The 57671-nt window shown below is 45.8% G+C and carries 53 protein-coding genes (2 of these 53 only partly in view); 26 read left to right on the plus strand and 27 right to left on the minus strand.

The features are described 5' to 3' along the window. From K7R10_RS08400 to K7R10_RS08420, 5 genes are all read right to left on the minus strand, one after another. Window positions 1-1988 carry the 5' portion of a VPS10 domain-containing protein gene (locus tag K7R10_RS08400; RefSeq protein WP_370631307.1) on the minus strand. The gene continues 1129 nt to the left of window position 1, outside the view, so only the first 1988 of its 3117 coding nucleotides appear in the window; its start codon is at window positions 1986-1988; the stop codon falls past the left edge of the window. A gap of 39 nt (window positions 1989-2027) precedes the next feature. Then, the gene (locus K7R10_RS08405) at window positions 2028-3386 is read right to left on the minus strand and encodes an MATE family efflux transporter (RefSeq protein ID WP_224484236.1); all 1359 of its coding nucleotides are present in this window, start codon (window positions 3384-3386) and stop codon (window positions 2028-2030) included. Between the two features lie 28 nt (window positions 3387-3414). Further along, window positions 3415-4434 (minus strand): ferrochelatase, encoded by a 1020-nt coding sequence (gene hemH, locus K7R10_RS08410; RefSeq protein WP_224484237.1) that lies wholly within the window; start codon window positions 4432-4434, stop codon window positions 3415-3417. 99 nt (window positions 4435-4533) lie between these two features. Then, a complete protein-coding gene (locus tag K7R10_RS08415) occupies window positions 4534-5274 on the minus strand; it encodes a ThuA domain-containing protein (protein WP_224484238.1) in 741 nt (246 codons plus the stop codon). Window positions 5275-5276: 2 nt separating this feature from the next. Further along, window positions 5277-6170, minus strand: a complete 894-nt coding sequence (locus K7R10_RS08420; protein WP_224484239.1) for an AraC family transcriptional regulator — start codon at window positions 6168-6170, stop codon at window positions 5277-5279. Between the two features lie 200 nt (window positions 6171-6370). Between K7R10_RS08420 and hemA the strand changes: the two genes are divergently transcribed. From hemA to K7R10_RS08480, 12 genes are all read left to right on the plus strand, one after another. Then, a complete protein-coding gene (hemA, locus tag K7R10_RS08425) occupies window positions 6371-7624 on the plus strand; it encodes a glutamyl-tRNA reductase (protein WP_224484240.1) in 1254 nt (417 codons plus the stop codon). Continuing rightward, on the plus strand, window positions 7621-8553 hold the full coding sequence (gene hemC, locus K7R10_RS08430) for a hydroxymethylbilane synthase (RefSeq protein ID WP_224484241.1): 933 nt from the start codon (window positions 7621-7623) through the stop codon (window positions 8551-8553). The genes hemA and hemC overlap by 4 nt, the downstream gene beginning before the upstream one ends. A 5-nt stretch (window positions 8554-8558) precedes the next feature. Beyond that, complete coding sequence (locus K7R10_RS08435) at window positions 8559-9230, plus strand: uroporphyrinogen-III synthase (protein ID WP_224484242.1); 672 nt, start codon at window positions 8559-8561, stop codon at window positions 9228-9230. Window positions 9231-9234: 4 nt separating this feature from the next. Further along, window positions 9235-10263 (plus strand): uroporphyrinogen decarboxylase, encoded by a 1029-nt coding sequence (gene hemE, locus K7R10_RS08440; RefSeq protein ID WP_224484243.1) that lies wholly within the window; start codon window positions 9235-9237, stop codon window positions 10261-10263. Then, the gene (locus tag K7R10_RS08445; protein ID WP_224484244.1) at window positions 10263-10760 is read left to right on the plus strand and encodes a DUF6973 domain-containing protein; all 498 of its coding nucleotides are present in this window, start codon (window positions 10263-10265) and stop codon (window positions 10758-10760) included. The genes hemE and K7R10_RS08445 overlap by 1 nt, the downstream gene beginning before the upstream one ends. Window position 10761: 1 nt before the next feature. Then, window positions 10762-11667 (plus strand): oxygen-dependent coproporphyrinogen oxidase, encoded by a 906-nt coding sequence (gene hemF / locus K7R10_RS08450; protein ID WP_224484245.1) that lies wholly within the window; start codon window positions 10762-10764, stop codon window positions 11665-11667. Window positions 11668-11677: 10 nt separating this feature from the next. Further along, complete coding sequence (hemB, locus tag K7R10_RS08455; RefSeq protein ID WP_224484246.1) at window positions 11678-12655, plus strand: porphobilinogen synthase; 978 nt, start codon at window positions 11678-11680, stop codon at window positions 12653-12655. Next, window positions 12652-13173, plus strand: coding sequence for a DinB family protein (locus K7R10_RS08460; RefSeq protein ID WP_224484247.1), 522 nt, complete (start codon window positions 12652-12654; stop codon window positions 13171-13173). The genes hemB and K7R10_RS08460 overlap by 4 nt, the downstream gene beginning before the upstream one ends. A gap of 44 nt (window positions 13174-13217) precedes the next feature. Beyond that, window positions 13218-14372: a CNNM domain-containing protein gene (locus K7R10_RS08465; RefSeq protein WP_224484248.1), complete on the plus strand. Its 1155-nt coding sequence runs from the start codon at window positions 13218-13220 to the stop codon at window positions 14370-14372. Beyond that, complete coding sequence (locus K7R10_RS08470) at window positions 14314-14793, plus strand: methylated-DNA--[protein]-cysteine S-methyltransferase (protein ID WP_224484249.1); 480 nt, start codon at window positions 14314-14316, stop codon at window positions 14791-14793. The genes K7R10_RS08465 and K7R10_RS08470 overlap by 59 nt, the downstream gene beginning before the upstream one ends. Before the next feature lie 70 nt (window positions 14794-14863). Next, entirely contained in the window at window positions 14864-16027 is a 1164-nt protein-coding gene (locus K7R10_RS08475) for a serine hydrolase domain-containing protein (RefSeq protein ID WP_224484250.1), read from the plus strand. Continuing rightward, on the plus strand, window positions 16017-16730 hold the full coding sequence (locus tag K7R10_RS08480; protein WP_224484251.1) for a 3'-5' exonuclease: 714 nt from the start codon (window positions 16017-16019) through the stop codon (window positions 16728-16730). Before K7R10_RS08475 ends, K7R10_RS08480 begins: the two co-directional genes overlap by 11 nt. On the opposite strand, the gene K7R10_RS08485 is transcribed toward K7R10_RS08480, so the two are convergent. Continuing rightward, a complete protein-coding gene (locus K7R10_RS08485) occupies window positions 16727-19681 on the minus strand; it encodes a S8 family serine peptidase (protein WP_224484252.1) in 2955 nt (984 codons plus the stop codon). The genes K7R10_RS08480 and K7R10_RS08485 overlap by 4 nt on opposite strands. A gap of 371 nt (window positions 19682-20052) precedes the next feature. Here K7R10_RS08485 and hflX point away from each other — a divergent pair, with 371 nt between their 5' ends. Continuing rightward, entirely contained in the window at window positions 20053-21270 is a 1218-nt protein-coding gene (gene hflX, locus K7R10_RS08490; protein ID WP_224484253.1) for a GTPase HflX, read from the plus strand. A 12-nt stretch (window positions 21271-21282) separates the two neighbouring features. Here hflX and K7R10_RS08495 read toward each other — a convergent pair whose 3' ends face one another. From K7R10_RS08495 to K7R10_RS08515, 5 genes are all read right to left on the minus strand, one after another. After that, window positions 21283-22215: a DUF3078 domain-containing protein gene (locus K7R10_RS08495; RefSeq protein WP_224484254.1), complete on the minus strand. Its 933-nt coding sequence runs from the start codon at window positions 22213-22215 to the stop codon at window positions 21283-21285. A gap of 101 nt (window positions 22216-22316) precedes the next feature. Continuing rightward, window positions 22317-22820 (minus strand): DUF2480 family protein, encoded by a 504-nt coding sequence (locus tag K7R10_RS08500; RefSeq protein ID WP_224484255.1) that lies wholly within the window; start codon window positions 22818-22820, stop codon window positions 22317-22319. Window positions 22821-23135: 315 nt separating this feature from the next. Beyond that, a complete protein-coding gene (locus K7R10_RS08505; RefSeq protein WP_224484256.1) occupies window positions 23136-23462 on the minus strand; it encodes a DUF59 domain-containing protein in 327 nt (108 codons plus the stop codon). A 33-nt stretch (window positions 23463-23495) separates the two neighbouring features. Then, a complete protein-coding gene (locus K7R10_RS08510) occupies window positions 23496-23918 on the minus strand; it encodes a SufE family protein (RefSeq protein WP_224484257.1) in 423 nt (140 codons plus the stop codon). Between the two features lie 148 nt (window positions 23919-24066). Then, on the minus strand, window positions 24067-25281 hold the full coding sequence (locus K7R10_RS08515; protein WP_255610485.1) for an aminotransferase class V-fold PLP-dependent enzyme: 1215 nt from the start codon (window positions 25279-25281) through the stop codon (window positions 24067-24069). Window positions 25282-25365: 84 nt separating this feature from the next. Here K7R10_RS08515 and K7R10_RS08520 point away from each other — a divergent pair, with 84 nt between their 5' ends. After that, window positions 25366-26712 carry a serine hydrolase domain-containing protein gene (locus K7R10_RS08520; RefSeq protein WP_224484258.1) on the plus strand — a complete coding sequence of 449 codons (1347 nt, stop codon included), beginning with the start codon at window positions 25366-25368 and terminating at the stop codon, window positions 26710-26712. Window positions 26713-26772: 60 nt separating this feature from the next. Here K7R10_RS08520 and sufD read toward each other — a convergent pair whose 3' ends face one another. From sufD to K7R10_RS08540, 4 genes are read right to left on the minus strand one after another with little or no spacing between them, the layout of a single operon-like run. Continuing rightward, complete coding sequence (sufD, locus tag K7R10_RS08525) at window positions 26773-28086, minus strand: Fe-S cluster assembly protein SufD (RefSeq protein ID WP_224484326.1); 1314 nt, start codon at window positions 28084-28086, stop codon at window positions 26773-26775. Between the two features lie 13 nt (window positions 28087-28099). Beyond that, complete coding sequence (gene sufC / locus K7R10_RS08530) at window positions 28100-28852, minus strand: Fe-S cluster assembly ATPase SufC (RefSeq protein ID WP_224484259.1); 753 nt, start codon at window positions 28850-28852, stop codon at window positions 28100-28102. 41 nt (window positions 28853-28893) lie between these two features. After that, window positions 28894-30339 (minus strand): Fe-S cluster assembly protein SufB, encoded by a 1446-nt coding sequence (sufB, locus tag K7R10_RS08535; protein WP_224484260.1) that lies wholly within the window; start codon window positions 30337-30339, stop codon window positions 28894-28896. Between the two features lie 16 nt (window positions 30340-30355). After that, window positions 30356-30685: a HesB/IscA family protein gene (locus K7R10_RS08540; protein WP_224484261.1), complete on the minus strand. Its 330-nt coding sequence runs from the start codon at window positions 30683-30685 to the stop codon at window positions 30356-30358. Window positions 30686-30906: 221 nt separating this feature from the next. Between K7R10_RS08540 and thiL the strand changes: the two genes are divergently transcribed. Then, window positions 30907-31980 (plus strand): thiamine-phosphate kinase, encoded by a 1074-nt coding sequence (thiL, locus tag K7R10_RS08545; protein WP_224484262.1) that lies wholly within the window; start codon window positions 30907-30909, stop codon window positions 31978-31980. Window position 31981: 1 nt separating this feature from the next. Here the strand turns inward: thiL and K7R10_RS08550 are convergent, their stop codons facing one another. After that, a complete protein-coding gene (locus K7R10_RS08550; RefSeq protein ID WP_224484263.1) occupies window positions 31982-32218 on the minus strand; it encodes a DUF1660 family phage protein in 237 nt (78 codons plus the stop codon). Between the two features lie 46 nt (window positions 32219-32264). Beyond that, window positions 32265-33044 carry an alpha/beta fold hydrolase gene (locus K7R10_RS08555; RefSeq protein ID WP_224484264.1) on the minus strand — a complete coding sequence of 260 codons (780 nt, stop codon included), beginning with the start codon at window positions 33042-33044 and terminating at the stop codon, window positions 32265-32267. 64 nt (window positions 33045-33108) lie between these two features. Between K7R10_RS08555 and brnQ the strand changes: the two genes are divergently transcribed. Then, window positions 33109-34392, plus strand: coding sequence for a branched-chain amino acid transport system II carrier protein (gene brnQ, locus K7R10_RS08560; RefSeq protein ID WP_224484265.1), 1284 nt, complete (start codon window positions 33109-33111; stop codon window positions 34390-34392). A 19-nt stretch (window positions 34393-34411) separates the two neighbouring features. Here the strand turns inward: brnQ and K7R10_RS08565 are convergent, their stop codons facing one another. Next, window positions 34412-35704, minus strand: a complete 1293-nt coding sequence (locus K7R10_RS08565) for an aminopeptidase P family protein (RefSeq protein WP_224484266.1) — start codon at window positions 35702-35704, stop codon at window positions 34412-34414. 117 nt (window positions 35705-35821) lie between these two features. Here K7R10_RS08565 and K7R10_RS08570 point away from each other — a divergent pair, with 117 nt between their 5' ends. The 4 genes from K7R10_RS08570 (at window position 35822) to K7R10_RS08585 (ending at window position 42358) form a co-directional block, all read left to right on the plus strand. Next, on the plus strand, window positions 35822-38674 hold the full coding sequence (locus tag K7R10_RS08570) for a WD40/YVTN/BNR-like repeat-containing protein (RefSeq protein ID WP_224484267.1): 2853 nt from the start codon (window positions 35822-35824) through the stop codon (window positions 38672-38674). 193 nt (window positions 38675-38867) lie between these two features. Next, a complete protein-coding gene (locus K7R10_RS08575; RefSeq protein WP_224484268.1) occupies window positions 38868-39527 on the plus strand; it encodes a succinate dehydrogenase cytochrome b subunit in 660 nt (219 codons plus the stop codon). Window positions 39528-39538: 11 nt separating this feature from the next. Next, window positions 39539-41542, plus strand: a complete 2004-nt coding sequence (locus tag K7R10_RS08580) for a fumarate reductase/succinate dehydrogenase flavoprotein subunit (protein ID WP_224484269.1) — start codon at window positions 39539-39541, stop codon at window positions 41540-41542. A gap of 69 nt (window positions 41543-41611) precedes the next feature. Next, window positions 41612-42358 (plus strand): succinate dehydrogenase/fumarate reductase iron-sulfur subunit, encoded by a 747-nt coding sequence (locus tag K7R10_RS08585; RefSeq protein ID WP_224484270.1) that lies wholly within the window; start codon window positions 41612-41614, stop codon window positions 42356-42358. 50 nt (window positions 42359-42408) lie between these two features. On the opposite strand, the gene K7R10_RS08590 is transcribed toward K7R10_RS08585, so the two are convergent. Continuing rightward, window positions 42409-42942 carry a GNAT family N-acetyltransferase gene (locus K7R10_RS08590; RefSeq protein ID WP_224484271.1) on the minus strand — a complete coding sequence of 178 codons (534 nt, stop codon included), beginning with the start codon at window positions 42940-42942 and terminating at the stop codon, window positions 42409-42411. Further along, entirely contained in the window at window positions 42926-44095 is a 1170-nt protein-coding gene (locus K7R10_RS08595; RefSeq protein WP_224484272.1) for a serine hydrolase domain-containing protein, read from the minus strand. The genes K7R10_RS08590 and K7R10_RS08595 overlap by 17 nt, the downstream gene beginning before the upstream one ends. Window positions 44096-44231: 136 nt before the next feature. Here K7R10_RS08595 and K7R10_RS08600 point away from each other — a divergent pair, with 136 nt between their 5' ends. Continuing rightward, the gene (locus tag K7R10_RS08600) at window positions 44232-44843 is read left to right on the plus strand and encodes a DinB family protein (protein WP_224484273.1); all 612 of its coding nucleotides are present in this window, start codon (window positions 44232-44234) and stop codon (window positions 44841-44843) included. Window positions 44844-45592: 749 nt separating this feature from the next. On the opposite strand, the gene K7R10_RS08605 is transcribed toward K7R10_RS08600, so the two are convergent. From K7R10_RS08605 to trhO, 6 genes are all read right to left on the minus strand, one after another. Next, window positions 45593-46249 carry a CoA transferase subunit B gene (locus tag K7R10_RS08605; protein WP_224484274.1) on the minus strand — a complete coding sequence of 219 codons (657 nt, stop codon included), beginning with the start codon at window positions 46247-46249 and terminating at the stop codon, window positions 45593-45595. After that, a complete protein-coding gene (locus tag K7R10_RS08610; protein ID WP_224484275.1) occupies window positions 46246-46950 on the minus strand; it encodes a CoA transferase subunit A in 705 nt (234 codons plus the stop codon). The genes K7R10_RS08605 and K7R10_RS08610 overlap by 4 nt, the downstream gene beginning before the upstream one ends. Window positions 46951-47101: 151 nt before the next feature. Then, a complete protein-coding gene (locus K7R10_RS08615) occupies window positions 47102-49441 on the minus strand; it encodes a penicillin-binding protein 1A (RefSeq protein ID WP_224484276.1) in 2340 nt (779 codons plus the stop codon). A 3-nt stretch (window positions 49442-49444) separates the two neighbouring features. Beyond that, window positions 49445-49927 (minus strand): gliding motility lipoprotein GldH, encoded by a 483-nt coding sequence (locus K7R10_RS08620; RefSeq protein ID WP_224484277.1) that lies wholly within the window; start codon window positions 49925-49927, stop codon window positions 49445-49447. Then, a complete protein-coding gene (locus K7R10_RS08625; RefSeq protein WP_224484327.1) occupies window positions 49920-51128 on the minus strand; it encodes a PSP1 domain-containing protein in 1209 nt (402 codons plus the stop codon). Before K7R10_RS08625 ends, K7R10_RS08620 begins: the two co-directional genes overlap by 8 nt. A 123-nt stretch (window positions 51129-51251) precedes the next feature. Next, window positions 51252-52283 carry an oxygen-dependent tRNA uridine(34) hydroxylase TrhO gene (trhO, locus tag K7R10_RS08630; RefSeq protein WP_224484278.1) on the minus strand — a complete coding sequence of 344 codons (1032 nt, stop codon included), beginning with the start codon at window positions 52281-52283 and terminating at the stop codon, window positions 51252-51254. Between the two features lie 425 nt (window positions 52284-52708). Between trhO and recA the strand changes: the two genes are divergently transcribed. The 4 genes from recA (at window position 52709) to K7R10_RS08650 (ending at window position 56152) form a co-directional block, all read left to right on the plus strand. After that, window positions 52709-53716: a recombinase RecA gene (gene recA, locus K7R10_RS08635; RefSeq protein ID WP_224484279.1), complete on the plus strand. Its 1008-nt coding sequence runs from the start codon at window positions 52709-52711 to the stop codon at window positions 53714-53716. 89 nt (window positions 53717-53805) lie between these two features. After that, window positions 53806-54237, plus strand: a complete 432-nt coding sequence (locus K7R10_RS08640; RefSeq protein WP_224484280.1) for a hypothetical protein — start codon at window positions 53806-53808, stop codon at window positions 54235-54237. An 11-nt stretch (window positions 54238-54248) separates the two neighbouring features. Then, window positions 54249-54800, plus strand: a complete 552-nt coding sequence (locus K7R10_RS08645) for an RNA polymerase sigma factor (protein WP_224484281.1) — start codon at window positions 54249-54251, stop codon at window positions 54798-54800. Continuing rightward, entirely contained in the window at window positions 54797-56152 is a 1356-nt protein-coding gene (locus K7R10_RS08650) for an outer membrane beta-barrel protein (protein WP_224484282.1), read from the plus strand. Before K7R10_RS08645 ends, K7R10_RS08650 begins: the two co-directional genes overlap by 4 nt. Window positions 56153-56227: 75 nt before the next feature. Here the strand turns inward: K7R10_RS08650 and K7R10_RS08655 are convergent, their stop codons facing one another. After that, window positions 56228-56965, minus strand: a complete 738-nt coding sequence (locus tag K7R10_RS08655; protein WP_224484283.1) for a lysophospholipid acyltransferase family protein — start codon at window positions 56963-56965, stop codon at window positions 56228-56230. A gap of 148 nt (window positions 56966-57113) precedes the next feature. On the opposite strand from K7R10_RS08655, the gene trpS reads away from it, so the two are divergent. Then, window positions 57114-57671, plus strand: partial view of a tryptophan--tRNA ligase gene (trpS, locus tag K7R10_RS08660; RefSeq protein ID WP_224484284.1) — the 5' portion only. It continues 411 nt past the right edge of the window; 558 of the gene's 969 nt are visible here — the first part of the coding sequence; the start codon lies at window positions 57114-57116; the stop codon falls past the right edge of the window.

The raw sequence follows: 57671 nt of genomic DNA on the forward strand, positions 1-57671 counted from the left end.
GTAAAATGCTCTTCGGCTATCCCGTTGGTGATCTTTTCCCAACTCTTTCCATAGTTGGTCGTTTTATACAGGTAGGGTGAGAAGTCGCCTTCTTTATACAGGGTTCCGGCCACATAACAAGTACCCTCATCGAAAGGCGATGGCTCAATGCTGTTGATCATAAGCCATTTGGGTGCATCTTTCGGAGTGACATCTCCCCAGTTTTGTCCGCCATCCTGAGAGATATGTACCAGACCATCGTCGCTACCCACCCACAGCAGTCCTTCTTTCAGCGGACTTTCGTTGGCGGCAAAAATGGTACAGTAATATTCCACCCCGGTATTATCCTGGGTGATCGGTCCTCCTGAAGATTTCAGCTTTTCAGGATCGTTACGCGTAAGATCCGGACTGATCACTTCCCAGCTTTGGCCTTCGTTCTCACTTACATGAACGTGGTTCGAAAAAGTATAAAGCCTGTCAGGATTGTGTTTGCTGAAAAGAATGGGGAAGTTCCACTGGAAGCGGTATTTCATCCCTTCAGCCCCGTAACCCATCGGGTTATCAGGCCATACATTGACGGCACGCACCGTATTTTTTTCGTGATTCACACGGGTAAGGAAACCGCCATAACTTCCTCCGTAAACGACATCGTTATTCTCGGGATCAACGGCTATATGAGCAGACTCCCCTCCTGCTGTAGGCTCCCAGTCGTCTTCAGAAATAAATCTGCCATCGGTACGGTGCTGTATTCTTACCGTCGAATTATCCTGTTGTGCTGCATAGATGCGGTAAGGAAAGTGATTGTCGGTGGTTACCCGGTAGAACTGAGCGGTCGGCTGATTGTGATAAGTACTCCAGGTGGCACCCCCGTCATAACTTACCTGTGCCCCTCCGTCATCTCCAATGATCATGCGTTGCGGGTCTTCAGGTGCAATCCAAAGATCGTGGTGATCTCCGTGTGGTGCATTGTTGCTGCTGAAGGTTCTTCCGCCATCTTCAGATTTGTGGTATGAAACATTTACCACATATACGATATCTTCGTCCTGCGTATCAGCATAAATACGGCTGTAATACCAGGCCCGTTGTCTCAGGTTGCGGTCATCATTAATATGGGACCAGGTTTTTCCTCCATCATCAGAGCGGTAAACACCCCCTTCTTCCTTATTTTCTACAATGGCCCAGACCCTGTCTGAATTCACCGGAGATACGGTTACCCCAATGATTCCAAGAGTGCCTTTGGCAAAACCTTCGTTTTTAGAGATCTCAGTCCAGGTCTCCCCGTTATCAGTACTCTTCCATAGTGCAGACCCTTCGCCTCCACTGCTCAGGCTGTAAGGTGTACGCTGCACTCTCCAGGTAGACGCATATAATACTCGGGGGTTGTTGGGGTCCATTTGCAGATCGACCACCCCGGCCTGGTCGTTCACGAACAGCTTTTTGGTCCAGGTATTACCACCATCGGTACTTTTATAAATACCCCTGTCTTCAGTTCCTTTATAGATGTTTCCCATCACCCCGGCAAATACGATATCGGGATTGTCCGGGTGTATAACGATACGCGGGATATGACGGCTGGAAGTAAGTCCTTTCTGTTCCCAGGTTTTTCCGCCATCGACAGTTTTCCAGATCCCGTACCCTGAAGAAACATTTCCTCTCACGGTCTTTTCTCCGCCGCCTACATAGATCACATTATGATCACTGGGAGCCACTTTTACTGCTCCGATACTTCCTCCGAAAAATCCGTCGGAGATATTTTCCCACGAACGGCCACCATTTTCAGTTTTCCATACACCTCCGCCGGCGGCACCGAAATAAAACAGATTAGGCTCTCCCGGCACGCCGGTAACTGCAGCAGAACGCCCGCCCCTGAATGGCCCAACCAGCCTGTATTCAAGTGATCCGTACAATTCTTCTGGAAAAGAAGCATCGCTCTTCTTGCGTTGCGCCTGTGAAGTGAAAACCATGGCCAAAGCCATGATCATGGTAAAAATGATCGGTTTTTTATTCATTACTTGTAGTTTTAGTCAGCGACTAAAAATAGAAATTTATTACGAAACCGTTGCACCCTCAAAGAGATTCCTTTTCACCTCGCGGTTCAGGAAATAAGCCGTAACCAGGGTAGAAAGCAGGTCGGCAACAGGAAAGGAGATCCACACTCCGAGCTCTCCGTACATTTTTGGAAGGATGAGTATGAGAGGGATAAAGAAAAAACCCTGTCGCGTCAGGGTCAGAAAAAGAGCCGGTATGGCTTTGCCCACTGCCTGAAAATAGGCAGACCCGATAAGCTGCACCACTACGATAGGGGTAGCCGCGAAGGCCCATCTCATAGCGTCTGGTGCTTCCCTGAGCACCGCTTCATCCTGGGTAAACACCCGGGTGATGATATCGGGAAAACTCATTATGAGCAGGAATATCACAAACCCCAGTAAGGCTGCGTATTTGATCGCCGTTTGAATAGATTCACGAACCCGGTCGTACTTCTCAGCTCCGTAATTATAACCGGCGATCGGGAGAAATCCCTGGGTAATTCCCAAAACAGGGAAAAGAGCAAACATAAGCATCCTGCCAATGATCGCATAGACCGTCACCGAATCGGCACCCCCCAGGTCGTAAAGAATATTGTTCACAAACAGATATGTGATGCTCACCACAGCCTGCCTGGCCAGGGTAACCCCTCCCAGGGATGCGATCTCACGGGTCACCGACAGATCAAGGTTGAAATGACTGAAATCAATCTTCAGTTCAGAGCGGCCCGAGAGAAAAAACCAAAGGATATACAGGAAGCAACACAGATAGGAGCCGGTGGTGGCCCATGCCGCTCCCAGCATCCCCATGTCAAGCACATTGATCAGCAAAATATCGAGCAGCAGGTTTCCTACAGAAGGAATGATCATGGCGATCATTGCAAAGCGCGGTTTACCTTCAGCCCGGATCACCGCATTTCCCATCATACAAAGTGCCAGAAAGGGAACCCCGTAAAGCACGACAGTATAGTAGATCTTAGCAGGCTCAAAAATAGGACCCTTCCCTCCGAAACTGGGAATGATACTATCTGCAAAAAGCAGCCCTAACACCACCAGGGTGGTGGTCAGGAGCAAGGTCAGGGTAAGCTGATTTCCGAAGGTCTTGAAGGCGCGGTCGTTATTGCGGGCTCCCAGGGACCTCGAAATGATCGATGCCCCTCCGATACCTATTGACATTCCCAGAGCAGCGATGAAGAAAGAAACAGGCAGAACCACATTGATGGCTGCGATGGCAACCGAACCGATCCAGTTACCAACAAATATGGTATCGACCAGGATATTGAGCGACATGACGAGTATGCCTATGGAAGCGGGAACAGCCTGTTTTACCAACAGCTTTCCGATACTTTCGGTTCCCAGCTCCTCAGAAGATACTCTCGCCATCTGCTTTCCTATCTGTCGTTAATTGGTTTCAGGAAGAATGCGCCCATTCATCGATCCATCTTGACAGTACCTTTACCCATTCCTGGTCATCGTTCAGACAGGGGATCACGTGAAATTCTTCTCCGCCGCGCTCTTCGAACTCCTCTTTGGCTTCCATCCCGATCTCTTCGAGGGTCTCCAAACAGTCTGAAACAAATGCAGGGGTAACAACTGCCATTTTTCGTACTCCTTTCTCGGCAAAACCATTTACGGTCTTATCGGTATAGGGTTGAAGCCAAGGATCAATGCCAAGCCGAGACTGAAAAGAAGTGGAATAACTGTCTTCCTTCAGCTCCAGGTATTCAGCCACCCTCTTGGTGGTCATATAACACTGATGCCTGTAACAGAACTGATGTGCCGGGGAAGAACTAAAACAACATTGTCCGTCTATTTTACAATGTGAGCGGGTGATATCAGATTTTTTGATATGTCTTTCCGGCACCCCGTGATAAGAGAATAAAAGGTGCTCCCACTCTTTATCTTTCAGATGCTCGTGTATAGAATTTGCCAGCACCCTGATATAATCATCATGATTGTAAAAGGCAGGAATGTTGGTGAAAGACATATGCGGAAAATGCTTTTGACGCAATTCTTCGGCCAGCACCAGGATGGTCTCGGTGGTTGCCATGGCGAACTGTGGGTACAAAGGAATAAGCAATACCTCATCAACTCCCTTTTTATCCAATTCATCAAGACCTGCCTTGATCGAAGGGTTACCGTACCTCATGGCCAGGCTCACCGGTACCGAGGTGAGATCCTGTACTTTCTCCTGCAATCTTTCGGAGAGAACGATCAAGGGAGAACCTTCGTCCCACCAGATTTTGGAATAGGCTTCTGCCGATTTTTTTGGCCGGGTGTTGAGTATAATACCTCTCACCACAAAAGTCCTCAGCCAACCGGGTAAGTCGATCACCCGTTCATCCATGAGGAATTCATCCAAATACTTTTTAACATCCTTGGGATCAGTCGAATCAGGCGATCCAAGGTTTACGAGTAAAACTCCTTTCATTATCTGAGCAATTTTTAATGCAAATTTAAGGGTTTAAACCGAGTATAAAACCCGGCTGCAGAGCAGTTATAGCAATTATGTGATAACGAATATCAATGCTTACTCCAAACACCAAAGCATACCTCCCCTAAGGTGCTGCACAAAACCGGGTTCGCTGTAGGAAGCAGCCGTGTGCCCTCCCGCAGTGTAAAAAACCCTGGCTCCTGCCGGTTCATGATACCAGGCAATGGGATGGTCGGGGCCGTTGGTTCCTCCTTCATAAGAGCTTTCTTCCAGATTCAGCAAAGTATTCACTGAAGGATTAAAATTTTTGAAATTATACCATTCGTCTCTCCGGGTCCATGTATCATTTAAGTGGGCGGTTGCCGGGTGGTCAGGATCGACTACGGTTATGAGTGCCTCCTGTATGGAAGGGTGACTATCAAAATAAGCACCGACCAGTTCTCCGTACCAGGGCCAGTCATATTCTGTATCGGTTGCCGCATGAATCCCCATAAAAGCTCCTCCCTGCCCGATATAATTTTCAAAGGCGGTCTGCTGTTCGTTATTGAGAATATCACCGGTAGTCGATAGAAAAATAACCAGATCGAACGACGGGAGATCGTCTGAATTAAACACCCCTGCGTTCTCGGTATGGGTAAGCGCAATATCTTCTTCCTCTGCAAGACCCTTGAACAGGGCCACCCCGTCTGAAATCGAGCTGTGTCTGAATCCTTCGGTTTTGGTGAAAATCAGAACCTGCTTCCGCGGATCATCCGGATCGACATTCACCTCATTCCCATCATCTCCGCAACCCCATACGAACAGCAATACAAGAAATTGCCAGTACATTTGATTCATAATTATGCATTTAGTGATAAAAGATATTTTTTTGGGGTAGTTCCGTATTTTTTCTTGAAGGCCGAAATAAAATGACTTGAGGTACTGTATCCGACCCGGTGACCTACCTCATTCACATTATGCTCTCCGCTTTCGAGCATCTTCCGTGCAAACTCCATCTTGTAATCGAACAGAAAACTATACACCGAATCTCCATACAATTGTTTGAATCCCTCTTTGAGTTTTTTGAGATTCAACCCGATCTCTTCAGAAAGCTCCTGCAAGGTAGGCGGTTCGGCCATTCGGGAAATAACGATGTCTTTCGCCCGCTTGATACGACGCACATTGTCTTCGTCTATCAAAAAAGGACATTGTTCCACATTGGCGTCTTCAGCCTTGTTAAAGTACAGGCCCAGCAATTCATACAATTTCCCCTTAAGGTACAGATTCTTAACCGTAGGATGCAGACCATAGTTCATGATCTGACTCAGCACCACCGATATAGCAGGGTTGAAGGGCGATATGTCGTAGTATTTCCGGTCCCTGTTCTCGAGACTTAAAAATGGTATATAATCGGCTTCCATAGAGATCAGGCTATGAAATTTTTTAATGGAGATAAGCACCGAAACCACCCAGGTACCCGGATCGATATGCAAATTCATCGGAAGGTCCCGCTGCGGATTATACAATAACAGCGCATCTTCCTGTTTTACTTCAAGCTGGTAGCGCCCCTGATTAAAATGGAAAGTCATATGCCCCTTGAGACAGAAATGGAACTGTATAAAGCTGCTGTCCACATTCTTTTCAATGCTTTGCAGCTCGTTACTGCTGTTCTGCAAACGAAGCAGCACCATATCGTCTTCAAAACACCATTCTTCAGCAACCCCTTCAGCGATATTTTTTTGAACGTCTTCCATAAATCTCTTTCTTGTTTTTATTTAGAATCAATCTAAACTATTTGGCTCAAAAGCCTTATAAACCCTAAATATGCCGGGATTTTACCAAAAATACTACGAAAAGAATTGCAAATCACTTTTAGCGTTATAAAAAGTTCCTATAGCGTTATTTTTTTTTAAAGAGCCCCCGTAATTTTGGAGCCGATTTCAGAAATAACTGGATGAAAGCATATAATATCTCTAAACATAACTCCTTTTATGTTGTTGGGTTGAGCTACAAGAAAGCCGATGCAGAGGTAAGGGGTAAATTCAGTTTAGGTGATCAGGCCCAGGATTCGCTGTTAAAGCAGGCTCATTCGTCGGGTATTGATGGCCTCATGGTGATTTCTACCTGTAACCGCACCGAATTATACGGGTTCGCTCAGCATCCTTACCAGCTGATTCAGCTGCTGTGTGGCAACACCAATGGTACTGTTGAAGAATTTCAAAGCGTGGGCTACGTATACAAAAACAACCACGCCATCTCTCATATCTTTAAGGTGGGTACCGGGCTGGACAGTCAGATACTCGGTGATTTCGAGATCATCTCCCAATTAAAGCAAGGATTTCTTAAGTCACGCAGCAATGAGATCGCCAACCCTTTTCTCGAGCGACTCATCAACTCGGTGATTCAGGCGAGCAAACGCATAAAGAATGAGACTGAGATCTCTTCGGGAGCCACTTCAGTCGCATTTGCATCGGTACAATACATCCTGGCCAGGGTACCCGATATTTCCAATAAGAATATCGTACTCTTCGGAACCGGTAAAATCGGAAGAAATACCTGTGAAAACCTGGTTAAACATACCGATAATGATCATATCGTACTGATCAACCGCACCAAAGACCGTGCAGAAAAAGTAGCCGGTAAATTCAATTTGCTGGTGAAGACTTATGAGCAATTACAGGAGGAGATCGCCAAAGCCGATGTGCTTATCGTAGCCACCGGATCTCAGCGGCCTACCGTCAATAAAGACCTCATTCACACCGACAAAGACCTGTTGATTCTGGACCTGTCTATCCCTAAAAATGTCGATGACAATGTGGAAGATCTGGCTAATGTCACTTTGGTACACCTGGACCGGCTTTCTCAGATCACCGACGAAACCCTGAAAAGGAGGGAGAAATTTATTCCCAAAGCAGAGAAGATCATTGAAGAGGTCGAGAACGACTTCAGGCAATGGCTGGAAACGCGAAAATTCGCTCCGACCATCAAGGCTCTCAAAAAGAAGTTGAAAAACATGAAAGATGCCGAGATCGATTTTCAACGTAAAAAGATAGATGGTTTTAATGAAGAGCAGGCCGAAGTTCTGAGCAACCGTATCATTCAAAAGATCACGACTCACTTCGCCAATCACCTGAGGGAAAGTCCGAATTCTTCTGATGAAAGTCTGGAACTCATCAAAAAGGTATTTCAACTAGAAAACAACAAATGAACCGACCTATACGAATCGGAACCCGCGATAGCGAGCTCGCTATGTGGCAGGCCCGACATGTTCAAAAAAAGCTTTCAGATGCCGGTTACGACTGCGAACTGGTTCCGGTTAAATCGACCGGAGATATCGTCTTAGATAAACCTTTGTATGAGTTAGGTATCACGGGTATTTTTACCAAGACCCTCGATGTGGCCCTGCTCAATAAAGATATAGATATTGCGGTTCACAGCATGAAAGATGTGCCGACGGCACTGCCCAAAGGAATCGTACAGGCTGCGGTTCTTGAAAGAGAAGTGACCAGTGATATCCTGGTACATAAGGGCGACCTGAGCTTTCTCAGCAAAAAAGGCACCATCGCCACGGGAAGTCTCAGAAGGAAGGCTCAATGGCTGCATCGCTACCCAAAACATCAGGTGGAAGACCTGAGAGGAAACGTGAACAGCAGGCTGCAAAAATTAAAGGATAATTCCTGGGACGGAGCCATCTTCGCTGAAGCCGGTCTCAAACGCATCGATCTTTTACCAAAGGAACATGAAGTGCTTGACTGGATGATCCCCGCTCCTGCACAAGGAGCCATGATGGTTGTTTGCCGGGGGGAAGACAAAGGCCTGTTCAAAGTGGTAAACAGCATCAATCACTACGATACCGAGATCTGTACGACCATAGAACGAGATTTTCTGAGAACGCTCGAAGGCGGGTGTACCGCTCCGATCGGCGCCCATGCTTATATCGACATCGATTACCTCCATTTTAAGGGGGCCCTTTTCTCCCTTGACGGAAAGAAAAAGGTCGATATCGAACAATCTGTCCTCATAGAAAACGTAGAAGGACTGGGCGTCATCAGCGCCAGGGAAATCCTTAACAACGGCGGAGCGGCTTTGATGACGAAGATCAAAAAGAAACTGGAGAAGAACGGGGTTAAACAATAGCTTTTATGCCTGAGAATCCTCGAATACTGAGCACCAAAATTCTCAGTCCTCCACAGCAGGAAAGACTGCTTCATGCGGGGTTTTCGCTGGTTCAGCTGGCCTTTATTAAAGTGTCTCTTTCTGCCATATCAGAGCCGGTACGGGCGAAACATGCCATTCTCACCAGTAAGAATGCGGTAAAGGCGATTCAGCAAAACCGGATTATCGTTGAAAACGCCTATTGCGTGGGAGAAAAAACCGCGGCTATGACAAGCAGCCTGGGCATTCCCGTGAAAGTAGTGGCAGAAACTTCCAAAGAACTGGCCGGCATTATCGCAGAACATTACTCAGAAAACAAATACGTCTATTTTTGCGGAAATCTGCGCAGACCAGACCTTCCGCAGATACTGAGAAAAAGCAAGGTCGATTTCGATGAAGTCACCGTGTACCATACCGAAAGAGTACCCCATGAAGTCAAGGGATCTTTCGACGGCATCCTTTTTTTCAGTCCCAGCGCTGTGGAAAGTTATGCTCAAAACAATAAATTTGGTAACCCGGTTTGTTTTTCCATCGGACCTACCACTTCTGACGCCCTGAAAAATCATACCTCAAGAATTATCACCGCAAAGAAGCCATCTGCTGAACATGTCGTTCTGGAGGTGTTAAAAGAGTTTAAACCCAATATGCTAAAAAAATAATGTCATGATAAAGAACGATCTATTTTTAAGAGCCCTGAAAGGTGAAACGGTTTCCAGACCCCCGGTCTGGATGATGCGACAAGCAGGGAGGTATCTCCCTGAATTCATGGCATTGAAAGAGAAGTACGATTTCTTCACCCGTTGCCGAACTCCGGAGCTGGCGGCTGAGATAACCGTACAACCCATTCGTATCGTAAAACCCGATGCAGCCATACTTTTTTCTGACATCCTGGTGATCCCACAGGCTATGAATATAGATGTTGAAATGAAACCGGGCGTAGGACCCTGGTTACCATCACCTGTGCGCACTGCTCAGGATGTGGAAAATGTGCGGGTTCCTGAGATCATGGAAACCCTGGGATACGTAATGGATGCCATTACCCTTACTAAGGAAATGCTTGAAGACGAGGTTCCCCTGATCGGTTTTGCCGGTTCCCCCTGGACCATCTTGTGCTACGCTGTTGAAGGAAAGGGATCCAAGAGCTTCGATCAGGCCAAAGGCTTTTGCTTTTCCAATCCGGAGGCCGCCCATAAGTTATTGCAAAAGATCACCGATACCACAATCGCCTATCTGAAGCAAAAAGTGGCCCATGGGGTCAATGCCGTACAAATATTCGATTCATGGGGAGGTATGTTATCACCCGAAGATTATCGTGAATTCTCATGGAAATATATCGACCAGATCATTGAAGCCCTTGCGCCGCTCACCGAAGTGATCGTATTTGGTAAAGGGTGCTGGTTCGCCCTTCCTGAGATGGCGAAGAGCAAGGCAAGTGCACTGGGGGTTGACTGGACCTGTTCACCTGAAAAGGCACGGGAGTTTACCGGAGGAAAGATCACACTGCAGGGGAATTTTGACCCCTCCAGATTACTCACACCCGTTCCGCAACTGAAGAACATGGTCTGGGATATGATCGACAGATTTGGAAAAGACCGCTACATGGCAAATCTGGGACATGGTATATTACCTAATATCCCTGTAGATCATGCCAAAGCGTTTATAGATGCAGTAAAGGAATACGAAAATCGCTGATGAGCACAGGGAAGGTCCTTCGGTCATTACGTCCAGAGGTCGTATGGAAGACCTCCCGGTATTTCCTCACCCGCCCTGCAGGAATGCTGGCCGCCTTTTTGGCTACCCGCAGCTGCCTGAAACTGTCAGGTGAACTCTTTGGAAAAGCCCATCACAGAAATGGAAAGGCCAATGCCTTCAGGCAGGCCCTTTGGAATATGCTCATCATTAAATACAGCATGAAGATGGGTTATTCTACAGAAAGAGCGCTGAAGTGGGCCGATGAGATCACCCTGCACCACGAAGACCTGTCTCCCAACCCACCCCTGGCCAGGATCATGGACCTGCACAATAACCGTATCGGCAGAGACCTCTGGACGGGTATCAATTGCACCGCCTCAGACCCTGACGGGTTACTGGCAGAAAACGTCATGAACTTATTAAAATCTGCGGTCAGGGTTAGCAGTCTTGAGGATACCGGAAAGCATCCGGAAAAATTGATTTATATTGAAGATTGAAATGAAAGAACAGTTTTATAAATACATCCAGAACCTGCAGAATACCATTACCTCTTCGCTGGAGAAGATCGACGGTAAAGCGGTATTCCGCGAAGATCTTTGGGAAAGACCAGGTGGCGGAGGCGGAAGAACCCGGGTGATCGAGAACGGTGCGGTTTTCGAGAAGGGCGGCGTGAACATATCAGCCGTACACGGAGAATTACCTGAGGCCATGCAAAAATATTTCGGGGTGGAAAACGCCGATTTTTTTGCCTGCGGACTCAGCCTTGTCATCCACCCCAAAAATCCGCATGTACCCACCGTGCATGCAAACTGGAGATATTTTGAGATGTATGATAAAAAGGGAAGTGTGATCGACAGATGGTTTGGTGGCGGCCAAGACCTCACCCCGTACTATCTTTATGAGGAAGATGCTATTCATTTTCACAAGGTCTGTAAACAAGCCTGTGATAAACACCAAGAAAGCTTCTATCCAGACTTCAAGGAAAAATGTGACCGCTATTTCTGGAATTCGCACCGGGAGGAAGCGCGTGGCGTGGGCGGACTTTTTTTTGATTACTGCCGAAAAAACGAAGATTTCTCCATTGAAGACTGGTATGCTTTCGTGACTGAGGTAGGAGACAGTTTCCTCGATGCCTACACCCCTATTGTACAAAAAAGGATGAATACGGCCTTTACCATGGAAGAGCGAGAATGGCAGGAAATACGCCGTGGCCGCTATGTCGAATTCAACCTGGTTCACGATAAAGGCACCCTGTTCGGATTAAAGACCAAAGGCCGTATTGAAAGTATTCTCATGAGCCTCCCTCCTCACGTGCAATGGGTCTACGATCATCATCCGGAAAGCGGATCCCCTGAAGAAAAATTATTGAATGTATTACAGCATCCACGCAGCTGGACAGAATAAAAACAACATTATGTATCCCACCAGAAGAAATCGCCGATTGAGAAAGAACAGTGCCACCCGGGACCTTGTAAGAGAGACCCTACTAACTACAGATGACCTGATGGTTCCCCTGTTTGTGGTGGAAGGTGAGAAGGTAAATGAAGAGATTCCCTCCATGCCGGGGTATTACCGCTTGTCGCTTGACCTGCTCACTGAAGAACTAAAAACCCTGCAATCCCTACACTTAAAAGCCGTGCTTCTGTTTGTAAAGGTCGATGATAAGCTGAAAGATAATGAAGGGACTGAAGCGCTGAATCCGGAGGGTCTTATGCAAAGAAGTATCAAGGCCATTAAAAAAACGGCACCTGAAATACAGGTATTCACCGATGTGGCCCTGGATCCATATTCTTCTTTCGGACATGATGGCATTGTCAGAGAAGGTGAGATTCTCAATGATGAAACCAATGAAATCCTTGCAAAAATGGCCGTTAGTCATGCCGAAGCCGGAGCCGATTTCGTGGCACCCAGCGATATGATGGACGGGCGCATCGGTGCTATCAGAGAGGCCCTCGACCAGGAAGGCTTCCAGCAAACAGGCATCATGAGTTACAGTGCAAAATACGCCTCTGCCTTTTATGGTCCGTTTCGGGATGCACTTGATTCTGCACCGGGATTCGGTGATAAAAAGACCTATCAGATGGATCCCGCCAATCGCAGGGAAGCTTTAAAGGAAACCGCAATGGACGTGGCCGAAGGAACCGATATTGCCATGGTAAAGCCAGGGCTTTGTTACCTCGACATCGTTTCAGATATCAAGGCGAATTTCGAAATCCCGGTAGCCGTATACCAGGTGAGCGGAGAATACAGTATGCTGAAGGCAGCGGCCGAAAAAGGCTGGCTGGATCATGATGCCGTGATGATGGAACAATTACTGGCTATTAAAAGAGCGGGAGCCGACCTGATCGCCACCTATTTCGCCAAAGATGCGGCTAAACTCCTGCAATCATGAAAGCCGTCAAACGATTACTGATTCTTTTTATCTGGCTTCCGATAGCAGGGCTACACGCCCAGGAGAATGTCAAGCAGGTATTTCTTGAAAAATGGGAACACTCCAAAACGTACCTCCTTGAGATGGCTCAAAACATGCCCGAATCTGCTTATTCGTTTAAACCGACGAAAAACAGTATGAGTTTTGCCGAACAATTGCTGCATATCAGAAAAAATATGCTGTGGCTGAGCTCTACCTATCTGGGTGGTGAGCCATGGGAGCTTGCAGCTAACAATCAGCAAGACCAATCGAAAGAGGCCATAATTAAGCTGTTGGAAAGCGCCTTTGAACAAACAGGCAGGGCGGTCAGTACCTGCCCGGCTGAAAGCTTTAATACAAAAGTTGATTTTTTCGCCGGGGAAAAAAGCAGATTGCAAATACTCAACCTGATTCAGGATCACGTTACCCATCACCGCGGACAGCTGATCGTATACCTGGCCCTAAATAATATTGACCGGCCGGAATATACCGGCTGGTGATCAAAAACGGTTTAAAATTCATAAATTCGTAGAAAGCATCGATCATGACCTTACTTATTATTTACGCCGTAGTGTCGATCTTGTTCTCGTTTCTCTGTTCGATACTTGAGGCCGTATTTTTAAGTGTGACCCCGACTTACATCAACGTAAAAAAACAGGAAGGAAAGCGATACGCCTTTACACTCGAAAATCTGAAAAAGGATGTAGACGAACCGCTTATAGCGATCCTTACCCTGAACACCATTGCCCACACCGTCGGTGCGATCCTGGTTGGGGTGCAAGCCGAAAAACTCCCTTATTCAATCGATATTTTCGGAGTGAACATCGTTGGAATCGTTTCGGCCATTATGACCTTTCTGATCCTGGTGGTTTCCGAAATCATACCGAAGACCATCGGTGCCACCCATTGGAAAAGCCTGGCCAACTTTACCTCCAAGGCCCTGACTGCCATGATATTTCCTCTCAAGTACAGCGGCATTCTCTGGCTGCTCAAACTCACTACCAAAGTGATCGGAGGCAAAAAAGCTCATGGTTCGGTATTTAACCGGGAAGACTTTTCAGCCATGGCAGAGATCGCTCATGAGGAAGGCGTTTTCCAGGAGTCGGAATCAAAAGTGATCAAGAACCTGGTGCGATTTAATGAAATCAAGATCAGCGATATCATGACCCCGCGAAGTGTCATGAAGACCGCTTCAGAAGATCAGCCGATAGAAAGTTTTTTCCAGGAGAATCCGAAATTACGTTTCTCAAGAATCCCGGTATTTAAAAACAAAGTCGATAATATCACCGGTTTCGTATTAAAAGACCAGGTACTGGAAGAGATGATCAACGGAAAGGGCAGCAATACCCTCGGATCGTTAAGGAGGGATATCATGGTGGCCAATCGCGACCTTCCCATCCCCCGACTTTTTGAAAAACTGATCGATAAAAAAGACCATATCGCACTGGTGGTTGACGAATACGGGTCGATCAGCGGGTTGGTCACCATGGAAGATATCATTGAGACCCTACTGGGTCTCGAGATCGTAGATGAGAGCGACAATGTGGAGGATCTGCAGGTTCTGGCCCGCCGGAACTGGGAGATCAGAGCAGAACGCATGGGAATTCTTGAAGACCTGAAAAAAGAAGAATTCGAAAATCATGAAAATCACCCGAATCCTGACCCCGCTGGGAACAGCGACGATAAAGGGAGACCATAACGGAATCGCTGAGATCAGTATACTTGACAGTTCTGATGTTGAACCTTCTGAAAGCGTAGCGCCAGAACTGGCATTATGTGCGCAGGAACTGCAGCGATATTTTCAAGGTACCCTCGAAAACTTCAGCTTTAAGATGAACCCCGCAGGTAGTGGTTTCCAGAAAGAAGTCTGGAAACAACTTTCGGCAATCCCTTACGGAAAAACCATTTCTTACCTCGAGCTGGCACAGAGAATGGGCGACAGCAAAAAAACCAGAGCTGTTGCAGCAGCCAATGCAGCAAACCCCTTATGGATCGTCGTTCCCTGTCATCGGGTGATCGGTTCAGATGGCAGTCTCACCGGTTACGCCGGAGGATTGTGGAGAAAGAAATGGCTGCTGGCACATGAGCAGGGATCTATACAAACCGTTTTGTTTGAGTAAACACAGCAAATAGTAACCTCCATATTTCAAAACAAATTATCTCTATATTTATTCTCCTGATTCATAGCCTATGAAATATTTACGCCAACTTCTTAAAGCTGTTTTGTTGCTTTTTGCACTTCTGGTTGCTTTCTTATACATCTTTGATTATGACTACCTTCTCAAAGCAGTAAGGGTCACCTATCTTACAGGACACAAAACAGCCTTCTTAGATGATTACAGCTATTTCGACAACAGACCTGTTTCTAATGAAGCAGCCGAAATACAGCCCTGGCCGGAACATAAGGCATATAACACCATAACGCCCCCTGACACCCTGCAACGCCTTCACGACGCATACGGCACTGTTGCCTTCCTCATCATTAAGAATGACAGCCTGTGGCATGAGTCTTATTTTCAAGGCTACCATGAAGACAGCATCAGCAATTCCTTTTCGATGGCAAAGACCATGGTCTCTGCCATGCTGGGAAGAGCCATCATGCAGGGAAAGATCAGCAGTCTTGAGCAGCCTGTGGGTGATTTCATTCCTGAATTCAAACGGGGTTCAGCCGGGGAGCTCACCGTGGGAGATCTCTCTTCAATGGCCAGCGGTCTGAATTGGGACGAGTCATACTACTCTCCCTTTTCAGTCACTACCCGTGCTTATTTTGACTCTGAACTGCGACCGGTCATTAAAGACCTTCAGGTGGTTGAAAAACCGGGAGTTTCCTTTAAATACCTCAGCGGGAACACCCAGCTATTGGGTATGGTACTGGAAAAAGCGACCGGCATGACCCTTTCAGAATACCTGTCCAGGGAGTTCTGGAGACCCATGGGAGCCGAACACCCTGCCCTGTGGCAGATCGATTCCCGCAATTCCGGGATGGAAAAGGCGTATTGCTGTATAGCCGCCACAGCCAGGGATTTTGCCCGTTTTGGTAAACTCTACAAAGACGCAGGAAATTGGAACGGCCAGCAACTTATACCGGCGTCTTTTGCTTCGCTTTCAACCCGGCCACGCTTTGAGGCATCTCCGGAATATGGTTACGGACTTTGGCTGGTACAACATCGTAATAAACACTTTTTTATGCTGAAAGGCCATCTGGGTCAGTATGTGATCGTTCAGCCGGAAGACAACCTTATCATCGTACGTCTGGGACGCAGTAATGCTGAAAAAAGCAATGAAAAGAAACATCGTACCGACATATATGGATACATAGATGCAGCCTATAAAATGATCGAAAATGCTTCATAAGATCATTCTTGAAAATCTGTTGTTTCTCGACATAGAAACGGTACCCGGACATGCTTCCTTTGATGACCTTCCCGAAGAGGAACGGGAATTGTTCAGCGACAAAACCGCTTATCGCAGAAAACCCGAGGAAACTGCTGCATCATTCTACCATCAGGCGGGAATCTGGGCCGAATTTGGAAAGATTATTTGTATTTCAGTCGGCTACTTCCATCACAAAGGGGGAACACTTGAATTCCGCACAAAGTCGTTCTATGAAGAAGAGAAAATCCTGCTGCAACAGTTCGCCAATTTGCTTGACACCCATTTTGCAGGAGACCAATTCCTAATGTGCGGTCACAATATTAAAGAATTTGACATCCCTTACATCGCTAGAAGAATGCTGATTAATGGTATTGCCCTGCCGGCTAAACTAAACCTTTTTGGTAAGAAACCCTGGGAAATACCCCACCTTGATACCATGGAACTTTGGAAATTCGGAGATTACAAGCATTATACCTCTCTGAAACTTCTTACCCACGTTTTAGGCGTACCCTCGCCGAAAGAAGACATCGATGGAAGCATGGTACGAAGTGTCTATTACGATGACAATGATCTCGATAAGATCATTATCTACTGTGAACGCGACGTAGTAGCCGTAGCACAGGTGATATTGCGACTTAAAGGAATGCCCCTTTTAGACGAAAGCGATATCAGACATGTTTAACGAAGAAGGAATTTCTTCCCTTCGAATCCTTCCAGATCTTCAATGGTCAGTACATACACCCCACGGGCATTACCCGAAAGGTCTATAGGTACAGAAAGATCATTTCCCGATTTCAACAGTTGTCCTGTCATGGTGTATATTGCGTAGTTAAGCCTGGTGTTGACCAGTCCCACTAACTCCAGGGTGTTGTCAAAAGGGTCATGTACCAGCTGAACCTCTTCGCTGACCGATTCAGAACCGGTTGCCTGCTGCCTTTCCAGCTTCCCGAGTCGGGTGAGCTTATCTTCAGGCATTGCCATATTCCGAACGCCATATATGGTCACGTCATCAAGCATCACTACGGTGCCGCGATTTCCGATATCTGTGTTTATTCTCATATAGACCTGATCCAGGTCTGAGTAGGTTCTTGCAGGTATGGAAGCGTATACTTCATACATATAGTAAGGCTCAAGGTCTTCTACCATGCGGTAAGAAGAAATGGCCTGCCAGGAGTAACCATCACCGATCTCAACCAATAAGCGGTCAAGGGGTGAAGAAATATAGGTAGCCACGTAGAACCTTATTTCAATAAAATCGTATTCTGAGGCAGGTAATTCGGGTGACATGACCCTGAATGAGCCAAGGCCTGAAGCAGCGGCAGAACGAGAACCGTCATTAGGAAGGTTGAAATTACTCATCGACCAGCTACCGGATTCGCTCCAATTCGACCATCCCGTTTCAAAGTTAAGGTGAGCCAGTTCATCACGAACAGCCATTGCGTTGAGGGTAGTTATAGTAACCTCTTCACTCATTTCGCTGACGTTCCCCTCACTGTCTCCGGTCTGTACCGAAAAGACATAGGTAGTTTCAGGAAGTAGCCCTGAGATCTGAAAACCATTGGAATCAGTCGAACCAATTAGCTCCCCGTTCTGATAAATATAGTAGGTCACCCCCTCGGTACCGCGCAGACTACTGTACCAGTACAGCTCTACCGAGGTCCCGGTAAGGTTCTGAAATACCAGGTCGGTTACCGGTGGCAATATATCGTCGGCAGGCGCAGCCGTGGTATAGCTCACAGGCTCACTGTATTCTGAGGCAAGAAGAGCCGAACACAGCGCTCTTACTTTAAACTGATAGGTGGTTTCGAATTCCAGTTCATCCAGATCCACTGAGTTGGTGTCACTCATCACCCCGGTCCAGGTTTCCCCATTGTCTTTTGACCACGCAAGCTCATACATGGCGTCTGGTATCTCTTCCCAGGAAACCCGCACCTTCCCGTCGGGCTGTGGTTCTGTTTGCAGTCCACCCGGGGTTACCACCTCACAGTCATCTGCCTTGATGCCCGATATGATCAGGGAATAATCCTGCTGATCGTTAAAAAGGCCGGCTTTATGACGCACTGTTATGGTGTAGGTACCTGAGGCGTTGGGTATTTCGATCTTTTCAAAAGGATCGACCGTATTATCACCCTGAACCGCGGCACCCCCAAGATCAGATTTGTCAAGCATCCAGGGATGATATTGCTTACCCCCCTGAGTCACGATAATATCAAGGTCGTTGATCAGCACAGATTCTGTATTGTTTTCCTCACCCATTCTTTTCTCAAAAGGCGCATCGGTCCATGAGAGTGAAACCATCAGGGTCTCCCCCTCTTCGGCCTCAACTTCCATGGTGAATGAACTGTCGTTCACCAGGGTCTGTTCCTTTAAAAGAGAGGTGTGTTCATTATTGGCGATCAGGCTGGCCGCTTTGCGGGCATTGAGTATACCCCAGCCGAATCTGGCATCAGGCCCGGGGTATGCTCCTGCCTCATCGGCTGTATGAAGAACCAATCCTTTCAGGGTGGCAGCTCTGAGCCACTCTCCGTAGATCGTATTATAATATTGCTGTAAAAGCAACAGGGATCCTGTTACCCCGGGGGCCGCCATAGAGGTTCCGGAAATACTTCGGTAGCTGTCTGATGAATCACCATAAGACGAATAGACATTTACACCGGCCCCGGTAATATCCGGTTTGATGCGACCGTCATCTGTGGGTCCATAATTACTGAAATCAGCAATACCGGTCTGTTGAAGATTTCCCTCCTGATCGATAATTATATCATCAGCAGCAGCGACGGTAATTCCGTTTTTGGCTACTGCAAAACCCAACAGCATGTCATAACCATCCTGAGTGGTGCCGTATACAGGTTTCTTATTGTAATTCATTTGCCGGGTATTCCCTGCTGCGGTAACCATGAGATAGTAGGGGGCGTTATACATAATCTCGTCCCAGTCCTGAGCCTGATAGATATAGGCTCCAAAATACCAGTCGGGTATGGTTCGGGCACTTAAACCATATGAATGATTGGAAACCAACATACCTTCTGAAGCTGCATCGGTCACTTCTCCTTCATCTCTTGTCCAGTCGTAAGTCAGACCAGAGGCATTAAAAGCCACTCCTCTGGCTTTCTGATCGACGCCTGAAGCCAAAAGGGTACCCATCACATGTGTCGCGTGTCCGCTAATTCGGGATGCATTGTCTGCAGAGGTTACGCGACCATCGAACTCCTGATGGTCTTCGAGAGCCTTCCCGCTATCCCATACACCTACCTGCATTCCGATACCATCGATCTGCATATCCAGAAAGATATCATCATAGAGAAAATTGGACCGGGATGTTTGTACCACAACATCATTATAGGTCGTATAGTACAATGGGGCGCCATCCGGTCCAATTCTTTGGAGCTCAACCATTCCTCCGTCTTTAAGTTCTTTTTTCAGTTTCCAGCCGTGCTTGAGGGCTAAAATCCGGGCTTTTTCTTTTTCGAAGATGGCGGTTTCATGAAGTTTCTTAGAAAGCGCTTTCAGCTTGGCCAGGTTCGATGAGCTATATGGCACCTTAGTCCATTTTCGTTCCTGAGCCGAAAGCGCTTGGGGTCCTAAACTGAACAAATAAAAAAAGAATAAAGCTGTAAGCAGATTAATTCTCATGATTAGGGGATTTGGTTGGCTTAACTAATGTAGGAGTTAGTTTACAAAAACAGATTAAGTGATATGTTTTTTCGATGAAATGCACTTGACATTTCGATAAAGTGCATATTTACCGAGATTTTGTAGTTATTTTCTGCATAATATTTACCTATAAATAACATATTTTAACACCATTTAGCTGAAAAATCGAACCGATCATCGATAAAAGTCCTATCGATATTAAACGCTTGTGAGAAAATCCACATTCATTTCTATTTGCCATTTTTGTTGTAATCGGTTAAGCTGCCAACTATATGATTTAGTGCTGCGGTACGGGTCAGACAGGTGGATGATAATTTTCAAATCATTACCTTTGTTTCATATATTTATGTATGCTAGAAAGGAAGAGTCTTGATTATGAAAAAGTAGTGCTCATCGGTATTATCAACCAGGAGCAGGATGAAGAAAAGGTGGAGGAGTATCTCGACGAGCTCGAGTTCCTGGCGTATACTGCCGGAGGAGAAGTGGTTGAACGATTCACCCAACGCATTGAGATCCCCAATCCGAAAACCTTTATCGGTACCGGGAAAATGGAAGATGTGCGCAAATTCGTCAAAGAAAACGATGTGGGTACCGTCATTTTTGATGATGAGCTCAGTCCGGCCCAGCAGAAAAATATTGAAAAGATACTCCGTTCCAAGGTACTGGACCGTACCTCTTTGATTTTAGATATATTCGCCCAACGGGCACAAACCTCATATGCCCGTACTCAGGTAGAGCTGGCCCAATACCAGTATCTGTTACCACGGCTCGCGGGACTATGGACTCACCTTGAAAGACAACGTGGTGGTATCGGAATGCGTGGTCCGGGTGAAACAGAAATCGAGACTGACCGCCGTATCGTAAGAGATCGTATCGCCCTGTTAAAAAAGAAACTGGCTAAGATCGATAAACAGATGGAAACCCAGCGTGGGAATCGCGGATCACTGGTCAGAGTCGCATTGATAGGTTATACCAATGTGGGGAAATCCACCCTGATGAACGTAATCAGTAAAAGCGATGTTTTCGCAGAGAATAAGCTATTTGCTACCCTTGACACTACGGTCAGGAAAGTTGTGATCGGCAACCTGCCATTCCTGCTGAGTGATACCGTAGGATTTATCAGAAAGCTGCCCACTCAATTGGTGGAATCTTTTAAAAGCACCCTTGACGAAGTCCGGGAGGCTGACCTCTTGTTACATGTGGTGGATATTTCACACCCCAATTTTGAAGAACATATCGAATCTGTTAACCAGATCCTTTCTGAGATAGACAGCATGGATAAACCCACCGTTATGGTGTTCAACAAGATCGATCAGTATACCCATAAGACCATAGATGAAGACGACCTGGTTACAGAGAAGACCGGTGAACACTTCACTCTTGAAGAATGGCATAACACCTGGATGAACCGTCTGGGCAATAACGTACTGTTCATTTCAGCTTTGAACCGCGAAAATCTGCAGGATTTCCGCAAAAAAGTCTACGAAGAGGTACGAAAGATCCACATCACACGATTCCCGTACAACAATTTCCTTTATCCGGAAATAATCGAAGAGGAAGAAGAATAGAAGTCAGGTTTTTTAAAAGCTGTAGTTCAGTCCGAATAACCAATAAGTCTGCAAATTGTTATCGACTGTGTCAAAGGTTTCATCAGGCATTCCCAGAGTGTTTACGGCATAATTCAGCGCTTCCTGTTTATTATCACGCAGGCCGAACTCGAAGCCCAGTCCGATGCCCTTCCAGATGGTATATCCAAATACATTGGTCCAGGTCCAGTTGGAGTAATTCGAATCGCGATAACTGTAAAAGCCCGAAAACTTCGAGTTTATCTTCAGTTTCCCGATCTGTTTGATATAATCGGCCAGAACTTTAGCACCGGCCGAAGAGTTGAAAATATCATCGCCATTATCACTGAAAACCAGGTTATAGTTCAGAGGATGAACCACAATCACCAATTCATTTTCAATAGCTGTCCACGTTACCCCCACACCAAGGTCAAGATAACCCGGGTCATTGAAATTACTGAGTATTGTGGTACGGTATTCTCCCAATGCTGATAGCGCTAACTTATCTGTTAGCTTATACCCATACAATGAAGTCAGGTTAAACACATCGGTGGCTTCACGGTATCCCTCTTCATCATCCGGATCATCGAGATCATCGAATTTGATCCACTGCAGGTTTATATTAGCCGAATTTCGCCAGAAAAAAGATTCCCTGTCAAGGTTCGCATACCCGTTAAAGGTAAACCCGATCTTTCCTGAATTCACATTGGGTGTTCCCTGGGCATACCAGTTATCGAATTGTGACAAACTAAAACCTACCGTTCCTATGGCACCATATTTCCAGCCAGGAAATTTTTTGATTCTGGCGGTCAGGTCATCTATATCAGATTGAAGAGCGTCGACCGAATCCTGTTTCCGGTCACGTATCTCCTTAAGTTCATCAACGGTCTGAGCAACAGAAAAAAAACTGCAGCCAAGAAAAGCCAGCAGGCAGATAATTCGTTTCATAGCTTTGGCGGTATTTTTTTATATCAAAAAAGAATCAAACAGCTGATTCTGTGTCAAATATACACAATACTGTAGTGCGAAACCCCGCAAAACATCGAATATTATTTACGTTTATAGAGTGGTACGGAAGAACACGCTTCGCCATACAGAAGACTTTTCACCAGGGGCTGAAGGTGTTGAATAAGCAAAAGATAGGCATTCTGAGGCACGGGCTTTTCTGAACATCCCTTAACGATCACCGGCTTATCCTTCAGGTGACTGAAGTCTGTGTTCGCCAGGGTCTCCTGGTAAATGGAAGCCTCAAGAGCTTCGAGATCACCATAAAAAACCCTTCTGGCATAGGGTGCTGCCTGTGCAGTGATGAGCATATAAGCCCAGGCGGGGATAATAGCATCAGAAGTGCAATACACAGCAAGGAATGCATGTTCATATTGTTCCCAATCATGCGCTTTTACGGCGTCCCTGAATTCCTTTTCCTTTAAAATAAAGCCTTCGTACAACCACTCACTGATATCGAGAGACCGGCGTGAACCAGGTTGATAGTAGTCTTCCAGGTTCACCGTTACGAGTTTGCTTTCTGCCACTCTGTTTCTAATCTCTTCCAAAACGCAAATCTTTAATTTTACTTATCAGATGTCAGGCTACCGCTTGCTGCTTCCGCCAGACAGACTGCATATGTGACTAATTACATTGTTGCTTGATTCGAAGCAGGAGGTTCATCGGGTCATAAATCTTACATTAAATCTTCTGTTTGCTGGAAAACACAGCACCCTCTGTAAGATCAAAAATTTACAACCGGCTTCAGATATTTTTGAGATCTAAGCTCATTGCAGCGACCTTTTGCATTACTGAATAAGGCAGGAAATCCTGCTCCTTCGTCACTACAAGACCGGGAAACATCATCCTCGGCCCGGTGTAACCTATAAAAGCCCCAGCTCCAGCTTCGCCTCCTCGCTCATGAGGTCCTGGCTCCATGGCGGATCAAAGGTGATCTCCACTTCAGCATCTTTTACCTCATTGATCGACTTTATCTTTTCTTCGACCTCCACAGGCAGGGTCTCAGCTACGGGACAATTGGGCGTGGTGAGGGTCATCAGGATCTTTACATCATAATCTTCATTCACAAAAACGTCATAGATCAGGCCAAGCTCGTAGATATCTACAGGAATTTCCGGATCGTAAATGGTTTTCAGAACCTTCACGATCTTTTCTCCCAGTTCTGTGGTATTTATGGTTGTTTCACTCATTTTTTAATTCTTTAACTGTTATTACCCGGCTGCTTAATTCAGCTGTGTCTGGTATGCTATGGCATACATTTTAAGCTCCTTGATCATACTGACAAGGCCGTTGGCACGGGTGGGCGAAAGATGTTCCTTCAACCCGATCTGATCGATAAAGGCCGTATCGGCATCTATGATGTCCTGTGGTTTCTGATTGGAAAATGCACGTATCAGAATCGCGATGATTCCCTTGGTGATAATGGCATCGCTATCTGCCGTAAATACCAGTTTATCATCATTCAGCTCAGCATGAACCCATACCCGGCTCTGACATCCTTTTATCAGGTTATCATCCACCTTGTATTTTTCGTCGATAAGCGGCAATGATTTTCCCAGTTCGATCATGTACTCATATCGCTGCATCCAATCGTCGAACATCGCGAACTCATCAACTATATCATCCTGTATCTCTGCTATGGTCATACCTGCGTTTATTTTTGACAAAAATACAACAACCCGGACTGGTATTCAACTGTTTCTGCTGATGCATCAATAGCCACAGCTAATGGTCGTTCTTGTACACCCTAACTTACACTGTCAATGCCGGGCACTGCTTTTCAACAACCTGCCATCACAGCAGCATCTTTCTTGCTCTTTCCACGGCTTCCACCAGCCGGTCTATTTCCTCCTTGGTGTTATAGAATGCAAAACTGGCTCTCACCGTTCCGGGTATCTTATAATACTCCATGATGGGTTGTGCGCAATGATGACCCGTTCTTACAGCAATACCGAGCTTGTCGATAATCGTTCCTATGTCGTATGGGTGAAGCCCGTCAATATTGAACGAAATAACAGAGGTCTTTTCAGTGGCGGTGCCATAGATCTTAAGCCCTTTTATCTGTTGCAATTTCTCTGTTCCGTAGTCCAACAGTTCCTTTTCCCAGGCTGCGATCTCATCCATTCCGACCTCATTGAGATAGTCGATTGCAGCGCCAAAGGCGATTCCCCCGGCAATATTTGGCGTACCGGCCTCGAATTTATGTGGAAGATCTGCATAGGTTGTCTTTTCCCAGGTTACCTCAGCGATCATTTCACCCCCTCCCTGGTAAGGGGGCAGCTTTTTCAGCCATTCTTCTTTTCCATAAAGCACCCCTACTCCGGTAGGTCCACACATCTTATGAGCAGAAACCGTATAAAAATCAACCCCCAGTTCCTGCAGGTCGGGTTTCAGGTGCGGACAAGCCTGAGCACCATCGATCAATACCGCAGCACCCACTTTATGTGCCTTCTCTATGATCTGTTTAATGGGATTCACGGTTCCCAGCGCATTGGATATATGGTTGCAAAAAACCATTCGGGTTCTCAACGAAAGCAACCTTTCGAAGGCATCCATTTCGAGCTCTCCTTTCTCGTTCATGGGAATCACTTTCAGTATGGCCCCGGTCTTTTCGGCAAGCATTTGCCACGGAACAATATTGGAATGATGCTCCATAGCCGAAACCAGGAGTTCATCGCCTTCATTCAACAAACTCGAAAAGCCCGAAGCCACCAGGTTGATACCGTGGGTGGTTCCTGAAGTGAAGATCACCTCATGTGTTTTCCGAATATTGAAATGTTGCTGAATCTTCTTCCGGGCCTCCTCATATTTGTCTGTCGCTTCCTGTGAAAGCGTATGTACACCCCGGTGAATGTTCGCATTGTAATTGGAATAATAATCGACTATAGTGTCGATCACCTTTTTAGGAGTTTGTGAGGTGGCTGCATTATCAAAATACACCAGCGGATACCCGTTTATCTCACGTTTTAAAATCGGAAAGTCGCTTCTGATTTTCTCGATATCGATCATAACAATTCTTTGCACAAAAATAAAAAGTTAATATGAGTAGATTGGTTATATTAGGATTTATTTAAACCCTTAAAAACCGGTACTTTGAAAAGAGTTTTGAAATATCTGCTCTTATTATTCGTTTTCTTTGGCCTTGTGGTGGCAGGTCTGGTCATTATCAAATATCCTCAACTTGACATCCTCACCGGTTATGCTTCAAAGAATGCCTGTTCCTGCCTGTTCCTTGCTGACCGTGATCCGGCACTTATCGACATACAGGACAACGGATTCATGCCTGTTAAGCTGGCTGAAGAAACCGTAAATCCTTCCGAAGGGTCGACACAATCTTCGGTTATCGGTGTAAAATCCCGTAAAGCTGTTTATCACGAAGGCCTGGGCTGCACCCTTCTCCCTCCGGGATTTAAACAATACGACCCACAAGCAGTACCTGAAAGATCACAAACCGATAGTCTGGCCGACTTCCCTTTTAATCTTGACAGCTTGCCAGGATCAGAACTTTCTCAGGAACACTTGAACGATATTCGTTCGATTGCCGACCAGGCTTTCGAGCACAATGACGAAAAGCAAACCCGGGCATTGCTGGTTTGGCACAAAGACCGTCTGATCTATGAACGATATGCCAAGGGCATCGACGAAAACACACGGTTGCTGGGCTGGTCGATGACTAAGAGCGTTTTGGCTACGCTTTACGGCATTCTGATCAGTCGCGGCGAGCTCGACATGGATGAAAAACCAGATATTCCCGAATGGCAGAATGATAAGCGCAAACTTATTAGTTACCGCAATCTGTTGCAGATGAGCAGCGGACTGGCATGGGATGAAAATTACAACGCCCTGTCTGACGTAACACGAATGCTTTTCAAAGCCCCTGATATGGCAGCAGTACAAAAAGGAAAACCTCTTGAACATGTTCCGGGCGATTTCTGGCTCTATTCATCAGGCACCACCAACCTGTTATCCGGCCTGCTGGCCGAACGCTTTGACAACAGACAGGAATACCTGAATTTCCCCTATAAGGAGCTGATCGACCGCATAGGAATGAACAGCATGGTCATGGAAACCGACCCCAGCTTAAATTACGTGGGCTCCTCATACGGCTGGGCCAGAGCCCGCGACTGGCTGAAGTTTGGTTTGCTTTACCTCAAGGAAGGTGACTGGTACGGAACCCGTATATTCGACCCGGAATGGGCAGAATTTGTTCAAACCCCCGCCATCGATTCAAAGGGGACCTACGGGGGGCATTTCTGGCTGAACAGCTCAGGAGTCATGCCCGATGTGCCCTTAGATGCCTATTATGCGAATGGTTATCAGGGACAAAGAGTTATGATCGTACCTTCAAAAGAACTGGTGATCGTCAGACTCGGACTTGGTGATGAATCGGTATTTGATTTTAATTATTTCTTCGGGGAAATCTGCAAATCCCTGCCATAAAAAAAGCCTGTGATCTGCAAAGATCACAGGCCTTTAAGCCTTTATCGCTTATCCTGATGCTCAGAGATCGAATCCAAGGCTCACACCTAATTTCATAGCGATTAGTTTGTTTATACGATTCTTCAGTTCGGGAATCTTAACGCTGTCGAGTACACTGTTTGAAAAAGCATACATAAGAAGAGCCGTAGCTTCCTTTTTCGGAATACCCCGTGAACGAAGATACAGAAGTGCTTCATCATCAAGCTGACCGATTGTACATCCGTGAGAACACTTTACATCATCTGCAAAGATCTCAAGCTGTGGTTTGGCATTAATGGTGGCAGTGTCATCGATCAGGATATTGTTGTTCTGCTGAAAACCATTGGTCTTCTGAGCTTCCTTTTCAACGATGATTCTACCATTAAATACCCCCGTACTGTGGTCGGCATAGATGCCTTTATAGTCCTGATGCGATTCACAATTAGGTTGTGCATGATGCACCAGGGTACTGTGATCAACATGCTGCTTGTCTCCGATCAGCGTAATACCTTTCAGGGTAGAATCGAGTCGCTCTCCCTCGTGGAAGAACTGAAGATTGTTACGGGTTAGTTTCCCGCCGAGTGAGAACGTGTGTACCGAAACATGACTCTGCTCCTTCTGAGATATGAAGGTGTTATCGATAAGCGAAGCATTGAGACGATCGTTCTGTATCTTATAATAATCAACGATGGCACGTTTCTTCGCAAAGATCTCAGTGACTCCGTTGGTTAGTACTTCGTTATCTGTGAGGCTTTGATGCCTTTCGATGATCTGAACATGTGAATTTTCTCCTGCAACGATCAGGTTTCTCGGCTGAACCAAAAGATTTGCTTCATTCCCGGTCGAAAAATGCAGGATCTGAATTGGTTTATCTACCACCTTCCCCTTCGGGATATTGATGAATGCTCCCTCTCTGGAGAATGCAGTATTCAGGGAGTTCAGACTGTCTTTGGGAGCCACCTTATTGAAATAATTCTCAATCACCAGCCTGTATTTAGGCTTGGTAAGGGCAGCACTCATCAGACAAACATCCAGTCCCTCGTGAGTAGTCTGACTCAGATAGGAACTGTACACCCCATCTACAAAGACAATTTTGTAAGAATCTATCTCATGAATGAAATACTTCTTTACATCTTTAAATTCCAGAGCGCTTTCCAGCTTAGGATACACACTATACTGTTTTTTAAAGTAAGGGTTCAGGGAAGTATACTTCCAGAACTCATTCTTTTTAGAGGGCAGATGTTCCTTTTCAAATTGCTTTATGGCTTCAGTTCTGATATCATGAATGGGGTTTTCCACATCCACATGATCTTCAAAAGCCATAAAAGACGATATCATGTTCTCTTTAAAATCCATTTCTGTAGGGGTTTTAGACAGCATGTTCCTGCTTGATCCAGTCATATCCTTTTTCTTCCAGCTGCAGGGCCAGTTCTTTTCCTCCTGATTTAACGATTTTCCCGTTCAGCAGTACATGCACATAATCGGGAACGATGTATTCCAGCAAACGCTGGTAGTGGGTGATGACCACCACGGCATTATCAGCACGCTTTAGTCGGTTCACTCCGTTTGCAACGATCTTGAGAGCATCGATGTCAAGACCGGAATCTGTCTCATCAAGTATGGCAAGCTTCGGGTCAAGCATAGCCATCTGGAAGATCTCATTTCTCTTCTTCTCCCCCCCTGAAAAACCTTCATTCAGCGAACGTGACAAGAACTTACGGTCGATATCAAGCATCTCTGCTTTCTCCCTGATCTGTTTCAGCATTTCATTGGCACGCATCTCCTCCATTCCACGCGCTTTCCGTGTTTCATTTATCGCTGTCTTCATAAAATTGGTAACCGAGACTCCGGGAATCTCCACCGGGTACTGAAAAGACAGGAATATTCCCTTATGAGCACGCTCTTCAGGAGCGAGTTCCTCTATATTTTCACCTTCGTAGTAAATAGCTCCTTTGGTGATCTCAAAATCTTCATTCCCTGCGATCACTGAAGAAAGTGTACTTTTTCCGGAACCGTTCGGTCCCATTATGGCATGAACTTCTCCGGGCTTCACCTCCAGATTAATACCTTTCAATATTTCCTTATCCTCTACGCTGGCGTGTAAATTTTCAATCTTTAACATATACAACTATTAGTTCTCTGTTGAGAAAAGTTTTTTATTAATTATCCTACAGACCCCTCCAGGGAGATCTCCAACAATTTCTGAGCTTCCACTGCAAATTCCATAGGAAGCTTATTTAGTACCTCTTTGCTGAAACCGTTTACAATAAGGGCGATGGCCTTTTCGGTATCAATACCTCGCTGATTACAATAGAAGATCTGATCTTCTCCGATCTTACTCGTAGTCGCCTCGTGCTCTATCTGAGCTGTTTTGTTTTTAGCTTCGATATACGGGAAGGTGTGAGCACCACATTTATTGCCCATCAGCAGCGAATCGCACTGGGAAAAATTACGGGCATTGGTTGCCCGTCTATTAATCTGGACCAATCCACGGTAACTGTTCTGCGACTGTCCGGCCGAAATTCCCTTCGATATGATGGTACTCTTTGTGTTTTTACCCAGATGGATCATCTTGGTACCGGTATCAGCCTGCTGCCAGTTATTGGTCACGGCTATTGAATAGAACTCGCCTATGGAGTTATCTCCCTTCAGAATACATGAGGGGTACTTCCAGGTAACGGCTGATCCGGTCTCTACCTGGGTCCAGCTGATCTTCGAATTCTTCTCACATAATCCGCGTTTGGTCACGAAGTTATACACCCCGCCTTTCCCCTCTTTATTTCCGGGGAACCAGTTTTGTACGGTAGAATATTTGATCTCGGCATCGTCTAAGGCGATAAGCTCCACCACCGCTGCATGCAGTTGATTTTCATCACGCATCGGGGCGGTACAGCCTTCGAGGTAACTCACATAACTTTCCTTATCTGCGATAACCAGGGTTCTTTCGAACTGTCCGGTTCCGGCCTGATTGATCCTGAAATAGGTAGAGAGTTCCATCGGACACCTGACTCCTTTAGGAATATAACAGAAAGACCCATCTGAAAAAACAGCGGAATTCAATGCTGCGTAGAAGTTGTCGGTTCGTGGTACGACCGTTCCTAGGTATTTCTTAACCAAATCAGGATGCTCCTTTATAGCCTCGGATATCGAACAGAAAATGATGCCCTTTTCAGCAAGTGTTTTCTTGAAGGTGGTAGCCACCGAAACAGAATCCATTACGACATCAACCGCAACTCCGGCAAGCTTCTTTTGTTCCTCAAGAGAGATACCCAGCTTATTGAAGGTGTCAAGCAGTTCCGGATCGACCTCATCAAGACTATCGTACTGCGGCTTCTTTTTAGGAGCCGAATAATAAGATATCTTTTGAAAGTCAGGCTTGGTATACTTTACGTTCGCCCATTCAGGCTCGACCATCTCGCTCCAGATGCGAAAAGCCTCCAAACGCCATTCTGTCATCCATTCGGGTTCATTCTTCTTCTTGGAGATGGCCCGAACGATGTCTTCATTCAGCCCAACAGGCAGGGTATCGGATTCTATATCAGTATAAAAGCCGTACTCATACTCCTTGGTCTCCAGTTCTTTTTTTAACTCTTCTTCAGTATAAGCCATGATAGTTTTTTAAAGATTATAGCGAAAAGCTTTCCCCGCAACCGCAGGTTCGCTGAGCATTCGGGTTGTTAAATACAAACCCTTTACCATTCAACCCTCCTGAATATTCAAGAGTGGTGCCTACCAGGTACAAAAAGCTTCGTTTATCAACGATGATCTTCACATCGTTATCTTCAAATACCTTGTCGCCTTCAGTAGTTTCCCGGTCGAATTTTAACTCATAAGAAAGGCCGCTGCAGCCACCGCTTTTTACACCGACTCTAACAAAGTCGTTACCAACGGTATAGCCATCGTCGCTCATCAACTCAGCAAGCTTTTTTTTAGCCGTTTCAGAAACCTTTATCATTTTTAACTAGATTATTTCTAAATAGTCCACAAAAATAAGACATCTGCCATGAATAACCATAGACAGTGACATCAGATTATACAATCTGTTCATAATAATTTGTTATCAGTTATGCAGCAAAAAATATACCAGCACTCAATAAACTGACAAGTCCTTGTCAAAGAGTGTCAAATAATTGTTCAATTTTGCCGGAATGCCGGTGTCGTTTGTATTTTTGCAATATGTTAGAAGATAAGAATCCACAGCGCACCCCTCTATCTGAATACGGGGAATTCGGTCTGATCGACCATCTTACCCAAAATTTTGAATTGCAGCAGGAATCAAGCCATACAGGCATTGGAGACGATGCTGCCGTTATTGATCCCGGTTCTGACAAGATTGTCGTTTCAACCGACCTCCTCATGGAAGGGGTACACTTCGACCTTGGGTTTGCTCCCCTGAAGCACCTTGGTTACAAGGCAGTAATGGTCAATCTTTCCGACATCTATGCCATGAACGCCACCCCGACTCAGATCACGGTCTCCATTGCGGTTTCCAACCGGTTTCCTGTAGAAGCCCTTGAAGAGCTTTATGACGGAATTCACCTGGCCTGTAAGATTTACAAGGTTGATCTGGTAGGAGGTGATACAACTTCTTCACAACAGGGTCTCGCTATCTCGATCACGGCCATCGGTAAGGCCGGCGAAGAAACCCTGGTCTATCGCAATGGTGCCAAACCAAACGATCTGCTGGTGGTAAGCGGCGATTTGGGTGCAGCCTATTTAGGGCTACAAGTTCTGAAAAGAGAACAGGAAGTATTCAAGGTAAACCCGCAAAACCAACCTGACCTTCAGCCATATACCTACCTGGTGGAAAGACAACTGAAGCCTGAAGCCAGAGGCGACATCAAAGAACTGCTGGCAGAACTTGGCGTGAAACCCACCTCTATGATCGATATCAGTGACGGTCTTTCGTCAGAGATCATACATCTTTGCAAGTCATCAAAAGTTGGTTGCAACCTGTTTGAAGACAAGATTCCGCTCGATCCGCAGGTTATCTCGACCTGTGAGGAATTTCAGATGAGCAGTTCGACCGTTGCTCTTGGAGGCGGTGAAGATTACGAATTGCTTTTTACGATAAGCCAGGACGACTATCAGAAGATCAAGGCAAACCCGAACTTATCGGTTATAGGCCACATGACCGAAGAAAAGGAAGGAATACATCTCATCACTCGAATGAACACAAAGATCCCTTTGCAGGCACGTGGTTGGAACGCCCTGAATGATGAGGGGAAAGAAATCTCAAAAGACGATTAAATCATGCGACGGTCTTGAGGCTGTAGCGCTTTCTGTAGAAATGCGCAAGGGTCTCATTGATCTCTTTCAGCTCCGGGGTAAGCGGATCTAAACGACCGTTCACTGTTGAAGTGATTTCCTGCTTACAACAGCTGCATTGATATTCCGTAATGTGATGGGTGATTTTTCGTGTAATTCTGTAGCGATGTCCGAAAACATTGCACAGCATTCTTGCGAATGGATTTGTAGGTGTTTTCATGGTTATTAGTTTTGGGCCATCTAATTTAATTTTTATATCAACAAAATCAAATTTTTTTTAGGAAATTTCCAATATTTTCTTTAAGAGCTTCCCTGTTTTCAATAAAACTCATGTGCCCATCGGGCAAAACCACGATATCTGCAGCAGATCTTTTTAAACGCTCTGCCAGCGAGTTAGCATCTACCACCGGATCTTTTGCCCCGAGTATAACCATTTTAGGATAGGGGGTGAAATACATGATCACCTCTCTGTCGAGCCTGATCTTCATACCTTCCAGGGCAGCGACGATTCCCTGAAGGGGCGTTTTCAAAGCCTCTTCTTTGAGGGTATTGATCTCTTCCCTGAAAATTTTCCGGTTCTTAGGCCGGAACAGGTTGGAGACAGACACCCTTATGAAGTTTTTATGATTATGCTTCACTGCGGCTATAGCGCGATCGCGGTTCTTTTTCTTTTCTTCAGAATCTGCCAGGGGCGTCGAATTTATCAGAATCAGTGCTTTGGGCAATTCAGGGTATTTTTCCGACAGCGCCAGTGCAACGTAGCCTCCCATGGAATGCCCGGCGAGTACTGCTCTTCTTATACGCAGATGATCCAACACAGCTTTGACGCTCTCTGCCATAAATTCCATGGTATGTATATAGCCATTGCAACCGCTGTTTCCGTGTCCGGGCAAATCGATTCGAATAACCCTGTATCGATCGCTGAAGGCCGCTGTCAAATCATCCCAAATACCCGAATGTTCTAAAAAACCATGCAACAGAATCAGTGCGGTTCCTTTCCCTTCCTCGCGGTAAAAAATCGGAGTTCCCTTATACTTCAATTCCATAATTATACTATCTTTCGAAGACCATTTTAAGTTCGTTTCTCCTTGCCTCAAAGATACTGCGCTTATGAACAAAACCCAGCAGACCCTGGCCACCGGCTTTACTCTTTTCGCTCTCTTTTTTGGCGCAGGTAATCTGATCCTGCCCCCTTATCTGGGTTTACAGGCAGGAGAATCATGGTTTTTCACAGCCATGGGATTTGCGGTATCGGCGGTCTGCATTCCCATACTCGGGATCTATGCCCATGCCCGTCTTCAGGGCACCATGCTTGATTTTGCCAACAAGGTTTCTCCCCTGTTCAGCATTGTATTCTGCTCGCTCATATACCTGATCTCTGCGACCATTCCTTCCCCCCGAACAGCCTCGGTCACGCATGAAATGGCTGTTGCCCCCTTATTCGATATTCCATCATGGGTTACCTCGGGTATCTATTTCACCCTCGTATTCGCCGTAGCTGTGAAGCGCAACAGCATCATCGATATCGTAGGCAAGTACCTGACACCGGTGATACTGACCCTGCTGGCGGTCATGATCGTCCTGAGTTTCACTCTCCCTCTCGAGACTGCCGGTACCGCCCTGATGTCTCCGGGATTCTCCGGCGGATTGCTGGAAGGCTATCAGACTTTTGATGCTATGGGGGCTGTGGTAGTTGGAGCTGTGATCATTATATCGTTGAGCCTGAGAGGAGAAGATTCATTCGAATCCAGAAAAAGGCTGATAACCCGTGCAGGCATTCTGGCTGGAAGCGGCCTGCTGATCACTTATGGAGGTCTGATCGCTGCAGGTGCCCTCTTCAGTGGCAACACAGGAGCTGAAATCAGCCGAACCGAACTATTGAATTTGATCGCCCAGCAAACCCTGGGTGCCCCGGGCAGAATTTTCCTGAGCCTGCTGATTTCCCTTGCCTGCTTCACCACCGCCGTGGGTATCGTCACAGGTACGGCAGATCATATTCAGGGGGTATTAAAAGGTGGCAAAGGTACGTTTACGATCTCAGCGGCCCTGGCGAGCCTGATCGGCATCCTGGTAGGTTCGCTTAATGTGGGTTTTATCATCGATGTGGCTTACCCTATCCTGCTGCTCATTTACCCGCTTATCATCGTATACATTTTTCTGAACAGCCTGCCCGATTTTATGACCGGCAAAACAGTGTTCAGAATACTCACCTTTGTCGTTGTACTATTCAGCATTCCCGACGCACTGAAAGCTATTTTATCTCCCGAACAGGTTCCGCCCTGGCTTGATCTTATGCCCCTCTCTGAGTATCAGATGGGGTGGCTGCTGCCGGTGGTGGCCACATATGTATTTTTGATCATAAAAAAACCGGCTGACAAAAATCAGCCGGTCTGAATCAGTTTAATTCAACTGATCATTTATTCATCCACTCTTCGATCTCTTCGGTTTCGATAGGAATATCGGCCATCAGGTTCTTAGGCTCTCCACGTTCCTGTATCACCACATCGTCTTCCAGTCGAATTCCCATATTTTCCTCAGGAATATAAATTCCGGGCTCAACGGTAAAGACCATATTCGCGGTCATCGGGCGCTTTAAAGGCCCGTAATCATGGGTGTCAAGACCGATATGATGACTGGTACCATGCATAAAATATTTCTTGTAAGCAGGCCAGTCAGGATCTTCATTCTGCACATCTGCCTTATCAAGCAGACCAAGACCCAGCAGCTCGCTGGTCATCAGCTTACCAACCTCCTCATGATACTCTTTCCAGAGCGTTCCGGGAACCAGCATTTTAGTCGCTTCGTTCTTAACGCGCAAGACCGCATCGTAAACCTCTTTCTGTCTCTTGGTAAAACGACCGTTCACAGGAATGGTTCTGGTCATATCGCTGGCGTAAAGGGCATATTCAGCTCCGACATCCATCAAGAGCATATCACCGTCTTTACACTCACCCTTATTTTCTATATAATGCAGCACATTGGCATTATTTCCTGAGGCGATAATCGGGGTATAAGCAAACCCCCGGGAACGGTTGATCAGAAACTCATGCATATAAGCCGCTTCTATTTCATACTCCATGACGCCCGGCCTGACCATTTGCAATACACGCTTAAAGCCTTTTTCGGTGATCTTGCAGGCTTTAGCCATGACCTCGATCTCTTCAGGTTCTTTGGTCCCTCTTAGCTGTTGCAATATCTGATTGCTCTTTTCCCATTTATGTGCCGGAAATTTTTCCTTGCACCACTTTATAAACCGATCTTCGCGGGTTTCTGTTTCTACCGACTGCCTGTAATGTTCGTTGGTATTGAAATAAACCGTTTCAGCCTCGGTCATAATATCAAAAAACACCTTATCAAATTCCTTCAGCCAGTACACGGTTTTAATACCACTCACTTCAAAAGCCTTCTCCTTTGTGAGCTTTTCGCCTTCCCATACGGCAATATGGTCATTGGTTTCCCTCAGGAAAAGAATTTCACGATGCTTTTTTTCAATCGCATCGGGAAACAACACCAGTATACTTTCTTCCTGGTCTACCCCGCTCAGATAGTACAGGTCTCTGGCCTGTTGAAAAGGCATGGTACTGTCTGAACCGATTGGATATATATCATTTGAATTGAATACAGCTATGCTGGAAGGCTTCATTTCAGCCATGAATTTCCTGCGATTCTTTATGAAAAGATCGCTGCTGATAGGGTCGTATCTCATGTTTTGTGAATTTTTTCAAAAGTAATAAGATTCAAAGCCTCATCTGTTAAACTTCATTTAAATGTTTTGACACTATTTTAACATATGGTATTTTCCGAAGCAAATACCTATCTAATTATGAAATCAATATCCCTGACCTTCGGGTTTTTCATGTGCGCATTAATTGCCTACGCACAACCTGAACCCACCTCTCCCGGGACGATCACCCAGGCTCTCGAGAAAAAAGAACAAATGGAGAACGAATCCCTGATACGGGATCTGCCTGCCCGCAATGCCGGACCCACTATAATGAGTGGCCGGGTGGTAGACCTGGCTGTCAACCCCGATAATCCAATAGAGTTTTATGTGGCCTATGCCTCCGGAGGTCTTTGGTACACCAATAACAACGGAATCAGTTTTGAGCCGGTGATGGACAAAGCCCCTACTCTCATAATCGGAGATATCGATGTGAACTGGGAAACCGGTGACATCTGGGTCGGAACCGGAGAAAATAATGCCTCCCGTTCATCATACAGCGGTGCCGGTATCTTCAGATCATCTGATCATGGGGAAAGCTGGGAATACAAAGGTCTACCCGACTCCCATCATATCGGGCGTATTCTGATCAACCCGGAAAACCCTTCAGAAGTGATTGCAGGGGTTACCGGACACCTGTATTCAGTTAACGAGCACCGGGGAATCTATAAAACCACCGATGGCGGAGAAACCTGGGAAAAAACCCTTCACATAAATGACAGCACCGGGATCATTGACCTGGTGATGGAGCCCGGAAATTTTGAAACCCTCTATGCCACAGCCTGGGAAAAAGACCGTAAGGCGTGGAACTTCAAAGGGAGCGGAGCCGCTTCAGGGATCTATAAAAGCACCGATGGAGGCGACACCTGGACGCGGATTTCAGATGAGAACAGCGGATTTCCGACCGGAGACGGGGTAGGCCGTATCGGGCTGGCCGTTTTTGATCAAAACACCATATATGCAGTACATGACAGCCAGTTCCACCGGGAAAAAGAAGAAGATAAAGAATCTTTTGCCGAAGATGGTTTGAAAAAGGAAGATTTCAAAGACATGACGGAAGAGAGATTCCTTGAACTGGACAATAAAAAACTAAATGATTTTCTGAAGACCAATGGCTTCCAGGAAAAATATCGGGCCGAAAATGTAAAACAACTGGTTCGCAGCGGATCGGTCAAGCCGGCAGACCTGGCAAAATATCTGGAAGACGCCAATGCCATGTTATTCGATACGCCGGTGATCGGAGCTGAGGTCTATAAAAGTACCGACGGCGGAGAAACCTGGCAAAAAACTCATGAAGGCTATATCGACGACCTTTTTTACAGCTATGGTTACTACTTTGCTCAAATCGCCGTAGACCCAAGAAACGCTGACAAACTTTATGTTGGTGGTGTTCCTATCATACGCTCAGATGACGGAGGTAAAACCTGGAAATCGATCAATGGCGAAAACGTACATTCAGACCATCATGCCATCTGGATAAATCCAAACCGCACCGGCCATATCATAAACGGAAATGATGGTGGGGTCAACATCAGCTACGACGATGGAGAAACATGGTCCAAGCACAATTCGAATTCGGTAGGTCAGTTCTATGCCGTGAATATCGACCATCAGAAACCTTATAATATTTACGGAGGCCTGCAAGACAACGGCGTTTGGAAAGGACCCCATAATGCCAGAGAATCTGACGCATGGCACGGTGAAGGTGAATACCCGTGGAAACGTATCATGGGAGGCGACGGTATGCAGGTACAGATCGATTCCAGAAATCCTGATATCGTTTACACAGGATTTCAGTTTGGTAATTATTACAGACTTGACCTGGCGAACGGGAAACAAACCTATATTCAGCCAAAACACGAACTGGGAGAATCTCCCTACCGCTTTAACTGGCAGACACCTATCCTGCTATCTCCCCACAACCAGGATATTTTGTATCTCGGTGGTAACAAATTAATGCGCTCGATGAATCAGGGCGATGACTGGACTGCCATCTCACCCGATCTGACCAAAGGGGGACGACCCGGAAATGTGGCCTACGGGACCATCACCAGCATCAGTGAATCACCTTTCGACTTCGGTCACATCTATGTGGGCACTGATGACGGTCTCCTGCATGTGACAAGGAATTCGGGGGGTGACTGGAAAGACATATCAGAATCTTTCCCGGAAGATCTTTGGGTAAGCCGGGTGATCGCTTCAGAACATGATAAAGAAAGGGTTTACGCAACGCTCAACGGATACCGATGGGATGACTTCACACCTTATGTTTACCGCAGTGACGATGGCGGAAATACCTGGAAAAATATCGGCAGCAACCTGCCCCAATCTCCCGTAAATGTCATCAAAGAAGATCCGCACAATGAAGAGCTGCTTTACCTCGGTACCGATAACGGTTTGTATGTGTCGCTGAACGGAGGTGATAGCTGGGTTCCCCATGTAAAAGACCTGCCTTATGTAGCGGTTCACGATCTGGTTGTTCAACCCGAGGCACTGGATCTTATTGTGGGTACCCACGGCCGCAGCGTATATGTGATCGATATTGCACCCCTGAGCGGGTTCAATGAAGAAGTACGCGAAAAAGAGCTACACCTGTATGCCCCTGAAAAAATAAGGCATTCTTCAAGATGGGGTGCTTCCTGGAGCAGCTGGATGGAACCGTACGAGCCGGAGATTCATTTTGATATCTACAGCCGCAGCGAAGGAGCTGCCACCATCACCATCGTTCATGAAAGCGGAGTTGAAGCTGCAAGTCTGAAAGAAAATCTGACTAAAGGCTTTAACAAGATCAGCTACGATCTGACCATTGATGAAAAGGCATCGAAGGCACTGAACAAAAAGAGTGTTGAGACAACCACCTCATCCAATAAAAAGATCTACCTGCCAAAAGGCTCGTATACCGTAACCGTTAGCCGCAACGGAAAGCAGGATCAGCAAACACTGGTACTGGAGTAAAAAACACTGGTTTAACAGAATTTAACACCTCTTGTTTAAGAATTACCGCTCAATTACATCGTTTGAGGGGTCCTGATTAAACAAGAGGTGTTTATATTTTAAATTCATTCTAAATTCCCTTTAAAAGCAGAGTCAAAGTTTGTTAAACAATAGGCTGTACAGTATTTTTGTGTGTCTTAAATAAAAAAAACTAATGAGCGGATTATTAAAATCTTCGATTGCCAGGAAAGTGGCTATGGCTTTATCTGGTCTTTTTCTTATAATTTTTCTTATACAACATTTCACCATCAATTTCACATCGGTCATAAGCGCTGACCTTTTTAACGAATTCTCCCACTTTATGGGAACCAACTTTGTAGTGCAGGCGCTTTTGCAACCCGTTCTGATATTTGGTGTTATCTTTCATTTTGTGATGGGCTTTATGCTGGAGATCAAAAACCGTCAGGCCCGGGGCGTGAAATACGTTCAATTCAACGGTTCAGCCAATTCCAGCTGGGCTTCAAGAAACATGATCATAAGCGGTGCTGTGGTTCTGGCCTTTCTGGCCCTGCACTTTTACGATTTCTGGGTGCCTGAAATGCTCTACAAATATGTAGAAGCCAATCCCGAAGATCCTTCCCGTTATTATGCTGAACTGGTGCATAAATTTGAAAGCCCCGTGCGAACCGGCATCTACGCCCTGGCATTCGTTCTTCTGGCCTTTCACCTCTGGCATGGATTCAGCTCTGCCTTTCAGACGATGGGAGTAAACAACAAGTATACTCCTTTCATCAAAAAATTCGGCTATACCTATGCCGTTGTGATTCCTGCCGGATTCATCTTCATCGCCCTGTTTCACTATTTTAATCATTAAAGAAAAAAATTATGTCAGTTCTAGAATCACATATTCCTGAAGGCCCTCTGGCCGAAAAATGGACCAATCATAAAAACGACATCAACCTGGTAAACCCGGCGAATAAACGTAACATCGATGTGATCGTTGTGGGAACGGGACTGGCAGGCGGATCAGCAGCAGCTACCCTTGCAGAACTCGGTTACAACGTTAAGACCTTTTGCTACCAGGATTCACCCCGCAGAGCGCACTCTATTGCAGCCCAGGGAGGGATCAACGCCGCCAAGAACTATCAGGGTGACGGAGATTCGGTTTACAGACTGTTTTACGATACAGTAAAAGGAGGCGATTACCGCTCAAGAGAGGCGAATGTTTACCGACTGGCTGAAGTTTCAGCCAATATCATTGACCAGTGCGTGGCGCAGGGAGTACCCTTCGCCCGTGAATACGGCGGATTGCTGGATAACCGTTCGTTTGGTGGTGTGCTCGTTTCAAGAACTTTTTACGCAAAAGGGCAGACCGGACAGCAATTGTTACTGGGAGCTTATGCTGCCATGAACCGCCAGATAAACAGAGGAAAGATCACTCCTTTCAACCGTCATGAAATGCTCGACCTGGTAGTGGTAGACGGAAAAGCAAGAGGAATTATCGCCAGAAACCTGGTGACAGGTGAGATCGAAAGACATTCTGCTCACGCAGTGGTAATAGCTTCAGGAGGCTATGGAAACGTATTCTTCCTATCGACCAATGCCATGGGAAGCAACGTAACCGCTGCCTGGAAAATTCATAAAAAAGGCGCTTTTTTCGCCAACCCATGCTTTACCCAGATTCACCCGACCTGTATTCCGGTATCGGGGGATCATCAGTCAAAACTGACCCTGATGTCTGAGTCTTTGAGAAATGACGGACGCATCTGGGTTCCGAAGAAAAAAGAAGATGCTGAGGCGATCAGACAAGGGAAACTCAAACCTACCGAACTGTCTGAAGAAGATCGTGATTACTACCTTGAGCGCAGGTACCCTTCATTCGGTAACCTGGTACCAAGAGACGTGGCTTCAAGAGCTGCCAAAGAGCGATGTGATGCGGGTTACGGCGTGAACAAGACCGGAGAAGCGGTCTTCCTTGACTTCGAATCTGCGATCATGCGTTACGGCAGGGAAAAAGCCGTTTCATCAGGAAACCCCGACGCCAGCGATGCCGAGATCAGAAGACTGGGAGAAGAAATCATCGAATCAAAATACGGAAACCTTTTCCAGATGTATGAAAAGATCGTTGATGAAAATCCGTATAAAACACCTATGAAAATATATCCTGCCGTTCACTATACCATGGGCGGTGTATGGGTTGATTATAACCTGATGACCACCATTCCCGGATGTTACGCGGCGGGAGAGGCAAACTTCTCAGACCATGGTGCCAACAGGCTTGGAGCCTCGGCATTGATGCAGGGACTTGCAGATGGTTATTTCGTACTTCCTTATACCATCGGTGATTACCTGGCAAAGGATATCAGAACGGGCGAGATCTCTACCGATCTTCCTGAATTTGAAGAGGCCGAAAAGAACGTAAGAGATCAGATCGACCGACTGGTAAACAATAACGGAAAGCATTCCGTTGACTATTACCACAAGAAACTCGGGAAGATTATGTGGAACAAATGCGGTATGGCCAGAAACGCTGAAGGCCTTAAGGAGGCTATCGAAGAGATCAAAGCTCTTCGTGATGACTTCTACGCAAATGTAAAAGTTCCGGGAGAAGGGAACAGCAAGAACACAGAACTGGAGAAAGCCATGCGTGTGGCAGACTTCCTTGAACTGGGCGAACTCTTCGCTAAAGACGCACTTCACCGAAACGAATCGTGTGGAGGGCATTTCCGTGAAGAATACCAGACGGAAGAAGGAGAAGCCCTTCGTGACGACGAGAATTTCAAGTACGTAGCCGCCTGGGAATACAAAGGAGAACCCAGTGAAGCCGTATTGCACAAAGAGCAACTCGAGTACAACAATATCGAATTAAAAACAAGAAGCTATAAGTAACAAACCAAATACAGGAATAGCATTTGGTTGAACTATCCCGGATCACCGGGGCTTTAAAACAAAAAAGATATGAACTTAAAACTCAAAATATGGCGTCAGAAAGATGCCAATACCAAAGGAAAAATGGTTGATTACCAGATCAGCGATGTTTCTCCCGACATGTCTTTTCTCGAAATGCTCGATGTCTTGAACGAAGAGCTTATCGAAAAGGGAGAAGATCCGGTCGAATTTGACCACGACTGTCGTGAAGGAATCTGCGGCTCGTGTTCCCTTCAGATCAACGGGGAACCACATGGCCCGGATCGCGGTATCACAACCTGCCAGCTGCATATGCGCATGTTCAAAGATGGCGATACCATAACGATAGAGCCTTTCAGAGCAAAAGCATTCCCGGTAATTCGTGACCTGATCGTAGACCGTTCTTCTTTCGATCGTATTCAACAGGCCGGGGGATATATTTCAGTGAACACCTCCGGAAACACTATTGATGCCAATGCCATCCCCGTGAACAAGCACGATGCCGATAAGGCTTTCGACGCAGCGACCTGTATCGGTTGCGGAGCTTGTGTGGCAGCTTGTAAAAACGCAAGCGCCATGTTGTTTACCTCGGCTAAGGTTTCACAATTCGCCCTGCTTCCGCAAGGTCGGGTTGAAGCCACTCAGCGTGTTTTGAACATGGTGAAGCAAATGGATCTTGAAGGATTCGGAAACTGCACCAATACGGGTGCCTGCGAGATAGAATGTCCGAAAGGAATCTCTCTGGAGAATATCGCAAGAATGAACAGTGAATACCTCAGCGCTAGTCTGGAAGGATAAGAATAGAAACTCTATATAACACAAAAGGCCCTTTCGGGGCCTTTTTTTATTCAGCGAATCTTAAACCGCATAATCCAGTCGGTCTGAATATCTGTACCTATGGCGTAGGGATGTTCGCCCGTCTTTTTGAATCCATACCTCTTATATAGTTCGATAGCACGTGTGTTGTGCTCCCAAACCCCCAGCCATAAATAGTCCAATCCTCTCTCCCAGGCCATTTGCACCACCCTGTCAAGTAGTTTGGTTCCATAGCCAAGGCCCTGAAAAGCCCCGATAACATAAATACGTTCCAGTTCCAGGGCATCTGTTTCCTCCAGATCACTCTGTGCGCCCGGCATATTGATCTTAAAATAACCGATACGTTCGGCTCCGGCATAACAAAAATAAAACTCACTGCCCCGGGTATTTAATTCAGACTTCAGCCTTTCCATGCTAAAGGCCTCCTTCATATATCGTTCGAAATCTTCAGGGATATTTTGTTTCTCAAAGGCCTCTCTGAAGGTATCCGAAGAGAAACGCTGCAACACCTCAAGATCTTCTTCGCCGCAACGCTCAATAATAAGCGGTTTAATCTTCGATGGCATCGTATACAAGATCAATAAATTCATCTATTTGAGAAGGTTCCAGCCAGCGGGTTACCACTACTAGCTTCCTTTCCTGGTCTACTATAACGAAATTTCCGCCGAAACCAGCAGCATAAAAAACCTTATCGCCTGCCTTCTTCCATTTACGGTCACTGTTGAGCCACCACATGAAACCATAATCTTCCTTAGCCTTTGAAGGAGTGGTCGCCATTTCGATATACGAGGGGTCGATGAGTTGCTGATCAATCCACTTCCCGTTATTCATAAACAACAAACCGAAACGGGCATGATCTGCCGTGTTTATGAAGATCCCGCCACCCGAATGGCCGCCGCCGGTAACAGATTTCATCTGTAAGCCGTCTACAACGGTCCATGCCTGATCATAACCAAACCATCGCCAGGTTGCACTGGCGCCAATGGGATCCATTATGCTTTCCTTAAGCACCATAGGCAGGGGCTTTCTTAAAACCTGCAACAGGGAATAGGCCAGAAGATTCACCCGAACGTCATTATATTCAAAAAAACTACCCGGTTCCCGCAATTCACGGGCCCTCCAATCATCGATAGCGCCATCCCGTGGCGGACGATCGGCCCAGTCATGACCTCCCCATAAAGTTCCGTACCAGTCAGAAGACTGGTTCAAAAGATATCTCCAGGTAATCTTACTGTTATGCTCGCCATCAAAACTTCCGTCCCAGAGATATTCTGAAACAGGATCATCTACCGAACGAATTGCTCCGGTTTGAAGTGCGATTGCAGCCACCGTAGACAAATAGCTCTTGGTGACGCTGAAAGTCATTTCTACGCGTTCGGTATCGCCCCAGGAGGTTACCAAATAGCCATTCTTCAAAACCATCCCGGCCGGACCACCTCTTTTCTTTACCGGCCCCATAATTTTGTGATAGGGTTCCCGTTCGAAACCCTTTAATATGGCAATCCTAAGGTCTCTGGAACCCGAATACTCATTTTTAAGGGCATATTCGACGGCTTTCTCCAGCCTGGATTTATTAAACCCGGCTTTCGAGACATCTATCTTTTCCCAGTCAGCATTTCTTTCAGGGAAATAAAGATCACTTTGAGCGTGAAGATCAACAGTTATGGTTCCTAACAGACCGAGGAAAATGAAAAGTATACGAAGCATTCTGAATTGCATAGGTTTAGTTTTAAGTAAAAATAACGATTCATAATGAGTGACCGAACACCTTAGAGAAAATACGGGATTACTTGTCTGATTATTAGCTCTTTATATGCTCTTTTTCAGTATCTTAGAAGAAATAAACAAAAGTAAAATGAAAACAATCACACATTACCTGCTTGCATTTCTTATGATAAGCACCTCCATGTTTGCTCAAAATGGAGACGGTATCAGCAGAGACGATAAGAAAAGGGCTGTTAATTCACTGGAAAAAGCCAAAGAAGAAACTCTTGATTTGGTAGAAGGCTTATCAAAAGAACAACTGAGCTTCAAACCTTCAGAAGACTCCTGGTCTATTGCCGAGTGTGTAGAACACCTTGCTATTACTGAGGAAATGATGCTCGATATGATAGCCAAAACCCTGGAGCAGGAAGGAGATCCTGCTAAAAAAGCACAGATCAAAGATGATAAAGACATCTACGGTATGATCACCGATCGGTCTCAGAAGGTAAAAACTTCAGAGCCCATGGAGCCATCGAACAAATACGGTTCATTTAAGGATACAAGAAAGGCCTTTGCCAAGAACCGTTCGGCTACGGTGAAATACCTCGAGAAAACCGATGCGAACCTCAGAAATCATTTCCAGGATATGCCTTTCGGTCCTGTAGACGCTTATCAGCTATTTCTTTTCGATGCCGGTCATAACATACGCCATAACGAACAGATAAAAGAGATTATGGCGCACTCAGAATATCCCGCCAAATAACATCAGAAAGATTAATAAATTAAAAAGGAGACACGAACCGCAGTCAGTGTCTCCTTTTTTTAATGGCTAGTCAACTTTTGGGGCAATGCTTAATGGGGCTTAAAGCATAAATAGTTTTCTAGCGACCTGTGACAAGTTTTTTAACAGTTCGACCATGTCGTTTACATTCTCTACGAATCCTTTGACAAATGATCTTTTTGGGGCCTCGTCACGGCTGTAGGTTAATTCAAATTCACTCATAGTCATAAGCAGTCATTCAGTATTCAAGATTAAAGGCGAAATAAATATAACACAGCTTTTTCAAGTCACCACATAATTGTTGTGAAGCCTACAATTCTTGTGGTCAGGCTATTATCACCCATAAATTATGAACGATTCAGTTCAGGTATCAACCTTTCTCAAATCTAGAATATTTTTTGAATCATACGTTAATCTGTATCATTTTTTCGATGAAATGCACTTTTGAGTATAAAATATTGTAAACAGACGCTTATCTCCTTACGTATAACCTTATGCCTGGCCACGGTTTCACTGTAGCGGGAAGGCAGACTGCATGAGTCATGCAATACGCTCACCGCTGTTCAGGGGCCTTTATACCGACGGTAAGGCTCACCCATAGCAAACCACCGGATCGCTACTGCAAAAGCATACCTCAGCAGCACGAAACTCGAGAAGGGTCTCAACATACAGTTGACACAAAAAAATAAGGCAGAAACCTGCCTTATTCGATCTGAGATATGTTAGTACGATTATAATTTCATTTCCGGTACCTCATCAGGAATGACCAGTCTCCCGGCTGTAGCCTCTTTGATTTCTTCAACACTGACCCCGGGGGCTCGTTCCAAAAGAAGAAAACCTTTATCGGTCACCTCAAGCACGGCAAGGTTGGTCACAATCTTTTTAACGCACCTGACTCCGGTCAGGGGAAGGGTACATTCTGTTAGCAGCTTTGATTCTCCCGCTTTATTGGTATGCATCATCGCCACGATAATATTTTCGGCCGAGGCCACCAGATCCATGGCACCTCCCATACCCTTTACCATTTTTCCAGGTATCTTCCAGTTTGCGATATCGCCATTATCGGCTACCTCCATGGCTCCCAGTATGGTCAGATCAACATGTTGCCCCCTGATCATGCCAAAACTAAGTGCAGAATCGAAAAAGGAGGCTCCCGGAAGTGTGGTGATGGTTTGCTTACCCGCATTGATCACATCGGGATCTGCTTCCCCCTCTAAAGGAAAGGGACCCATACCCAGCACGCCGTTCTCACTTTGAAATTCGACAGAGATATCGTCACGCACAAAATTAGCTACCAGGGTGGGTATTCCGATTCCCAGGTTTACGTAATACCCGTCTTTAACTTCTTTGGCAATACGCTGTGCTATTTGTTCTTTGCTAAGGCTCATGATGTGGCTTTTCTTACGGTTAACTTTTCGATTCTCTTCTCATAACGCTCTCCCTGGAAAATTCTTTGCACAAAAATTCCCGGAATGTGAATCCGGTTCGGATCCAGCGTACCTGCCGGAACCAATTCTTCAACCTCTACCACGGTGGTTCTGGCTGCACCGCACATATTCGGATTAAAATTTCGGGCGGTTCCCTTAAAAATTATATTCCCTGCCTCATCCCCCTTCCAGGCTTTTATAAATGCAAAGTCGGCATCAAAAGCATGCTCCAGTATATGCATCTTTCCGTTAAACATACGGCTTTCCTTCCCCTCTCCTACTTCGGTTCCATAACCGGCAGGAGTAAAGAAAGCAGGAATACCTGCCTGGGCTGCCCGGCATCTTTCCGCCAGGGTACCCTGTGGCATGAGCTCCACCTCCAGTTCCCCGCTGAGCATTTGCCTTTCAAACTCATCGTTCTCTCCCACATAGGAGGAAATCATTTTTTTTATCTGGTGTTTCTGTAAGAGCAGTCCGAGTCCGAAATCATCTACCCCCGCGTTGTTTGAAATACAGGTAAGGTCTTTAACTCCAAGTCTTACCAGCTCTGCAATACTGTTCTCGGGAATACCGCAAAGGCCAAAACCTCCCAGCATGAAGGTCATTCCGTTTTGAACACCCTTCAGGGCATCCTGTACAGAATCTACTTTTTTTGAAATCATCTATTTCTAATCTTTTTTAAGTTGGATGGGAATATATTTTTCATATTCGCAAAACAGAAGCCGAAAATTACGAATATTTCACCAAAACGAAGAAAAGGCGGCATCCCTTTTTCAAGAGAAGAACCGCCTTTTCATAAATCTTGATCTGAGATCAGAAGTCGATCTCTACCGGTTTTTCTTTTTTGACTTTTATACTGTCCTGTTCTTCCCCGGGCTTTTCACAATCTACCCGTATGGTCAGGTCTTCAGGCGCCTCGAAATCTTCTGCAGACACTCCGAGATCTTCGTTTTCATAACATTTTCTCATATAGAGCGCCCATATAGGCAGCGCCATACTGGCCCCTTGCCCGTAGGTAATGCTTGCAAAATGGGTTGCGCGGTCTTCACCACCTACCCATACTCCTGTGACCAGGTTGGGCACCATTCCCATAAACCAGCCGTCACTTTGATTCTGGGTGGTTCCGGTCTTTCCGGCGATGGGGTTTTCAAACTGATAGGGGTAACCCGTTATGATCTCTTTATATTCCGTACGATCTGCTGCCCAGTTATGACGTAGTCGCATACCCGATCCTGCCTCGGTAACTCCCTTCATCAGGTTTACAGCCGTATAGGCGATCTCAGGACTTAAAACATCTCTTGTTTCAGGAACATATTCATAGAGAACGGTCCCGTGCTTGTCTTCAATTCTGGTGATCATCACCGGTTTTACATATACACCCTGATTTGCAAAAGTACCGTAGGCGCCAACCATTTCATATACCGACATATCAGGTGTTCCCAGGGCGATGGAAGGAACGGCCAGCAGATCAGACTCAACTCCCATTTTCTTGATCAGGTTCACTACCGGTTGTGGGCCTACCATATCCATCAGTCTCGCTGTGATAGAGTTTACCGAATTAGCCAGAGCATTCTTAAGGGTTTTATATTCTCCCGAATAGTCATCATCTGAATTTTCAGGACACCAGGGTTCCATATTGCCGTATTTCCCGGCCTCAATACAGGTGAGTATGTCAGGCAGGGAGTCACAGGGAGAAAGGTGTAACTGATCGATGGCCGCGGTATAAACGAAAGGCTTAAAGGTAGAACCTGCCTGTCTTTTCGCCTGCTTTACCTGGTCGTATTTAAAATGCCTGTAATCGACACCGCCCACCCATGCTTTCACATGACCGGTCTGAGGCTCCATAGACATCATACCCGAGCGCAAATAGTACTTGTAGTACCTCATTGAGTCTAACGGAGTCATGACCGTATCTTTTGAACCTTCCCAGGTAAACACCTCCATGGGTACTTTCTCATGAAAAGAAGCTTCGATCTCTTCATCAGATTTTTTCAGGTCATATTTCATATGTCTCCATCTCTCCGAACGCCTCATGGATCGCATCAAAAGCGTATCGATCTGACCTTTTCTCAAATCCTGGAAGGGTGCGGTAGGATTTCGCTTTTTGGTATTTTGTACAAAGAATTCAGCCTGCAGTCGCTTCATATGTTCATTGGTAGCTTCCTCTGCATACTGTTGCATACGCGAATCGATGGTGGTAAAGATCTTCAGACCGTCCAGATAAATATTGTATTTATCGCCATCAGGCTTACGGTTTTTCTCATCATTGGTCCAGTCTTTCAGCCAATCTCTCAGGTACTCCCTGAAGTAAGTTGCAATTCCCTGACTGTGTGTCTCAGGATGATAATCGATCTCAAGAGGCATGCTGCTCAATGAGTCCAGTTCTTCTTCAGAAATAAAATCGTTCCGGTACATTTGTCCCAGAACAACATTTCTCCGGTTGGTCACCCCTTCGACATTGCGGCGAGGGTTATAGAGAGATGAATTCTTGAACATCCCCACCAGCATGGCCGACTCTTCGATGGTCAGTTCTCCCGGTTCCTTTCCGAAATAAATTCTTGCCGCAGAACGTATCCCGTCTGCATTATTGTTAAAATCATAGATGTTGAAATACATCGCTATGATCTCTTCTTTGGTATATTGTTTTTCCAGCCTGACTGCAATGATCCATTCCTTGATCTTCTGTGTTACCCGTTCGATCTTGTTTGATGATACCTGTTGGGTGAACAACTGCTTGGCCAGCTGTTGAGAGATGGTACTCGCCCCTCCTCTGGTTCCAAGAAACACGGCGGCTCTCAGGGTTCCCCAGGCATCGATACCTGAATGATCAAAATAACGCTCATCTTCGGTTGCGATCAGGGCATTTACCAGGTGGTCAGGCAGATCGTCGTAAGGCACGGGAGTTCGGTTATCGCTCAGATAATATTTTCCCAGGGTTTTCCCGTCTGATGATATCACCTCTGAAGCGAGATTGGTCTGCGGGTTTTCGAGGATCTCAAAAGTGGGTAAGGGCCCGAATACCCCCCATGAAGCCAGAAGGAATATAAGCACCACTGCCAATACACCTGTAGCGAACAGTCGCCAGAACCATTTTATATAGGGCTTGAATCCCGTTGCTGCCGGTTTTTTCTTTTTAGATTTTTTTGCTGTCATGTATTAATCTCCTTTACGCTCTATAGCAATACCTACGTCAGTAATCCCCTTCAGGGACGTCACGCCATCAACATTTCCATTCTTTCTCATTGCTTGCTCAATACTTATGCCATATTCTCCCGTATCGGGAAATACCACCGCTTCTTTGTACCACAACTTATTTTCCTTTACCGAAGAAAAGCCTTTCCCCAGCCATTCGCCGTCAGGTCGGGCCATTTCATATTCCAGGGTGTCGGCCACGATCTTTCCGTCGGGAAAGTTAAGATTGACGATAAGGTATAAGTTGCTGTAACGGTATTTTTCATCATTGCGAAGATTGATGAAAAGGTCGTATTGACGGGTGGTATCAGGTGCCTTAAAGTTAAAGGTCACCGGCTCTTCACGATTCCAGCCGTTATCTATTCTCTTGTAGTCGCTGTAAACGAGGTCAGAATCACAGGACATCAGAACTAGACCCGTAAGGATCAACATAAGGGTTTTAGCCATTTTTTGGTCTTCTCCTTTTTTGTTTTGGTTTATGCCTTCGGTTTTGATTTTGGCTTTGGTTCTTGCTACTCTTCTTGTTGTTATTGTTGCTCTTGCGTCGTTTTTTCGGACGATCAAATCTCGTAAGACTGTCCTGACCTACAACGTTTTCAAACTCCTTTTTATTATTTTTTTCCTCAACCTCAGCACTGAACTCTTCCAGGCTTGCAACCTTCTTTTTCTTCTTGTTATCGCTGATGATCGACTTTACCTGATCAAGGGTCAGCAGGTGCCACTTCGCCCACTCACCGTCATAAGCATACCATAGCAGACGCTGAAAGATATCGATCTTCTGACAGACCGCTTCGCCCTTCTCGGTCTGAAGCCTTACGTCCTGGTTGGGAAACTCCTTAAGGGCATCCAGATAGGCATCCAGTTCGTAATTCAGACAACATTTGAGTTTTCCGCATTGCCCCGCCAGTTTCTGGGGGTTCAAAGAAAGCTGCTGGTATCTTGCAGAGGCTGTGCTAACCGACCTGAAATCGGTAAGCCAGGTGGAACAACAAAGTTCCCTTCCGCAGGAACCGATACCTCCCAGGCGGGAAGCTTCCTGCCTGTAACCGATCTGTCGCATTTCGATACGAACATTAAATGAACGCGCCATATCTTTGATCAGTTGCCTGAAGTCAACCCGTTCTTCGGCTGTGTAATAAAACGTCGCCTTGGAGCCGTCTCCCTGAAATTCCACATCTGAGATCTTCATCTGCAACTTCAGTCCGAGAGCCAGCTCACGGGAACGTTTTTGCACATCGGCCTCCCGGTCGCGGGCCTTTTGCCAGATATCTATGTCTTTTTGTGAAGCCTTGCGGTATACCTTCGGCAGATCTTCGGCATTGGGATCCACCCCTTTTTTCTTCATCTGAACCTTGACCAGTTCCCCTACAAGGGTAACGATTCCCACATCATGGCCCGGGGAGGCTTCGGTAGCCACCACATCACCAATTGAAAGGGTCAGGTTATCTTTATTTCGGAAAAATTCTTTCCTGCTGTTCTTAAATCTTACCTCCACACAGTCAAAAGCCTGCTGACCGGAAGGAAGTGTCATATTAGACAGCCAGTCAAAAACAGTAAGCTTGTTACAACCATCACTCCCGCAAGTTCCATTGTTCTTACATCCACGTGGTTGCCCTCCCTTACCGGTTGAACAACTGCTACATCCCATAATATAATATCTTGTACCGGCAAGTCCCTTAAATTCAGGCACTCCGGTTTCAATTCATAATAAATTTACTTCCTCGTAAAGATAGTATTATTTCCGAACAACCGAAACGAAGGTTTAAATGTCTCAGCGCTTGTATTTAAGCACTTCTGAGCGACCTTTTTTAAAGATGAGATTGCTCTTTGTCTTCCCTCTTCTCAGGCTTTTTTGCTCTTCATAAGGCAAGGAAGCGATGTGCTGACATTCTTCAGAACAACACTGGTCCATTTTCTCTGCACATTCCTCACACTGAATAAAAAGAAGGTGACAGGCCTCATTGGCACAATTCACATGAGTATCACAAGGTTTGCCGCACTGATGACAGTTTGCGATCACATCTTCTGAAATGCGCTCTGCCCGTCTTTGATCAAAAACGAAATTCTTGCCTATAAACTTATTCTCAAGATTTTTTTCCTGTACCTGCCGGAAGTAATTTATAATACCACCTTCAAGCTGATAGACATTTTTAAAGCCCCTGTGCTTATAATAGGCACTGGCTTTTTCACAACGGATACCTCCGGTACAATACATCACCAGATTCTTGTCTTCCTTATGTTCCTTCAGATCTTCTTCAATGATCGGAAGGGAATCTCTGAAGGTATCGACATCAGGAGTGACGGCATTTTTGAAATGCCCGATCTCGCTTTCATAATGATTGCGCATATCGACCAGAACGGTGTTCGGATCTTCGATGAGCCTGTTAAAATGTTCCGCATCGAGGTGTACTCCCTTGTTGGTAACATCGAAGGTGTCGTCTTCCAGTCCGTCGGCAACGATCTTATCCCGCACCTTTACCTTGAGTTTGAGAAAAGAGAAATTGTCCTGCTCTATCGCAATATTCAATCTCACATTTTCCAGAAAGCTTATACTGTCGAGATGCGTTTTGAATTTTTCGAAATTTTCAGAAGGAACCGACAGCTGGGCATTGATGCCCTCATGAGCTACATAGATCCTGCCCAGCACCTCGAGCTCATCCCAGGTGACGAATAAATGATTTCTGAAAATTTCAGGGTTTTTAATGTGCGCGTATTTATAGAAAGAGATGGTAAGGCGGTCTTTGCCGGCACGTTCGATCAGTTCAGCTCTTTCCTCTGCGCTTAATGTATTGTACAGTTGCATGCTATACCAATATTTTAAGTTCAAGAAAATTTGTGCAAAAATAGGTTTTTTTAATCAACCGCAATAACGGTTGCCTTTATAACCTTAAAAATGAGGAAGAAAGAGGGCGGTTATCTGGAATAGCCCTAAATACAAAAAGAGCTCCTGTAGGGAACTCTTTTCGCAGCTAATTCGTTGTTAATAATTTTAATTTATGTCATCATTGCTTATCGATTAACAACGAACTTAGCCTCCATCAAGCTTGCCAATACAACATATTACTATGGAGAATAACGAATTGATCAATAAGAGTTTTCTTGAAAATTTCATCTAATTCGTTTGATTCTACCTGTATGATGCGGAGAGTCTAAAAAGGTTGCGTATTAAATTGATTGCTTTGAAATAATTGGTATTTTAGCGAAAATCAAACTAGCGAAAAGACACAGATGAGTTCTGAAAAAGAAGCCAAATTAAAAGCCTTAAAACTCACCCTTGACAAACTCGATAAGACCTACGGAAAGGGTGCTGTAATGAAAATGGGTGACAGTGTTGTTGAAGATGTGGATGTCATCCCTACCGGATCGATCGGTCTGGATATCGCGATGGGTGTGGGAGGATACCCTAAAGGAAGAGTGGTAGAGATCTACGGGCCCGAATCATCAGGTAAAACAACCCTGACACTGCATGCCATAGCAGAAGCACAGAAAGCCGGTGGAATAGCCGCCTTTATTGATGCTGAACATGCCTTTGACCGCTTTTATGCTGAAAAACTCGGAGTAGATATCGACAACCTGATCATTTCTCAGCCCGATCACGGTGAACAGGCCCTTGAGATCGCCGATAACCTGATACGCTCAGGAGCGATAGATATCGTTATTGTTGACTCGGTGGCTGCATTGACACCAAAGAGTGAGATCGAAGGAGAAATGGGTGACTCAAAAATGGGACTACACGCCCGTTTGATGTCACAGGCACTCAGAAAACTGACCGCCAGTATCAGCAAAACGAAATGTACGGTTATCTTCATCAACCAGCTAAGGGAAAAGATAGGTGTGATGTTCGGAAATCCTGAAACAACTACCGGTGGTAACGCCCTTAAATTCTACGCTTCGGTAAGACTGGATATTCGCAGATCTACTCAGATCAAAGATACCAGCGGAGATGTTTCCGGAAATAAGACCCGCGTGAAAGTAGTAAAGAACAAGGTAGCTCCTCCCTTTAAATCGGCCGAATTCGACATCATGTATGGAGAAGGAATCTCACGGGTAGGAGAAATATTAGACCTCGGAGTCGATTTTGACATCATTAAAAAGAGCGGCTCCTGGTTTAGCTATGGAGACACCAAACTCGGACAAGGTCGCGATGCGGTGAAAGCCCTGCTCAAAGACAACCCGGAACTTCTGGAAGAACTGGAAGAAAAGATAAAAGAGGCGATAAAGGCCCTTCAAAACTAAAAGAAATCTTCCCGAAGCCCCGCTTCGGGATTTTTTTTACGCAACCTTTTGCCCCGATTCGCATCTAACAAACAAGTAGGTTATTTGATATGATGAAAAGAATTGGAATTTGGATGACAGCCATCGTGGTGTTCATAAACCTGAACGCCTGTGATCTGTCTGATGATGACGGGGTGAATTTCTTTTTTGAACCCCTACAGGTGACAGCGGCCGAATTCCCCGAAAGCTTTGAGCTGGGAGAGGTGTACCGCATACAGGTCGATTATTTAAGACCGACCGATTGTCATTTTTTTGAAGGTTTTGATTTCAGTGTTAATGCGCAAACCGAACGTACCATCATCGCGGTTGGACTGGTTGAAAACCGCGAGGATTGCGAAGTGTTAAGCAACGAAGAGCTCACGCAGTTCTTCGACTTCGAAGTGAGGTTTACAGGCACATATACTTTTAGGTTCTTTACAGGCAAAAACAGCAATGGTGAAAATGAATATTTAGTTTATGAGGTACCCGTAATCAGTAACTAGAGATCGATGACGTGAGTTTGGAACAACTCATAAAACTATGTAAGAAAGGAAACCGAAAGGCCCAGGAACAACTGTTTCGTAATTACAGCGATATGTTGTACAGTGTTTGCCTGAGGTATTCCCGAAACCGTGCAGAGGCCGAAGACAATCTGCAGGATAGTTTTTTGGTCATTTTTAAAAAAATCGATCAGTACAGATTCAGGGGTGCCTTTGAAGGATGGCTCAGAAGGGTTACCGTGAATACCATCTTGCAAAAGTACCGAAAGCAGGGGGTTTTTGAGATCATCACCCCGGAACTGGAAGAAATGCCGGCCGAGGTCACGATCGAAGACCAGGGATTTTCGCTCGATTATTTGCTGCAGATAGTACAGGAGCTTCCCGATCGCTACCGGTTAACTTTCAGCCTGTACGTACTTGATGGTTATTCTCATAAGGAAATAGCCTCCATGCTGCGCATCAGCGAAGGCACCTCTAAATCAAACCTGTCGAGAGCTAAAATCGCGCTTCGCAAACGTATCGAAGGCGATCATTATCAAAACAGTGTGAATTCACTCGAAGGATGAATGAAAAAAAAGATATAGAAAGACTTTACACAGAAAGGTTCAAAGACTTTCAGGAACGACCGCAGAAAGATCTTTGGAGCAGCATAGAAGCTTCGTTGCCAAAAGAGGAATCAAAGCGCAGAATCGTCCCTCTGTTGCGCACCCTTGCTTCGGTCGCCGCTGTCTTACTGCTGTTAATAGCAGGGACTTTGGCCTATTTCAACTCCGGTGAAGCTGTAAATACCCAACCGGTAAATCAAAGATCAGATACTGCTCCGGTTGTAAATAATGAGGTGGCCACTCCTGAAATGGAACCACAAAATGTGACCGAGCCTTCCGGGGGTCCCGCGATCGTGAAAAGCGAAGTCACACCTGAAAACGAGACCGGAATTCAAAACCCTGAAACAACTACTGAGTCAGGGATCGCTGCCGCCGGGGAGAATGAAAGCAACAAAGAGCCTTTTTCGGCCTACGGAAATGAAATTCTTAAAAAATATGCCCGACTGCAGCTCATACAGGGAATCTCGTCAGTGTCTGGCAATGAATTTATTTCAAAAGACGGGAAAGATGATCGCGAATTGGCGATCAGCATAGAAAAAGCCCGGGAAGAACTGCAAGCCGATAATACAGAAAGCAATACGGCAGAGAATGATAAGGCACAAAAAAACCGCTGGAGCCTGAATCCTTTTGCGGGACCCGTTTATTATAACTCTTTGGCTACAGGATCACCCATCGACAGGCAATTCTCAGACAATACTAAAGAGGGGCGCATCAATATGAGTTACGGACTCAATGTTACCTATGAAGTAAGTAACCGATGGTCGCTGAGAACCGGAGTCAATAAAATCGATATGGGCTACAATACCGCCGGGGTGGAATTCTCTCCTGAGGTAAATGCCAGCCTGATGGAAAATATAAGTTACAACGGAAATGTACCCTTCCTTACCATCAGCGATTCAGGATCGCGCCCGAAAGGAGGTACTAACGAAGTCTCAGCACGAACCCCGGTATACAACGGCTCCCTGACCCAGCAACTGGGCTATCTCGAAGTTCCTCTTGAGATCAAGTACCGAATGGTCGACAGTAAATTCGGCGTTAATCTGATAGGGGGAATGAGCTCTCTGATACTTACCGATAATGAGATCGGGCTGACATCAGGGGAACTGCAGACCACCGTGGGAGAAGCAAACAATTTAAACCCCTTCAACCTGAGTACCAATCTGGGAATCGGATTCGATTACCGCGTCACCGAAAGAATGCTCTTTAACCTGGAACCCATGTTCAAATATCAATGGAACACCTTTTCAGGCAACGACGGAGGTTTCAGACCTTATATTCTCGGAGTATACACAGGATTTAGTTTCAGGTTTTAAAATTTTAGTTGGTTAGGTTAAAAATTGCAAATCGGCAATTGAACCGGAAACTCCCTCCTCACGAGGGAGTTTTTTTTATTCCTTCAGACCTGATCGTATACGGTTCCAGGCCAGATTTTTTATCGCTTCTTTCGCCGTGGCATCCAGCTCCCTTGTTTGAATGAATTCGTGAAAAACAACCCGCATCTTACCGGGGCTGCAACGCATAAACTCATAGGAAAAGCGGTTCTTATTATCCGGAAAGCTCATTGGCACAACGGGAATCTGGTGCTGAATGGCAAGCCTGAATGCGCCGTCTTTAAACTTGTCAAGAACCACAGAAGTATCGTCGGGCACCCCACCCTCTGGAAAAATACAAATGCTCAGCCCCTGCTTCAGTCTTCGCTGTGCTCGTTTATAAACCGCAGACCTGCTGCTTTGCGAGTTTCTGTCAACCATGATACAAACCCGTTTATAGAAAAAGCCAAAAACGGGTATTTTAGCCAGTTCCTTCTTACCTACAAAAACAAAGGGGTTCTTTGAGGCCTTTAGCATAAGCATAATATCGACCATGGAGGTATGATTCGCAATCAGCATATAGCTGCGGCCCGGCTCTAACTTCTCTCCTCTTTTTATTTCAGGGATAAACCCCATTCCATACAGAATAATATTGGCCCAGATGTTTCGGGCCACCCAAAAGAACTGAGGATAAAACTTCTCGCGGGAACTCAGGACCAGGAGAACAGGAAAAAACAGAATAATAGGTACAGCGACCAGGAGATAAAACCAGATCCGGTAGAATACCACGAAAATTCCCTTGATTACAGTTATCATGAGGCCAAATTTAACATTTTAATCGAATAGCCTCCCTTTTTGTAAATACCATCAACTGTTCACCGGCATCAGAGGCTCAAAAAAGGAGCCGATGAAAATTCGGATTATCAGCCATGTTGTGTAAATTTGCTGCTTTTAGAAAAAAGCTATGGCACGAATACTAACAGGAATACAAAGCACCGGAACCCCCCATTTAGGCAACCTGCTCGGGGCCATCGTACCGGCTATCGAAATGGCCGGGAATCCTGAGAACGATTCTTTTCTCTTTATCGCTGACATGCACTCGCTGACACAGATTAAAGACGGAGAACAACTCAGGGCGAACACCTATGCCACCGCAGCGACCTGGCTCGCTTTCGGGCTTGATACAGACAAAACCGTTTTTTACCGCCAGAGCGATGTGCCTCAGACCACTGAACTCACCTGGTATCTGAGTTGCTATTTCCCCTATCAACGTCTAACCCTTGCTCATTCTTTCAAAGATAAGGCTGACCGTCTGGCAGATGTCAACGCCGGACTCTTCACCTATCCCATGCTAATGGCAGCCGACATACTGCTCTACGATGCCGAAATCGTTCCGGTGGGTAAAGATCAATTGCAACACCTGGAAATGACCCGTGATGTGGCATCCCGAATTCACAACCAGGTCGGAGAGATATTCGTTATGCCCGAAGCAAAAGTCCAGAAAGAGACCATGTATATTCCG

This window comes from Robertkochia aurantiaca, from assembly GCF_020166495.1.
Classification (GTDB): domain Bacteria; phylum Bacteroidota; class Bacteroidia; order Flavobacteriales; family Flavobacteriaceae; genus Robertkochia; species Robertkochia aurantiaca.

Excerpts from the sequence above, each read along its gene's own strand:
- K7R10_RS08405 (WP_224484236.1), bottom strand. The coding sequence starts at position 3,386 with ATGGCGAGAGTATCTTCTGAGGAGCTGGGAACCGAAAGTATCGGAAAG.
- hemH (WP_224484237.1), bottom strand. The coding sequence starts at position 4,434 with ATGAAAGGAGTTTTACTCGTAAACCTTGGATCGCCTGATTCGACTGAT.
- K7R10_RS08415 (WP_224484238.1), bottom strand. The coding sequence starts at position 5,274 with ATGAATCAAATGTACTGGCAATTTCTTGTATTGCTGTTCGTATGGGGT.
- K7R10_RS08420 (WP_224484239.1), bottom strand. The coding sequence starts at position 6,170 with ATGGAAGACGTTCAAAAAAATATCGCTGAAGGGGTTGCTGAAGAATGG.
- hemA (WP_224484240.1), top strand. The coding sequence starts at position 6,371 with ATGAAAGCATATAATATCTCTAAACATAACTCCTTTTATGTTGTTGGG.
- hemC (WP_224484241.1), top strand. The coding sequence starts at position 7,621 with ATGAACCGACCTATACGAATCGGAACCCGCGATAGCGAGCTCGCTATG.
- K7R10_RS08435 (WP_224484242.1), top strand. The coding sequence starts at position 8,559 with ATGCCTGAGAATCCTCGAATACTGAGCACCAAAATTCTCAGTCCTCCA.
- hemE (WP_224484243.1), top strand. The coding sequence starts at position 9,235 with ATGATAAAGAACGATCTATTTTTAAGAGCCCTGAAAGGTGAAACGGTT.
- K7R10_RS08445 (WP_224484244.1), top strand. The coding sequence starts at position 10,263 with ATGAGCACAGGGAAGGTCCTTCGGTCATTACGTCCAGAGGTCGTATGG.
- hemF (WP_224484245.1), top strand. The coding sequence starts at position 10,762 with ATGAAAGAACAGTTTTATAAATACATCCAGAACCTGCAGAATACCATT.
- hemB (WP_224484246.1), top strand. The coding sequence starts at position 11,678 with ATGTATCCCACCAGAAGAAATCGCCGATTGAGAAAGAACAGTGCCACC.
- K7R10_RS08460 (WP_224484247.1), top strand. The coding sequence starts at position 12,652 with ATGAAAGCCGTCAAACGATTACTGATTCTTTTTATCTGGCTTCCGATA.
- K7R10_RS08465 (WP_224484248.1), top strand. The coding sequence starts at position 13,218 with ATGACCTTACTTATTATTTACGCCGTAGTGTCGATCTTGTTCTCGTTT.
- K7R10_RS08470 (WP_224484249.1), top strand. The coding sequence starts at position 14,314 with ATGAAAATCACCCGAATCCTGACCCCGCTGGGAACAGCGACGATAAAG.
- K7R10_RS08475 (WP_224484250.1), top strand. The coding sequence starts at position 14,864 with ATGAAATATTTACGCCAACTTCTTAAAGCTGTTTTGTTGCTTTTTGCA.
- K7R10_RS08480 (WP_224484251.1), top strand. The coding sequence starts at position 16,017 with ATGCTTCATAAGATCATTCTTGAAAATCTGTTGTTTCTCGACATAGAA.
- K7R10_RS08485 (WP_224484252.1), bottom strand. The coding sequence starts at position 19,681 with ATGAGAATTAATCTGCTTACAGCTTTATTCTTTTTTTATTTGTTCAGT.
- hflX (WP_224484253.1), top strand. The coding sequence starts at position 20,053 with ATGCTAGAAAGGAAGAGTCTTGATTATGAAAAAGTAGTGCTCATCGGT.
- K7R10_RS08495 (WP_224484254.1), bottom strand. The coding sequence starts at position 22,215 with ATGAAACGAATTATCTGCCTGCTGGCTTTTCTTGGCTGCAGTTTTTTT.
- K7R10_RS08505 (WP_224484256.1), bottom strand. The coding sequence starts at position 23,462 with ATGAGTGAAACAACCATAAATACCACAGAACTGGGAGAAAAGATCGTG.
- K7R10_RS08510 (WP_224484257.1), bottom strand. The coding sequence starts at position 23,918 with ATGACCATAGCAGAGATACAGGATGATATAGTTGATGAGTTCGCGATG.
- K7R10_RS08515 (WP_255610485.1), bottom strand. The coding sequence starts at position 25,281 with ATGATCGATATCGAGAAAATCAGAAGCGACTTTCCGATTTTAAAACGT.
- sufD (WP_224484326.1), bottom strand. The coding sequence starts at position 28,086 with ATGGATTTTAAAGAGAACATGATATCGTCTTTTATGGCTTTTGAAGAT.
- sufC (WP_224484259.1), bottom strand. The coding sequence starts at position 28,852 with ATGTTAAAGATTGAAAATTTACACGCCAGCGTAGAGGATAAGGAAATA.
- sufB (WP_224484260.1), bottom strand. The coding sequence starts at position 30,339 with ATGGCTTATACTGAAGAAGAGTTAAAAAAAGAACTGGAGACCAAGGAG.
- K7R10_RS08540 (WP_224484261.1), bottom strand. The coding sequence starts at position 30,685 with ATGATAAAGGTTTCTGAAACGGCTAAAAAAAAGCTTGCTGAGTTGATG.
- thiL (WP_224484262.1), top strand. The coding sequence starts at position 30,907 with ATGTTAGAAGATAAGAATCCACAGCGCACCCCTCTATCTGAATACGGG.
- K7R10_RS08550 (WP_224484263.1), bottom strand. The coding sequence starts at position 32,218 with ATGAAAACACCTACAAATCCATTCGCAAGAATGCTGTGCAATGTTTTC.
- K7R10_RS08555 (WP_224484264.1), bottom strand. The coding sequence starts at position 33,044 with ATGGAATTGAAGTATAAGGGAACTCCGATTTTTTACCGCGAGGAAGGG.
- brnQ (WP_224484265.1), top strand. The coding sequence starts at position 33,109 with ATGAACAAAACCCAGCAGACCCTGGCCACCGGCTTTACTCTTTTCGCT.
- K7R10_RS08565 (WP_224484266.1), bottom strand. The coding sequence starts at position 35,704 with ATGAGATACGACCCTATCAGCAGCGATCTTTTCATAAAGAATCGCAGG.
- K7R10_RS08570 (WP_224484267.1), top strand. The coding sequence starts at position 35,822 with ATGAAATCAATATCCCTGACCTTCGGGTTTTTCATGTGCGCATTAATT.
- K7R10_RS08575 (WP_224484268.1), top strand. The coding sequence starts at position 38,868 with ATGAGCGGATTATTAAAATCTTCGATTGCCAGGAAAGTGGCTATGGCT.
- K7R10_RS08580 (WP_224484269.1), top strand. The coding sequence starts at position 39,539 with ATGTCAGTTCTAGAATCACATATTCCTGAAGGCCCTCTGGCCGAAAAA.
- K7R10_RS08585 (WP_224484270.1), top strand. The coding sequence starts at position 41,612 with ATGAACTTAAAACTCAAAATATGGCGTCAGAAAGATGCCAATACCAAA.
- K7R10_RS08590 (WP_224484271.1), bottom strand. The coding sequence starts at position 42,942 with ATGCCATCGAAGATTAAACCGCTTATTATTGAGCGTTGCGGCGAAGAA.
- K7R10_RS08595 (WP_224484272.1), bottom strand. The coding sequence starts at position 44,095 with ATGCAATTCAGAATGCTTCGTATACTTTTCATTTTCCTCGGTCTGTTA.
- K7R10_RS08600 (WP_224484273.1), top strand. The coding sequence starts at position 44,232 with ATGAAAACAATCACACATTACCTGCTTGCATTTCTTATGATAAGCACC.
- K7R10_RS08605 (WP_224484274.1), bottom strand. The coding sequence starts at position 46,249 with ATGAGCCTTAGCAAAGAACAAATAGCACAGCGTATTGCCAAAGAAGTT.
- K7R10_RS08610 (WP_224484275.1), bottom strand. The coding sequence starts at position 46,950 with ATGATTTCAAAAAAAGTAGATTCTGTACAGGATGCCCTGAAGGGTGTT.
- K7R10_RS08615 (WP_224484276.1), bottom strand. The coding sequence starts at position 49,441 with ATGACAGCAAAAAAATCTAAAAAGAAAAAACCGGCAGCAACGGGATTC.
- K7R10_RS08620 (WP_224484277.1), bottom strand. The coding sequence starts at position 49,927 with ATGGCTAAAACCCTTATGTTGATCCTTACGGGTCTAGTTCTGATGTCC.
- K7R10_RS08625 (WP_224484327.1), bottom strand. The coding sequence starts at position 51,128 with ATGGGATGTAGCAGTTGTTCAACCGGTAAGGGAGGGCAACCACGTGGA.
- trhO (WP_224484278.1), bottom strand. The coding sequence starts at position 52,283 with ATGCAACTGTACAATACATTAAGCGCAGAGGAAAGAGCTGAACTGATC.
- recA (WP_224484279.1), top strand. The coding sequence starts at position 52,709 with ATGAGTTCTGAAAAAGAAGCCAAATTAAAAGCCTTAAAACTCACCCTT.
- K7R10_RS08640 (WP_224484280.1), top strand. The coding sequence starts at position 53,806 with ATGATGAAAAGAATTGGAATTTGGATGACAGCCATCGTGGTGTTCATA.
- K7R10_RS08650 (WP_224484282.1), top strand. The coding sequence starts at position 54,797 with ATGAATGAAAAAAAAGATATAGAAAGACTTTACACAGAAAGGTTCAAA.
- K7R10_RS08655 (WP_224484283.1), bottom strand. The coding sequence starts at position 56,965 with ATGATAACTGTAATCAAGGGAATTTTCGTGGTATTCTACCGGATCTGG.